Genomic DNA, 57453 nt, shown 5'->3' with positions numbered 1-57453 from the left:
GCGCGCTGCCCGAGGCGCTGCGCGCCGAACTCGTGGCCTTCCGCCGCGATCTGCACATGCATCCGGAACTCGGCAACCAGGAGTTCCGCACCACCGCCGCGATCAAGGGCCGCCTGGAGCAGGCCGGACTCGCCCCGCGCGTCCTCGACGGCGGCACCGGGCTCGTCTGTGACATCGGCGACGTGGACGGCGTACGTCCCATGCTCGCCCTGCGCGCCGACATCGACGCGCTCCCCATCCCCGACACCAAGGCCGACTGCGCCTACCGCTCGACGGTGCCCGACCGTGCCCACGCCTGCGGTCACGACGTGCACACCACGGTCGTCCTCGGCGCCGGTCTCGTCCTTGCCGAGCTGCACCGCGAGGGCAGGCTGCCGCGGCCCGTGCGGCTCCTGTTCCAGCCCGCGGAGGAGGTTCTGCCCGGCGGGGCCGCCGACGCCATCGTGTCGGGTGTCCTCGACGGCGTCGGGCGGATCATCGCCGTGCACTGCGACCCCAGGGTCGACGCCGGGCGGATCGGGCTGCGGCACGGCCCCATCACCTCCGCCTGCGACCGGCTCGAAGTGGGTCTCGACGGCCCGGGCGGCCACACCGCCCGCCCTCACCTCACCACCGACCTCGTCACTGCCGTCGCACGCGTCGCCACCGAGGTGCCGGTACTGGTCGCGCGCCGTGTCGACGCCCGCAGCGGACTCGGGGTCACCTGGGGCCGCATCGAGTCGGGGCACGCCCCCAACGTCATCCCGCAGCACGCCGAGCTCTCCGGGACCGTGCGCTGTCTGGACCTCGACGCCTGGCGGCAGGCGCCCGACCTCGTGCACGCCGCGATCGACGAGATCGCCAACCTGTACAAGGCCAAGTCGGAGATCAACTACATCCGCGGGGTGCCGCCCGTCGTCAACGATCCGGTGGTCACCGAGCTGCTGCGCGAGGCCATGACCGCGCGCCGCGGCAGCCATTCCGTCGAGGACACCGAACAGAGCCTCGGCGGCGAGGACTTCTCCTGGTATCTGGAGCACGTGCCCGGAGCGATGGCCCGCCTCGGGGTCCGCCGTCCTGGCGAGCGCCTCGTCCGCGACCTCCACCAGGGCGACTTCGACGTCGACGAGCACGCCATCACGGTCGGCGTGGAACTGTTCACGGCGGCGGCGCTGCTGGACGCGGAGCGGTAGGTCCGCGCACCCCGGCGAGTTGGCCGGAAGGTGCTCTCCGAGTGGTCGGAAGGGGTGCCCGATTGGCACCCCTTCATCCGTTCGCGTCACGCGTGCGTCACGGTCGGCGCGCAAACGTAACCCGGTGGCGGCACGAATCGATAACGGCCACGTGGAACCCCGTTCCTCTCCCCTTCTACGCGCGTTACTGTGCGCCGAAATCGCCGCGGTGGCGGCGCATTGGGGAATGCGGACCGGTGACGGTGCCGTGGGGAAAAAGGGGTGCTTGCTGTGCGTCTGATCTCACGGAGGACGAGGTTCTCCCACGCTGCGGTGGCCGTCGCGGTCATCGCCCTCGCGGCCGCCGGGTGCGGCAAGTCCAGCTCGGAGTCGAGCAGCAGCTCGGACAAGAACTCCTCCGGCTACTCGGGCAAGGGCATCGGCCTGGCGTACGACATCGGCGGCAAGGGCGACCAGTCCTTCAACGACGCCGCGTACGCCGGCTTCCAGAAGGCCGAGAGCGAATTCAAGCTCGGTGGCCGGGACATCGAGCCGCAGGACGGCGAGTCCGACGCGGACAAGGTGCAGCGCCTGGAGACGCTGGCCAAGTCCGGCTACAACCCGGTGATCGGTGTGGGCTTCGCCTACGCGCCCGCCGTCAAGGAGGTCTCGGTCAAGTACCCGAAGGTCACCTTCGGCATCATCGACGACAACACGATCCAGGCGAAGAACGTCGCCGACATGGTCTTCCACGAGGAGCAGTCCTCCTACCTCGCGGGCGTCGCGGCGGCGAAGACGACCAAGAAGAAGCACATCGGCTTCATCGGCGGCGTGGACATCCCGCTCATCCACAAGTTCGAGGCGGGCTTCGCCCAGGGTGCCAAGTCGGTCGACCCGAGCATCAAGATCGAGTCGCAGTACCTGACCCAGACGCCCCAGGAAGGCGGCTTCTCCAGCCCCGACAAGGGCAAGGACGCGGCGAACGGCCAGATCGAGGCGGGCGCGGACGTCATCTACCAGGCGGCGGGTCTGTCCGGTCAGGGCGTGATCCAGGCCGCGGCCGCGCACAAGGTGTGGGCGATCGGTGTCGACTCCGACCAGTACCAGCAGAGCGCGCTGGCCAAGTACAAGGACTACATCCTCGGCTCGGCCCTGAAGAACGTCGGCGGCGCGGTCTACGACCTGACGAAGTCGGTCGTGGACGGCAAGCCGCTGTCCGGTGAGGTGCGTGGCGACCTCAAGTCCGGCGGCGTCGGCTTCGCGGACACCAACCCGAAGTACCAGGCGATGAAGGACGTGGTGGCCGCGGTCGACAAGGCCAAGCAGGACATCATCGACGGCAAGATCACCGTCAACACGAAGTAGTCGCACGGGTCGTTCCACGACATGAGGGCGCCCCCGGCCGGAACATCGGCCGGGGGCGCCCTCATGTGCGGGTGTCCGAGCCGCTCCCTGCCATCGGGCGGTCCGGCCCGGCGACGTCCGCGCCCCGCGGCGTGGGCGGCCGCGACGCCTCCCTGTCACCGTTCTGCGCGGTGTACCGGCGGCGCGGAGGCGACCCGGCCTCCCCCATGTGCCGCCCGGGCACCGGCCGTGTTCCCACGGCCCGCACGGCACGCCGGTCCTCGCCTCCCGCAAGCGGCGCACCGCTCTCCGTGACGTGTCCTGTGTCTGTGGCCACATCTCGATAACGGACCGGACAGAAGGGGTTTTCCGTCTGGTCTACGCGCGTTACGCTGCCGCGGAACCAGCGCCTGGTATGGGCGCACGCACAAAGGAGTCACGTTCCATGCGCCGGGTGTCCCGCTTCGCCGTTGCCGGTGCTGCAGCCGCAGCACTTGCCGTCACCGTTTCCGCCTGCGGAAGCTCGTCCACAGGGTCCGCCGGGAGCGGCGCTAGCAAGGGCATAGGCCTGGCGTACGACGTCGGCGGCAAGGGCGACCAGTCCTTCAACGATGCAGCGTACGCCGGTTTCCAGAAGGCCGAGAAGGACTTCGGTGTCAGCGGCCGGGACATCGAGCCGCAGGACGGCGAGTCCGACGCGGACAAGGTGCAGCGCCTGGAGACGCTGGCCAAGTCCGGCTACAACCCGGTCATCGGTGTCGGCTTCGCCTACGCGCCCGCCGTCAAGGAGGCCGCGGCCAAGTACCCGAAGATCACCTTCGGCATCATCGACGACAACACCATCCAGGCGAAGAACGTCGCCGACCTGGTCTTCCACGAGGAGCAGTCCTCCTACCTGGCCGGTGTCGCCGCCGCCAAGGCCACCAAGAAGAACCACATCGGCTTCATCGGCGGTGTGGACGTTCCGCTCATCCACAAGTTCGAGGCGGGCTTCGACCAGGGCGCCAAATCGGTCAACCCGAGCATCAAGATCGAGTCGCAGTACCTGACGCAGACGGCCCAGGAGGGCGGCTTCTCCAGCCCCGACAAGGGCGAGAACGCCGCGAACGGTCAGATCGACGCCGGTGCGGACGTCGTCTACCACGCCGCCGGCCTGTCCGGCCAGGGTGTCATCAAGGCCGCCGCCGCACACAAGGTGTGGGCGATCGGCGTGGACTCCGACCAGTACAGCCAGGGTGCTCTGTCGGCGTACAAGGACTCCATCCTCACCTCGGCCCTGAAGAACGTCTCGGGTGCGGTCTACGACCTCGCCAAGTCGGTCATCAAGGACCACAAGCCGCTGTCCGGCGATGTCCGCGGCAGCCTCGACAACGGCGGCGTCGGCCTCGCCGACTCCAACCCGGCGTTCAAGAACAACGCCGACCTGCAGGCCGCGCTGAAGAAGGCCGAGCAGGGCATCAAGGACGGCTCGATCACCGTCAAGACGTCCTGACCGTCCGCCTGCGCTGACGTACAACCCCCGGGTCCCGGCACCGACGTCACGGTGCCGGGACGCCCAGGACAAGAGGCCATAACAGGCCATGGTCAAGGCGTCGTCGTGATGGCAGCGTTAAGGCCAGGGAACGGGGTGTGGGAAGGAAGTCCGACCCGCACCCCGTTCGCGCGGCACAATGCTCGGAACGATCGGAACCGGTCAGGTCCGAGCACTATTTAAGGCAGGGGCGCTACGCGCGTAGAGGGGCCCCTTTTCCAAGAGGAGTGCGCCATCGACGCGTCCAGCAGCCCTCCGCTCACCGCACCGTCGACGATCGCGGTCGAGCTGGCGGGAATCACCAAGCGCTTCCCGGGTGTCGTTGCCAACCATGACATCCACCTCACGGTCCGCAAGGGCACCGTGCACGCCCTGGTCGGCGAGAACGGCGCCGGCAAGTCGACGCTGATGAAGATCCTCTACGGCATGCAGAAGCCCGACGAGGGCACCATCACCGTCGCCGGTGAGCAGGTCGCCTTCCACAGCCCGGCCGACGCCATCGCGCGCGGCATCGGCATGGTCCACCAGCACTTCATGCTCGCCGACAACCTCACGGTCCTGGAGAACGTGGTCCTCGGCAGCGAGAAGCTGTACGGCATCGGCGCCACCGCGCGCAAGAAAATCAAGGAGATCTCCGACCGGTACGGGCTGAACGTGCGTCCCGACGTCCTCATCGAGGACCTCGGTGTCGCCGACCGTCAGCGCGTGGAGATCCTCAAGGTCCTCTTCCGCGGCGCCACGACGCTGATCCTGGACGAGCCGACCGCCGTGCTCGTCCCGCAGGAGGTCGACGCGCTCTTCGACAACCTGCGCGAGCTGAAGTCCGAGGGCCTGTCCGTCATCTTCATCTCCCACAAGCTGGGCGAGGTCCTCTCGGTCGCCGACGAGATCACCGTCATCAGGCGCGGTACGACGGTCGGCACCGCCGTCCCCGCCGAGACCACTCCCCGCCAGCTCGCCGAGCTGATGGTGGGCAGCGAACTGCCCACCCCGGAGACCGCCGAGTCCACGGTCACCGACAAGCCCGTCGTCGAGGTCAAGGGCCTCACGGTCTACGCGAGCGGGGGCGCCTCCCTGGGAGAGCTCGCCGAGCCCGCGGGCACCGGTCTGCTGACGGAGGAGGTGTCGGAGGCCGACGGTGTGCGCCGCGTCCTGGACGACATCACCTTCACCATCCACGCGGGCGAGGTCATGGGCGTCGCCGGCGTCGAGGGCAACGGCCAGAGCGAGCTCATCGAGGCGCTGATCGGCCTGAAGAACGCCGACTCCGGGACCATCGCCTTCCTCGGCGAGGAGATCACCTCCTGGGCCACCCGGAAGCGCCGGGAGAAGGGCATCGGGTACATCCCCGAGGACCGGCACCGTCAGGGGCTGCTGCTGGAGGCGCCGCTCTGGGAGAACCGGATCCTCGGCCACGTCACCGAGCGCCCCAACGCCAAGGGCTTCTGGATCGACCCCAAGGGCGCCCAGGAGGACACCCGGCGGATCGTGAAGGACTACGACGTCCGCACCCCCGGCATCGACGTCACCGCGGCCTCCCTCTCCGGCGGCAACCAGCAGAAGCTGATCGTCGGCCGGGAGATGAGCCACGCGCCGAAGTTCCTGATCGCCGCTCACCCCACCCGCGGTGTGGACGTCGGCGCGCAGGCCGCGATCTGGGACCACATCCGCGCGGCCCGCCGCGAGGGCCTGGCCGTACTGCTGATCTCCGCCGACCTGGACGAGCTCATCGGCCTGTCCGACACCCTGCGGGTGATCTACAACGGCAGGCTGGTCGCCGACGCCGACCCCGCCACCATCACTCCGGAGGAACTGGGCTCGGCCATGACCGGCGCCGCGTCCGGTCATCTGGAACACGTCGACGAAGCAGCCGCCCCGGAGGACGAGGCCCGATGAAGAAGTTCGACAAGGAGCGCGCGCTCCTCGCGGTGGCCGGTCCGGTCCTCGCGCTCGTCGCGGCGATCGTGCTGACCTCGATCGTGCTGATCGCCTCGGGCAAGAACCCGTTCGAGCCCTACCGGCTGATGCTGGAGCAGGTGGGGTTCTCCGACATCCAGGTTCTGATCATCAACCAGGCGTCGCTGTACTACATCGCCGCTCTCGCGGTGGCCCTCGGCTTCCGTATGAACCTGTTCAACATCGGTGTCGACGGGCAGTACCGTCTGGCCGCCATGATGACCGCCGTCGTCGGCGCGCACGTGGCCCTGCCGTCCTTCCTGCAGGTCCCGATGCTTCTGCTGGTGGGTCTGCTCACCGGTGCCTTCTGGGCCGGCATCGCGGGCGTCCTGAAGGTCACCCGGGGCGTCAGCGAGGTCGTCTCGACGATCATGCTCAACGCCATCGCCACCAGCGTGATCGGCTATCTCACCCTCACCGACAACTTCGGTGTGCTGGTCGGTGACAACATCACCACCGGCGTGATGAAGGAGTCCGGCTGGGTGCCCGGCATCAACCTCGGCGCCGACGTCGGCGAGATCTACGGCCTGGTCTTCCTCGCCGTCCTCCTGGGCATCGGCTACTGGCTCGTCCTGAACCGCACGCGCTTCGGCTTCGACCTGCGGGCCACCGGCGCCTCCGAGACCGCCGCCGCGGCCTCCGGCGTCGACGCCAAGAAGATGGTCTTCACGGCGATGCTGATCTCCGGTGGTGTCGCCGGTCTGTCCGGCCTGCCGCTGCTGCTCGGCGACTCCCACACCTACGCCCTGACCTTCCCGGCCGGTCTCGGCTTCACCGCCATCGGCATCGCCCTGCTGGGCCGCAACAACCCCGGCGGCATCGCGCTCGCCGCGCTGCTGTGGGCCTTCCTGGACAAGGCGTCCCCGGCTCTCGACTACGCGACCCCGGTCGCGTACGAGAAGGAGATCGCCACGATCATGCAGGGTCTGATCGTCTTCGCGGTCGTCATCTCCTACGAGGCCGTGCGCCAGTGGGGCCTGCGCCGCCAGCAGAAGCGGGTCGGCGCGGAGCTGGCCGCCGCGGCCGCCGGCAACAACAACCACAAGAAGGAGGTGGCTGCCTGATGACCACCGCGACCGTCGCGAAGCCGAAGGCGCAGCAGCCCGGCAAGGGCAGCCGCCGTGTCTCTCTCCCCGTGCTCCTGCTCGTCATCGCGGGTGTGCTGGTGCTCACCTCGATCGTCCGCCTGATCAGCGGCGCGGAGGGGATCACCTCGACCGGGCAGATGTCCACCGCCCTGCGCCTGGCCGTCCCGATCGGCCTCGCGGGCCTCGGCGGCCTGTGGTCCGAGCGTTCCGGCGTCGTCAACATCGGCCTCGAGGGCATGATGATCCTCGGCACCTGGTTCGGCGCCTGGGCCGGCTACCAGTGGGGCCCGTGGACGGGTGTCGTCTTCGGCATCATCGGAGGCGCCCTCGGCGCCGTCCTGCACGCCATCGCCACCGTCACCTTCAACGTGAACCACATCGTCTCCGGTGTGGCCATCAACATCCTGGCCCTCGGTGTCACGCGCTATCTGTCGAAGTTCACCTTCGAGGACCAGCCGCAGGGCTCCTCCAAGCAGTCCCCGCCGATCGACTCACTGGGCACCTTCGACATCCCCGGCCTGTCCAGCTGGCTGGACACGCTGAACCAGAAGCACTGGTTCCTGGTGTCGGACATCGCGGGCCTGATCGGCGGCCTGTTCACCGACCTGTCGCCGCTCACCGTGATCGCGGTGGCCCTCGTCCCGGTCACCTGGTGGGTGCTGTGGCGCACCGCCTTCGGTCTGCGCCTGCGCTCCTGCGGCGAGAACCCGGTGGCGGCCGAGTCGCTCGGCGTCAACGTCTACAAGTACAAGTACATCGCCGTGATCATCTCCGGTGGTTTCGCGGGTCTCGGCGGTGCGTTCCTGTCGATCGTGGCGTCCAACGTGTACCTGGACGGCCAGACGGCCGGCCGCGGTTACATCGGTCTGGCCGCGATGATCTTCGGCAACTGGATGCCGGGTGGACTCGCCCTCGGCGCGGGCCTGTTCGGCTACACCGACAGCCTCAACCTGCGCGGCGGCACCACCAACGTGCACGCGCTGATCCTGCTGCTCGCGATCCTGCTGGTGTTCGGCGCCGCGTACCTGGCCTGGCGCAAGCGCTACCTTCCCGCGCTGATCACGGCCGTCGTCTCGGCCCTGATGTTCGTCTGGTACGTCAGCACCAACGAGGTCCCCAAGCAGCTGGTGAGCGCCACCCCGTACATCGTCACCCTGCTGGTGCTCTCGCTGTCCGCGCAGAGCCTGAGGATGCCGAAGGCGGACGGTCTGCCGTACCGGAAGGGGCAGGGCAAGTGACCCCGCCCGCGACGGTCGACTGGGCGGCCCTGCGGGAGGAGGCGCGTACCGCGATGGCCCGCGCCTACGCCCCCTACTCGGGCTACCCGGTCGGCGCGGCCGCCCTCGTCGACGACGGGCGGGTCGTCACGGGCTGTAACGTCGAGAACGCCTCGTACGGCCTCGGCCTGTGTGCCGAGTGCGGGCTGATCTCGCAGTTGCAGAACACCGGGGGCGGGAGGCTGACGCACTTCACCTGTGTGGACGGCGAGGGAGAGATCCTCGTCCCCTGCGGGCGCTGCCGGCAGTTGCTCTACGAGTTCGGCGGCCCCGGCCTGCTGCTCGAGACCCCGGCCGGGATCCTGCCGCTCTCCGAGATGCTGCCGCAGGCCTTCGGACCGGACCATCTCACCAAGTAACTCCCGTCCGGCCCCTGCGTGCCACGCCCGTGGTGCGCAGGGGCCGCACACTTTCGAACCTCGGAAGGAAGCCATGGCCATGGACGCCATCTCCGTCATCCGCACCAAGCGGGACCGCGATGAGCTCAGCGACGAGCAGATCGACTGGGTCATCGACGCCTACACGCGGGGCGAGGTCGCCGACGAGCAGATGTCCTCCCTCGCGATGGCCGTCCTGCTCAACGGCATGAACCGGCGGGAGATCGCCCGCTGGACCGCCGCGATGATCGCCTCGGGCGAGCGCATGGACTTCTCGTCGCTGTCCCGCCCGACGGCCGACAAGCACTCGACGGGCGGCGTCGGCGACAAGATCACGCTCCCGCTGGCTCCGCTGGTCGCCGCCTGCGGCGCGGCGGTCCCCCAGCTGTCGGGCCGTGGGCTCGGCCACACCGGCGGCACGCTGGACAAGCTGGAGTCGATCCCCGGCTGGCGCGCGCTGCTGTCGAACGAGGAGATGCTGCACGTCCTCGACACCACGGGCGCGGTGATCTGCGCGGCGGGCGACGGCCTGGCGCCGGCGGACAAGAAGCTCTACGCGCTGCGGGACGTGACCGGCACGGTCGAGGCGATCCCCCTGATCGCCTCCTCCATCATGTCGAAGAAGATCGCCGAGGGCACCGGATCGCTGGTCCTGGACGTGAAGGTCGGCTCCGGCGCCTTCATGAAGACCATCGAGGACGCCCGCGAGCTCGCCTCCACGATGGTGGGCCTGGGCACGGACCACGGGGTCAAGACGGTCGCCCTGCTCACGGACATGTCGACCCCGCTGGGCCTGACGGCGGGCAACGCACTGGAGGTCCGCGAGTCGGTCGAGGTCCTTGCGGGCGGCGGTCCCGCGGACGTCGTGGACCTGACGATCGCCCTGGCGCGGGAGATGCTGGACGCGGCGGGCCTGAAGGACACGGACCCGGCGAAGGCCCTGGCCGACGGCTCCGCGATGGACGTCTGGCGCCGCATGATCGCGGCCCAGGGCGGCGACCCGGACGCCCCGCTGCCCACCTCCCGCGAGCAGCACGTGATCACGGCGCCGTCCTCGGGAGTCCTCAGCCGTCTGGACGCCTACGGCATCGGTGTCGCCGCCTGGCGCCTCGGCGCCGGCCGCGCCCGCAAGGAGGACCCGGTGCAGGCGGCGGCGGGCGTCGAGATGCACGCCAAGCCGGGCGACACGGTGACGCAGGGCCAGCCGCTGCTGACCCTGCACACGGACACCCCCGAGCGCTTCGCCTATGCGCTGGAGGCGATCGAGGGCGCGTACGGCGTCGCGGCGCCGGGCCCGGAGTTCGCGGCCGGGCCGGTCGTGCTGGAGCGTATCGCCTGACCAGGCGTTTTCCTTTTCGGGTGAACGGGATCGGCGGACCGACGCCGGTCCCGTTCGTCATGCCGCCCGGTCGGTCGCGCGGCCCCGGCGGGCTGGCGGCAGGCTCCACGGTCAACCCGGGGGCGAGGTCCAGCGCCCCTTGAGCACAAGTTCGATGAGGCCATCAGGCTTCCCGCGCCTTCCGACGTCGTCATCGACACCGGCGAGTTCCCCTCGACCGGAGATGCAGCCGCCCCGCGCGTATCCGGTGCCGATGAGTACCGGGCGCCCGGCCGGTCTACCGACCGTGGATGCCGAGACACCTGCCGTACTCGTGGTGGCCGGGCCCGTCACGCGGGACGACGTGGCACGGCTCGGCGAGGAGATGAGGGCGCTGATGAAGGACACCGGAGCCGCAGTCGTCGTGTGCGACGTCGCGGCGCTCAGGCCCGTCACCCTGGCCTCGGTGGACGTACTGGCCAGGCTTCAACTGGCCGTCCGCCGCGCCGGGGGCCGCATCCGCTTGCGCGACCCGGCCCCCGCGCTGCGTGCCCTACTCGCTCTGGTCGGCCTCCCCTTCGAGATGGAGGGGGACGTCGAACAGCGGGAACCAGCGCTTGGTGTCGAGGAAGAAGTGGAACCCGGTGAGCCGGCCGTCTGAGATCTCCAGCACCTGGACGGACCAGGCCGTGAAGCCGCCGGTGTCCGGGTCCGGCTTGTACTGGGCGAAGCCCGGCAGGCCGTTGACCGCGACCGGCACCAGCCGGGAGCCCTCGCAGGCGGAGCCGAGCGTCGTCATGAAGCCGGTGATGTCGGACGGGCCGCGCAGCCAGAGGTCGAACGGCGGCATCGTCATCACCGCGTCCTCGTGCAGCAGGGCCGTCAGCGCCTCCATGTCGTACCCCTCGAAAGCGCCCACATAGCGCTCGAGGAGCTTTTGCTGCTCGGGGTCCAGAGGATCGGAGACGGCGGCGTCGGCGCCCTCGCCGCCTCTCTCCGCCAGCGTGGCGCGGGCGCGCTGCAGCGCGCTGTTCACCGAGGGGACCGAGGTGTCGAGCAGCTCTGCGACCTCGCTCGCCTTCCAGGCCAGCACCTCGCGCAGGATGAGCACCGCACGCTGCTTGGGCGGCAGTTGCTGCAGGGCGGCCATGAACGCGAGCCGCACCGACTCCTTCGCCACCGCGGCCTCCTCCGGATCGGTCACCGCGGGCAGTACACGGGTGTCCGGCACCGGCTCGAGCCAGGTGTGGTCCGGACGTGGGGCGAGGGCGGCTCGGGCGAGCGGTGTGGACTCGGTCAGGTCCATGGGGCGTGCGCGCTTGTTGCCCGCGCTCAGCATGTCCAGGCAGACGTTCGTCGCGATCCGGTACAGCCATGAGCGCAGCGAGGAGCGGCCCTCGAACTTCGCGTGGCTCCGCCAGGCGCGGACCATCGTGTCCTGCACCGCGTCCTCCGCCTCGAAGGAGGAGCCGAGCATCCGGTAGCAGTAACCGGTCAGCTCGACCCGGTGCTTCTCCAGCAGGACGTCGAGGTCCTCCGCCGTCGCCGTGCCGTCAACCATGGTCCACCCACCCCAGCGGCCGTTCCTGTCGCGCATCGTCGCGCCCCAGCACTCCGGAAGCTACCGCAGCCCACTGACAACGACCCCCCGAGTGGGGAAAAGGGCAGGTGAGGACGGCTTCCGCGATCTTGCGCAGACCGCCGCCGCACCGCGCGCTACGCCACCCGGACCGCCAGACGGGCCGCCCTCGAACCGAACAACGTGATGGTCACGACGCCGAGCACCGCCAGCACGCCCATACCCGCGGTTCCGGCCCAGCCACCCGCGTGGAAGGCCACCGCGCCGAGCGTGCTGCCCGTGCTGGAGCCGATGTAGTAGGCCGACTGGTAGAGGGCGGACGCCTGGGCGCGGCCCCGCTTCGCGGTGTGGCTGACGGCCGAGGACGCCACCGCGTGGCCCGTGAAGAAGCCCGCGGTGATCAGGACCAGCCCCAGCAGCACCAGCGGCAGGGTGGATGCCAGGGACAGCAGCAGTCCCGCCGTCGTGGTGCCGGCCGCCAGGTACAGCGCCCCGCGGCGGCCCAGCCGGCCCACCAGCCGGCCGGCCGTCGACGCCGTCACCGTACCGACCAGGTACACCAGGAAGATCGACCCGATGACGCCCTGGGGCAGGCCGAACGGCCGGTCCGTCAGGCGGTAGCCGATCACCGTGTAGACCCCGCCGAACACCGTCATGAACAGTGCGCCGATCGCGTAGAGCCGGCGCAGCAGCGGATCGGCGAGGTGGTCGCGGACGGTGCGGGCGAGGACGCGCGGGTGCAGCGAGCCGGCCTTGAAGTGCTTCGGCTCCGGCAGCAGCAGCCGGAAGGCCAGCGCGCAGGCGACCGCGATCACACCGATCGTGCCGACGGCGACCCTCCAGCCCCACTCCTGCGCGACCCAGCCGGTGATCACGCGGCCGCTCATGCCCCCGACGCTGTTGCCGGCGACGAACAGGCCGATCGCCGTGATCAGGGCCTTGGGGGTGACCTCCTCGGCCAGGTACGCGGTCGCCGAGGCCGGCAGCCCGGCCAGCGCCGCGCCCTGCACCGCGCGCAGAGCGATCAGCGTGCCGAGAGACGGGGCGAAGGGAACCAGCAGACCGACCGTCACCGCGACCGCCAGCGAAGCCGTCATCAGCGTGCGCCGTCCGAACCGCTCGGAGAGCGCGCTCATGGGCAGGACGAACAGCGCCAGTCCGCCGGTCGCGCCCGACACGGTCCAGCTCGCCGCGCTCGCGGTCACCCCGAAGTCGCGGGAGACGAGCGGCAGCAGGGCCTGCGTGGAGTAGAGGAGGGCGAAGGTCGCCACGCCCGCGAGGAAGAGGGCGAGACTCACCCGGCGGTAGCCCGGCCCACCCGGGCGCATACGGGAGTCGGCGGTGACGGGGTCGGCGCCCACGACGGTGGACGCCCCGGTATCGGCAGCAGGCATACCTCGAACGTAGGGACCCGGGTCTTCATGCGTCCAATGCACAGAAACCCCATAATCGTTCCCATGGTGCATCAGCAGAGCTCAGCGAAGGGCCTGTCATCATCCGGTGACACAAGTGACGCAGCAGACATCGTCACCCTGCTCGCGCCGCGCCTCGCGTACTTCGCGGGGGTCGCGCGGACGGAGCACGTCACGCGGGCCGCGCAGGAGATGCAGGTCCCGCAGTCCACCCTGTCCCGGGCGCTGGTCCGGCTCGAACACGACCTGGGCGTCGAGCTGTTCGCCCGGCGCGGCCGCACGGTCTCGCTCTCCCCGGCCGGACGTACGTTCCTCGCATCCGTGGAGCGCGCCCTTGTCGAGATCGGACGGGGCGCCGAGGAGGTGCGCGCGGACGCCGACCCCGCGACCGGCAAGGTCGCCTTCGGCTTTCTGCACACGATGGGCGCCGAGACCGTGCCCGGACTGATCCACGCCTTCCGCGCCGGCCATCCGCGCGTGCGCTTCAGCCTCGTCCAGAACTACGGCGAGGCGATGCTCGAGAAGCTCCGCGCGGGGGAACTCGACCTCTGCCTCACCTCGCCGGTGCCGGAGGCCCCCGACCTCGTCGCGCGCCGCCTCGACGAGCAGAAGCTGCGGCTGGTCGTCCCCGCCGACCACCGGCTCGCGGGCCGCAGGCGCATCCGGCTCGCCGAGGCCGCCGAGGAGACCTTCGTGACCCTCGAACCCGGTTATGGGCTCCGCCGCATGACCGACGACCTGTGCCGCGAGGCCGGGTTCACGCCACGGGTCTCCTTCGAGGGCGAGGAGGCCGAGACTCTGCGCGGCCTGGTGGCGGCGGGGCTCGGCGTGGCGCTGCTGCCGCCGCCCGCCGTGCCCCGCCCCGGGGTCGTCGAACTGACCGTCACGGCGCCGCGCGCGGTGCGGGAGATCGGTGTCGCATGGCTCGAAGGGCATGTCGACACGCCGCCGGTGGCCGCGTTCAAGAGCTTTCTGCTGTCACGGAGAGGACAGCTCCTGCCCGACTGACCGCACGGGCCGCCAGGGCCCGCCCGTGAGCCGCACACGGCCGCCTACGGTGTGCCGCGGCGGCGCCCCTCACCGTCGCAGCGACCGCCCGAACCCGGCCGCCAACGGCATCCTCAGACCCAGGGGAGGCGGAGCCGCCAGCGCGTCCTGCACCGGTCGGGAGAAAGGCAGTCCGAACAGTGCGCCCATCACGAAGTCCTCGGCCAGCGCCTGCACTTCTGACCGGTACTGGTGCAACCCGTGCCCGTCCGCATGCACTTCGAAGCGGCAGACGTCGCGATTGGCCTTCTTGGCCCGCTCCGCCAGCCTGAACGACAGCTCGGGATCGGTGCGTTCGTCGTTGGTGCCGTGCACGATCAGCACCTGCCGTCCGGCGAGCTGCTTCACCGGTTCGGGCGACGCGGCCATGTCGTCCTCGGGCAGCCAAGGGGCGAGCGCGAGCACGGAGTTGACGGCAGTGTGCCCGGCGGCATGCAGCGCGGCCCGGCCGCCCATGCCCACGCCGGCGAGGCAGACGGGCACGTCTCCGTGGCGTCTCACGATCTCGTCCGCTGCCCAGTCGGCATCCTGCGACAGATGCGCCTCGCTGCCGTTCCAGCCGCGGTAGCGGTAGTGCACCACATGGATGACCAGCCCCTCGCCGCGGCCCGCGCGTGCCAGCCGGCGGCCGAGGGCGCGGACCGAGACGGCGGCCATCAGGGGAGAGGGCCTGCGGGCGGAGATCTCGTCGCCTCCCGGCAGGAGCAGCACCGCTCCGTTCACCGTCGCCGGTTCCGGGCCGAGCGCCCTCCCCAGCCGGGCCGTGCGAACCGGCGTCGCTTGATCTGCCATGACAGAACAGTGTCAGAAGCAGCGGTGTACGAAACCCGTCCCGGTGGTCACCTTTGGGTATCGACGCATCGCCGCTCTTCGTGTTCTACGCGCGTAGGCGCTATGGTGCGGCAATGACGAGCCAGCACCAGAACACCCCGAGCTTGGATCAGATCCGCCGGGCTCCCAAGGTCCTGCTGCACGACCATCTCGACGGGGGCCTGCGCCCCGGGACGATCGTCGAACTCGCCCGGGACACCGGCTATGCGCATCTCCCCGAGACGGATCCGGACAAGCTCGGCGTGTGGTTCCGCGAGGCAGCCGACTCGGGTTCGCTGGAGCGGTACCTGGAGACCTTCTCGCACACCGTCGGGGTGATGCAGACCCGCGAGGCGCTGGTGCGCGTGGCCGCCGAGTGCGCCGAGGACCTCGCCGAGGACGGCGTCGTCTATGCGGAGGTGCGCTATGCGCCCGAGCAGCATCTGGAGGGCGGGCTCAGCCTCGAGGAGGTCGTCGAGGCCGTCAACGAGGGCTTCCGCCAGGGCGAGCGGCAGGCCAGGGAGAACGGACACCGCATCCGGGTCGGCGCCCTGCTCACCGCCATGCGGCACGCGGCCCGTGCCCTGGAGATCGCCGAACTGGCGAACCGCTACCGGGATCTCGGCGTGGTCGGCTTCGACATCGCCGGAGCCGAGGCCGGTTACCCGCCCACCCGGCACCTGGACGCCTTCGAGTACCTCAAGCGCGAGAACAACCACTTCACCATCCACGCCGGAGAGGCCTTCGGGCTGCCGTCCATCTGGCAGGCGCTTCAGTGGTGCGGCGCCGACCGGCTCGGGCACGGGGTGCGGATCATCGACGACATCCAGGTCCTCGACGACGGTTCGGTCAAGCTCGGGCGCCTCGCCTCGTACGTGCGCGACAAGCGCATCCCGCTCGAGTTGTGCCCCAGCTCCAATCTGCAGACCGGGGCGGCCGACTCGTACACGGACCACCCCATCGGGCTGCTGCGGCGGCTGCACTTCCGTGCCACGGTGAACACGGACAATCGTCTGATGTCGGGGACGAGCATGAGCCGGGAATTCGACCATCTGGTCGAGGCATTCGGTTACACGCTCGAGGATCTTCAATGGTTCTCTGTCAATGCTATGAAGTCAGCATTCATTCCTTTCGATGAACGGCTGGCGATGATCAATGACGTCATCAAGCCGGGATACGCAGAATTGAAGTCCGAATGGCTGTTCAAGCAGACCGCCTCCACCAGCGGTTCTGTGGAGTCCGAGGACTGACTGGCTCGTTTTCGGGGCGGCCGGGAGCCATTTTTCCGGCCGCTTTGTGATGTTTGCGGATCGCCGATTCACGTGTTTACGGTTCTGGACCGCTCACATCTCCGTCAACGGACCAAGGACGCGTTCATCATGAAGCAGTCTGCTGCCAAGACCCTCGGTGTCGCCGCTCTCGGTGCCGCCTTCGCCGCCACGGGCGCCGGTGTTGCGAGCGCCGCCCCGGCCACGCCGGACGTCACCGGGCTCGACACCGTCTCCCAGGCGCTGCCGGTGGGCGGTGTCGCCGGGATGGTGCCCGGCGCGGGTGAGGCACTCGGCCAGGGGCAGAGCGCGCTCGGCCGGGCGGTGAGCGCCGCGCAGCCGGCCGCCCACCAGGCCCTCTCCGACGGTCCGGCGGCCCCGGTCACCGGGCTGCTCGGTGGTCTGCCGGTCAAGGGACTGCCCAGCCACGGCCTGCCGCTGAACGGCATCCCGCTGGGCTGACGCGACGGGTTCGACGCACGCGAAGGGGCGCCCCGGGTCGGGACGCCCCTTCGCGTGCGTGCGGTTGCCGGAGCACCGGCCGTCACCAGGCCGTGTGTGCGCCCGCCTTCTCCTCCGAGGGGAACAGGATCCACAGGGCTATGTAGAGCAGGAACTGGGGGCCGGGCAGCAGGCACGACAGCACGAAGATCACGCGCATCGTGGTGGCGGAGGTGCCGAAGCGCCGTGCCAGCGCTGCGCACACTCCGCCGATCATCCGTCCGTGAGTGGGGCGGGCCAGGGCGGTCATGGTGGCTCCTTCGCGAACCGTAGCCGGGAATCCGGTCCCGGCGGCTGCCGGGACGGCCGATCGCGTCCGGGTCCCCGATGCCGTCCGTGCTGTGCGGCGGTGAGGCTTCCTCGTCGCTTTCGATATCCTTCACGCTACGGGGACGAAGGGGGGCGAAGCGTCACTCTACGGAGCTATCCCGACCCTGGGAATCGTCGGGGTCCGCCCCTGGGACGGCTCCTCCCTGGGGTGGGCGGACCGGCGCCGGTGCTCGGCCAGGCGGCGGAGCCGGTACCGCGCCGCGGGGACGACCAGCAGGTGGGCCAGCGCCACACCGACCGTGCTGAGCAGGATCGTGTCGATGTCCACGACCTGACCGGGGACCCCGGTCTGCACCAGCTCGATGCCCAGGGAGATCAGACTGCCCGCGGCGACCGTACGGGCCAGCGAGGCGAACGGCGAGACGTGGAGCCGGCCGCCCGCCATGGGCAGCAGCACCCCGAGCGGAGCGAGCAGCGCGAGCCCCTTCCCGATGCGCCGGGCGGCCTCCGGCCAGCCCAGCACGAGGTCGGCTCGGATACCGGCGAGCGGATGGAGGTTGGCGGGCCTCACCCAGGGCACGTCCAGCGGGCGCAGTGTGATCCAGGCGACGAGCACGAGATGTGCGACGAGGAGGACACCCCCTGCCACACGGACGCGGATCACGGCGCTGCCGCCGATCGAGCCTTGACGCTGCACGCCCCCCAAGACGCCGCCTCCGGTGCCTCCGGTTCCGCGTCGCGCCGCCGGCATATGAACGGTTCCTCACACGATCCCCGGGCGAGGAACCGGAGAGAGGACGCCGGTGTGGTCGCTCAGGGGGAGGTGACCTCCGTGGACGGCGGCTGCTTCTCGCCCGGGTGGGAGCGCACATCGGTCGTGCACTCGTACCGGCGCAATTGCTGGGCGTCGGATCCGCCGAGCACGACCGTGCCGTCGTCGGCGGCGGTGGCCTCGGAGTCGGCGAACGTGCACACGATCTGCGCCAGGGCGAAGGGGGTGAGGTCCTGCACCCGGGTGCTCAGCCGGAAGGTGTCCTCCGGGTCCCTGCCGCGCGGCCCGCTCACCTTGACGCCCTCCGACACGTCCGTCGTGTAGCCCGCCTGCTTCTCCGCGGCGGACGGCTTCGCGGCGAGCTGGTCGAGCAGTCCCTGGGCCACCAGAACCCGCCGCTCGGCCTCGGCCGTGCCGTCCGGGATGCGCACCGAACGGTCCACCGTCACCAGTTGCGAGGCGCACAGCAGGAAGACCTGGACCGGGATGCCGCGACCCGCCTGGGTGGACAGATCCGCGCCGGACAGCGCGCACGGCATCCGGGACGGCGCGGGGCCGAAGTCCGTCGGCACCTGGGTGGAGCGGATGCCGCAGCCGGCCAGCAGCGCGGCCAGCAGCGGAACGGCCAGCCAGGGGCGCACGCCACGTCTTCTCATCGGGCGTTCCCCTTTGTGCCGTTCCCGTTCCGCTTCTCCTCCTCGACCAGCGGCGACGCGTCGCGCGGCAGCCGCAGCGTGAACACCGCCCCGCCCTCGGGGGAGTTGGCGGCCGTGATCTCGCCGCCGTGGATGTGCGCGTTCTCCATCGCGATGGACAGGCCGAGGCCGCTGCCCTCGGAGCGCGGCCGTGAGGCGCTGGCCTTGTAGAAGCGGTCGAAGACGTGCGGCAGGACGTCCTCGGGGATGCCGGGGCCGTGGTCGCGCACCTCGATGACGAGCTCCTCGCCCTCCTCGCGCACCGCGACCCGAACCGGCGAACCGCCGTGCTTGAGCGCGTTGCCGATCAGGTTCGCCAGGATCACGTCGAGGCGGCGCGGGTCGAGGCGGGCCATGATGCCCCGCTCGGCATTCAGTTCGACGGCGTCCAGCCACGCGCGGGCGTCGATGCACGCGGTGATCTGGTCGGCGATGTCCACGTAGTCGACTACCAGCCGGGCCGTGCCCGCGTCGAAGCGGGTGACCTCCATCAGGTTCTCGACGAGGTCGTTCAGCCGCCGGGTCTCGCTGACCACCAGTCGTACGGCCGGCTCGATCATCGGGTCGAGACCGCCCGTCCCGGCGTCCAGCTCCTCCTCCAGGACCTCGGTGACGGCCGTGATCGCGGTGAGGGGCGTCCGCAGTTCGTGGGACATGTCGGCGACGAAGCGGCGGGAGGCCTCCTCGCGGGAGCTCATGTCCGCGACCTTCTTCTCCAGCGACTCCGCGGCGCTGTTGAACGTCCGGGACAGCTCCGCCAGTTCGTCGGTGCCTGAGACGCGCAGCCGGGTGTCCAGCTGCCCCTCGCCGAGGCGGCGGGCCGCGATGCCGAGGCGGTGCACCGGCTTGAGCACGGTCGTGGCGGCCGCCTGCGCGAGCAGGGCCGAGCCGATGAGCGCGAGTCCGGTGGCGATACCGAGCGACCAGGCGAGGGAGTTCAGGTCCTTGGCCTCCGGCTCCAGGGACTTGAGCATATAGCCGGTCGGGCCGCCGCCGATCACCTTCGCGCCGCCCACCAGGGACGGTTTGCCGCCGTCGACGATCCGCTGCCAGTAGAGGTGGTAGGCGTGCCCGCCCGCCGACGACGCCGTCTGCTGCTTGTTCACCGCCTTCTGCAGGGACTTCGGCACGTCCTCCAGCGTGAAGGTGTCCAGGTCGGAGTTGCCGACGACGGTCCTGCCCTGCTCGTCGGTCGCGACCAGGAGCACGCTGAAGCGCTGGCTGCTGTTCGCCATCTGCCCGGCGGTGTGCTGCAGTTCGTCCTGTGTCGGATGCACCGGCAGCGAACTCGCCCGGTTCTGCATCTCCTGCTGGAAGTCGCGCAGCACCGCGTCCTGGGTGCGGGTGAGGACGGCCTCGCGGTTGAGCCAGTACGCGATGGCGGACGCCGACACGGCGGCGGTCAGCGCCACGAGCCCGAAGACGACGACCAGACGCAGCCTGAGGCTCGTGAAGCGGATGCGTGACTGTACGGTCCTGCGTGCCGCGGACAAGCCGCGGCGTCCCCCCTGCGGATCCGTCACTGAGGGGCGTCCAGCCGGTAGCCGACGCCGCGGACCGTACGGATCAGCGTGGGGGACGACGGGACGTCCTCGACCTTGGCGCGCAGCCGCTGCACGCAGGCGTCGACGAGCCGGGAGTCGCCCAGGTAGTCGTGCTCCCACACCAGCCGGAGCAGCTGCTGGCGGGACAGCGCCTGGCCGGGCCGACGGCTCAGCTCCAGCAGCAGCCGCAGCTCGGTCGGGGTCAGCTGGAGGTCCTCGCCGTTCTTGGTGACCGTCATGGCCGACCGGTCGATGACGACATTGCCGAACGTCGCCGAGTCGCTGGACTCGCGCTCGCCGCGCCGCAGCACGGCCCGGATCCGGGCATCGAGCACCCGGCCCTGCACGGGCTTGACGACGTAGTCGTCCGCGCCCGACTCGAGCCCCACCACGACGTCGATGTCGTCGCTGCGCGCGGTCAGCAGGATGATCGGCAGCTGGTCGGTGCGCCGGATGCGCCGGCACACCTCGAACCCGTCGATGCCGGGCAGCATCACGTCCAGCACGATCAGGTCCGGCCGCTGTTCGCGCAGCAGTTTGAGACCGTCCTCTCCGGTGGCAGCGGTGGCCACACGGTGTCCCTGGCGCGTCAAAGAGAGCTCCAGGGCCGTTCGGATGGCGTCGTCGTCCTCGATCAGCAACAGGGAAGGCACGGGGGCCATTCTGGCCCATGCCGTGGCCGTCTATCGACCGTTGGAGCGCTCCCGCTCGTCTTGGCCCGCGAGGCGACGACGGCGGTGCGGTTGCGTAGCCGCACGACTCTCCTCCGTGTTCGTGTCGAGGTGTCGCTGCGCACCGCCCCTGTGACAGGTCTGTGACAGTCGGCGGACACGGCGATGAAGTGGGCCGGGCAAGCTTTTCGACACAAGCAAGGCCGCACGGATGACCGGGGACTCCACGACGGGGGGCGCGAGATGAACACGCTGCACAGCACCAGCACGGGCGCAGTTGTCACGCGTCTGCACGATGTCACCCGGAACACCGAGAAGTCCGGTGCCGTGAGCGGGCGGGGGTGCGCTCGCGGCACCGGGCGTCAGCACACCGGTTACATCACGGTGGTTGACGCACGCACGGGGGAGGCTCACGGGGGAACCGCGTACGGGGAGACCTCGGGGGAGGGCCGTTCGGCGACCGAGGCGGAGTTCACCGCCTATGTCGAGGAGCGCCGCGCCTCCCTGTACGCAACCGCCTACCACCTGACCGGTGACCGCTTCGAGGCCGAGGACCTGCTGCAGAGCGCGCTGTTCTCGACGTACCGGGCCTGGGACCGGATCAGCGACAAGGCCGCCGTGGGGGGCTATCTGCGGCGGACGATGACCAACCTGCACATCAGCGCGTGGCGCCGCCGCAAGCTGAACGAGTACCCGACCGAGGAGCTGCCGGAGACCGCCGGTGACACGGACGCGATGCGCGGCACCGAACTGCGCGCCGTCCTGTGGCAGGCGCTGGCCCGGCTGCCCGAACTCCAGCGCACCATGCTGGTCCTGCGCTACTACGAGGGCCGCACGGACCCGGAGATCGCGGAGATCCTCGACATCAGTGTCGGCACGGTGAAGTCGAGCATCTGGCGGTCGCTCCGCCGGCTGCGCGAGGACGAGGTCCTCAGCTTCGGCCGTGACGAGGAGGAGTCCTTCGGGGAGCTTGTCGCCTGAGGGATCAGGGGCTCGGGGGGAGCCTCGCAGGGGGAATACGGGGGAGCGGCAACGGGGGGCCGCTGGGGGGGAACAACGGGGTCACGGGGGACCACGGGGGAAGTTCCACCACGGGGGGAGAGCGGGACTGGAGGGCCGGGGGGTCCGTCCAGTCCCGTTTTTCTTTGCGGCGGGTCAGGCGGTCAGGCGGCCGTGCGCAGCGATGCGCGCCGTCCCGCGGCCGCGGCGTCCAGCCGGCTCAGCGCCTCGTCCCGGCCGCAGGCGTGGGCGCCGAGGCCGGTCTGGCGGGCGACGATCGACCGTTCCGCCCGCATCAGCCGCCAGCCGCGACGCAGCAGGAACGGGACCGACTTGCGGCCCTCCTTGAGGTCGCGCACGAAGCGGCGGCGGAACGTGGTGACGGGACCGCGGGTCAGGCACAGCGCGTCGGCGAGGAGGCCGAGTTCCCTGCACCGCTCCACGACCTCGGCGGCGAAGACGCCCTCCGCGACGAAGACCGGCGTGCGGTCGAAGTGCAGTGTCTCCTCGCCCGTGCGCGCACTGCGCGCGATGTCGTACACCGGGATCGTCGTACGGCCCGTGGCGCACAGTTCGGCGATGGCCGCGACCGCGACGTCAGCGTCCCAGGACCGCGGGTGGTCCCAGTCGATGTCCGAACTCCCCTCCACCAGGGGCAGTGTCGGGTCGTCGCCCTCCTTGTAGAAGTCGTCGAGCCGCAGCACGGGGAGCCCGGAGAGGGCGGCGACGAGGGACTTGCCGGAACCGGAGGGGCCGCAGAGCAGCACAACGCGGGCGGGGGCCGGGGGATGAGGACTCACGAGACACCAGTCTGACGCATTGCGTCCACCTGGCCGACCCCGCGGGTCGACGTTTGGAGCACAGATCACACCTCAACTACCCTGTGTGCCGACATGATTACCTTGAGCACGGAGAAGGTGGCAGCAGCCATGGCACGACACGCTTCCCCCAGGAACCCCGCCGTCCGGCGGACTCTCGTCGCCCTGGCGACCACGGGCGCCGCACTGGCGGCGGGTGCGGCCACGGCGTCGGCGGACTCCGCTCCGGTCCTGGACGGGGCGGCGCGGCCCGCGTCGCTCGGCCACACCGACCCGCAGGCGGCGCTGTCGGCGCTGACCGGGACCGTGGGACACGCGACCGGTCCGGTCGCGGGCCTCAAGCCCAACCCGCTGGCGGGTACGGGAGTCGACCCGCTCGACAACGGAGTCGCCACCCAGGTCGCCGACTTCGCGCCGCTGTCCTCACAGGCCCTGACCCGGCCGGTGGCGCAGGCGCCGTCGCTGGGCGGTGTGCCGCTGCTCGGACAGGTGCTCGGCGCGGTGCACTGAGCGGTTGTGCGCGGCCCGGACGGCGGAGAGCCGCGTTTCCCCGAGACGGCGGGGCAACGCGGCTCTTCGGTTCTCGGGCGTCAGTACGACGAACCGGACGCGCCCAGCGACCCCGTGGGGTGCCAGACCGTCTTCGTCTCCAGGAAGGCCGTCAGTCGCTCGGTGCCCGGAGTCGCCGAGTAATCCACAGGCTGTGGACGAAGAACGCGCTTCAGATTGTCCGCCGCGGCGATCTCCAGCTCCTTCGCCAGCACCTCGTCGGCGCCGGCCAGGTCGATCGCGTTGACGTCCTGGTGGGCGGCGAGTGGCGCCGCGATCTCCGTCGTACGGCCGGAGAGGACGTTGACAACTCCGCCCGGCAGGTCGGAGGTGGCCAGGATCTCCCCGAGGGAGAGGGCCGGGAGCGGGGACTTCTCGCTCGCGATCACCACCGCCGTGTTGCCGGTCGCGATCACGGGGGCGATCACCGAGACCAGTCCCAGGAACGAGGAGTCCTGCGGGGCGAGGACCACGACCACCCCCGTGGGCTCGGGGGAGGAGAGGTTGAAGAACGGGCCCGCCACCGGGTTGCCGCCGCCGACCACCTGGGCGATCTTGTCGGTCCAGCCCGCGTACCAGACCCAGCGGTCGATCGCCGCGTCGACGACCGCAGCCGCCTTGGCCTTCGACAGGCCCTCGGCGTCGCCGACCTCCCGTACGAACTGGTCCTTGCGGCCCTCCAGCATCTCCGCGATGCGGTACAGGATCTGGCCGCGGTTGTACGCCGTCGCGCCCGACCAGCCGCCGAACGCCTTGCGTGCGGCGACCACCGCGTCACGGGCGTCCTTGCGGGAGGACTGCGGTGCGTTCGCCAGCCAGTTGCCCTTGGAGTCCGCCACCTCGTACACCCGGCCGCTCTCGGAACGCGGGAACTTCCCGCCGACGTACAGCTTGTAGGTCTTCAAGACCGAGAGCCGTTCGAACTTCTCGGACTTCTCGCTCTTCTCGGACTTCTCAGACATCGAGGTACGCCTCCAGGCCGTGGCGACCGCCCTCGCGGCCGAAGCCCGACTCCTTGTAGCCGCCGAACGGCGAGGTCGGGTCGAACTTGTTGAACGTGTTGGACCAGACGACACCGGCGCGCAGCTTGTTCGCGACGGCCAGGATCCGGGAGCCCTTCTCCGTCCAGATGCCGGCGGAGAGGCCGTACTGGGTGTTGTTGGCCTTGGCCACGGCCTCTTCCGGTGTGCGGAAGGTGAGGACGGACAGCACCGGGCCGAAGATCTCGTCGCGGGCGATGGTGTGGGCCTGGGTGACGTTCGTGAAGAGCGTCGGGGCGAACCAGTAGCCGGAGGAAGGGAGTTCGCACGCGGGGGACCAGCGTTCGGCGCCCTCCGCCTCGCCCTGCTCGGCGAGCGCGGTGATCCGGGCCAGCTGCTCGGCGGAGTTGATCGCGCCGATGTCGGTGTTCTTGTCCAGCGGGTCGCCGAGGCGCAGGGTCGACAGCCGGCGCTTGAGGGACTCCAGCAGCTCGTCCTGGATCGACTCCTGGACCAGAAGGCGGGAGCCCGCGCAGCAGACCTGGCCCTGGTTGAAGAAGATGCCTGTCACGATGCCCTCGACGGCCTGGTCCACGGGTGCGTCGTCGAAGACGACGTTGGCACCCTTGCCGCCCAGTTCGAGGGTGAGCTTCTTGCGGGTGCCCGCGACCGTGCGCGCGATCTCCTTGCCGACGGCCGTGGACCCGGTGAAGGCGACCTTGTTCACGTCCGGGTGCGCGACGAGCGCGGCGCCCGCGTCGCCGTAGCCCGGAAGGATGTTGACGACACCCTTGGGCAGGCCCGCCTGCCGGCAGATGTCCGCGAAGAACAGGGCCGACAGGGGCGTGGTCTCCGCGGGCTTCAGCACGACCGTGTTGCCCGTCGCCAGCGCCGGGGCGATCTTCCACGCCAGCATCAGCAGGGGGAAGTTCCAGGGGATGACCTGTCCCGCGACACCCAGCGGCCGCGGGTCGGAGCCGAAGCCTGCGTGGCCGAGCTTGTCGGCCCATCCGGCGTAGTAGAAGAAGTGCGCGGCGACCAGGGGCAGGTCGGCGTCGCGCGTCTCCTTGATCGGCTTGCCGTTGTCCAGCGTCTCCAGGACCGCGAGCTCACGGCTGCGCTCCTGGATGATGCGGGCGATACGGAAGAGGTACTTCGCGCGCTCGGAGCCGGGCAGCGCCGACCACTTCTCGAAGGCCTTGCGGGCGGCCCTGACCGCGCGGTCCACGTCCGCCTCGCCGGCCTGGGCGACCTCGGAGAGGACCTCCTCGGTGGACGGGCTGACGGTCTTGAAGACCTTGCCGTCGGCCGCCTCCGCGAACTCGCCGTCGATGAACAGGCCGTACGAGGGCGCGATGTCGACGACCGCGCGGGACTCGGGTGCGGGTGCGTATTCGAAAGCCATGGAGGATCAGTCCACCGTCACGTAGTCGGGACCGGAGTAGCGGCCGGTGGCCAGCTTCTGGCGCTGCATCAGCAGGTCGTTCAGGAGGGAGGAGGCGCCGAAGCGGAACCAGTGGTTGTCCAGCCAGTCCTCCCCCGCCGTCTCGTTGACCAGGACCAGGAACTTGACGGCGTCCTTCGAGGTGCGGATGCCGCCGGCCGGCTTCACACCGACCTGGACCCCCGTCTGCGCGCGGAAGTCGCGGACGGCCTCCAGCATGAGGAGGGTGTTCGCGGGCGTGGCGTTCACCGCCACCTTGCCGGTCGAGGTCTTGATGAAGTCGGCCCCGGCCAGCATGCCGAGCCAGCTCGCCCGACGGATGTTGTCGTACGTCGACAGCTCGCCGGTCTCGAAGATGACCTTCAGCCGGGCGGAGGTCCCGCAGGACTCCTTCACGGCGACGATCTCGTCGTACACCTTCATGTACCTGCCCGCGAGGAACGCCCCGCGGTCGATGACCATGTCGATCTCGTCCGCACCCGCCGCCACGGCCTCGCGCACGTCGGCCAGCTTCACGTCGAGCGCGGCGCGGCCCGCCGGGAAGGCGGTGGCGACGGACGCGACCTTCACACCGGAGCCCGCGACGGCCTCCTTCGCGACGGCCACCATGTCCGGATAGACACAGACGGCCGCGGTCGTGGGGGTCGTGCGGTCCGTCGGATCGGGGTGGACCGCCTTGGCGCCGAGCGCCCGGACCTTGCCCGGGGTGTCCGCGCCTTCCAGCGTCGTCAGGTCGACCATCGAGATGGCGAGGTCGATGGCGTACGCCTTCGCGGTGGTCTTGATGGAACGGGTGCCGAGCGAGGCGGCGCGCGCCTCCAGGCCGACCGCGTCGACGCCGGGCAGCCCGTGCAGGAACCGGCGCAGCGTGCTGTCGGACGCGGTGACGTCCGCCAGAGCGGTGGGGGTACCACCCTGCTCGCGCGGGGCCGAGAGCTTGGGGGAGGATGCAGAGGTGGGCATGGTCACCAGCCGAGCATATCTACGCGCGTAGCGGCTGTACAGCCCCCCGAGGTCCCGGATACGGACCGGACACGGGCCCGCATCATGTCGTGCCGCGCCCGGGACCGCCTGGGAGGTACGGGGTGACCGTCGGGCAGAATCGGTTTCATGACGACCCCGGAACACCAGCCGCCCGCGCCGGACCACTCGGCACCCGAGTCCCGGGACCGTGTCTACCGGTCGCCGGCCGGCATCGCGGCCGGTGTGCTGCTGCTCGCCATCGCGCTCTGGCTCGGCATCGACGCGCTGGTCTCCGCCCACGGCCGCACACCCTGGCTGGCGCTGGCCGCCTTGATCCTGGTGCTGCCGACGTTCGCCGCCTTCACCGTGCGCCCGGCCGTCTTCGCGAACGACGAGCGGCTGCGCATCCGCAATCCGCTCCGGGTGATCGTGCTGCCCTGGGGCTCGGTGGCGTCGCTCCAGTCCGGCTACTCGAACGAGGTCGTCGCCACGTCCGGTACCAAGTTCCAGCTGTGGGCGATTCCCGTCTCGCTGCGCGCCCGCAAGAAGGCGGCGCGGCAGCAGAGCATGGCCGCCGCGCGTGCGGCCGGCGCGGCGTCGGGCGGCCGTTCGCGCGGGCGGTCCTCCGCCCTCCCGGACAAGCCCACCCGCGCCCAGACCGACCAGGTCATGGACGAACTGAGGGAACTGTTCGAGACCCATGGCGCGTCCGAGCGCGCCCAGGGCGAACCGAGCGTGCGCTGGGCGTACGAGATCATCGGCCCGGCGGTGGCCGGCGCGGTCCTGCTGGCGGTTCTGCTGGCGATCGGCTGACGGCGACTGCTTCCGGGTCCGTGTCCGGACCCGGACGGCGAGGCCGCGGGCGCCCGAGGGCGCCTACGGGTGGTGGTCCGGAGAACCCACGGTCGGGTGGCCGTGGGTTTTTTGCGCCCTGGGTCGTGTTCATGAGGTGGCCGCGGCCGTCCGGGTGCTCCGGTACGAGGAACGGCCGAGGCCGGCACCTGCGCGGCGGGCCGCGGCTGGAAGGGCTCCCGCGCCGGACGGGGAGGCCGTGGGCAGGGCGCCGTCCGGGTGGTGGTCCGGAGAACCCACGGCTGGGCGGCCGTGGGTTATCCGCGTTCCGGGCCGTGCTCACGGGGGTGCCGGTACCCGGCCGGCCGCTCCGGAGCGAGGAACGGCATGGCGCCGTCGGGGCGGGACATGCCGAGGGCCGGCACCTGGGTGCCGACCCTCGGTCGGACGGGCTCCCGCGCCGGACGGCGCGGGAGCCGATTCACAGCGGTCGCACGGCTGTCAGTGGTGCGAGCCCGGCACGACCTGGATGGTGTTCGAGGTCGTGATCGGTGCGAGCGAGCTCTCGTCCGTGTAAGGGCGCATCGAGTCGTTCGTCACCGATATGGTCACCGAGCCGCGGCGCAGGCCCGTCAGTGTCCGGGTCCGCGGGTCGAAGATCGCGACCTTGCCCTTGTGTCGGGCAGCCTCGACGGCCTCCTTCCCGCTGCCGATCGCCAGGTTGGAGGAGCCGCTCCAGTCGACCGACATCGGGTACCGCAGCGGCACCGTGCGCGTGCCCGCCGACACTCCCTGCGGCTGCACGATGCTGCCCGAGAGCTGGGCCGTCCCGCCGATCTCGAGGGAGTCCGGGGTGTTGAGCGTGATGGACTGCGCGAAGGCATGCACGTCGGCCTCGACCCACTGCTGCTTCGCGGTCCGCCGGGAGTCGACCGACCAGTCGACCCATCCGGTGAAGCCGCCGCGGTCGGGCGTGCCGTACGGGTCCTTGCCCGACGACGGCAGCACCATGTACGGCACACCCTCGAGCCGGTGCACGTCGGTGATCTGGGCGTGGGAGCCGACCATCGCGGCGCCCTTGCCCGTGGAGTTCCGGAAGTCCGTGAGCATGTGCTCCACGAGCGCGGCCTCGTCGCGGTCGCCGAGCTGGCTGGACTTCGCGTCGCCGGGGTCGTCCACCGGGTGGTGGGCGAACACCATCACGTTACGGACCGACCGGTCCTTCTCGGCGTCGGCGAGCGCCTGCTGCAGCATCGGGAGCTGGTCCCAGGCCGTCCCGCGCAGCGACCCGAGGGAGCTGGCGAGCAGGATGAACCGGGTGCCCTTGTGGTCGAACGTCCGGTACGGCTTGCCGAACTCCTCGGTGAAGTTCGTCAGGTCCGACTGGACGTTGTCGAGGCCGTAGGACTCGTGGTTGCCCGGCACGTAGTAGCACGGGACGGAGCCGGCCTTCGGGTCCGGAGTGCTGTTCTCCGCCGGCTCCCGGCCGACACCGATGAGGTCGCACCCGGCGTCGGTGAGCACCTTGCGGGCCAGGGTGAGGTCCTGCGGCAGACCGCGGTCGGTGATGTCGCCGTTCAGGACGATCAGGTCCGGACGGGTCGTGCGGATCCGCTGGATGGCGGCCGTCGCGACCTGGGTGAGTGCCGGGTCGTCGGCCGTGAACTGTACGTCCGACAGCGTGGCGAACTGCCATGTGCCGCGGCCGTCGGGCAGCGAGCCGTCGTCGGAGACGAGCGGGTCGGGCCGCAGGCCGGGCTGGGCGGGCAGGTCGATCGCCGTCGGGACGTCGGCCTCGATGCGGTCGAGGACGAACGTGCCCGCCTTCTGCTGGGCGACATTGGTGTTGATGCCCTGGAAGCCCGAGATCGAGATCGGGAACGCCGTGCTCGCCGGCAGCGTGAACGTCGCGTATTGCCAGTCGCTGCTCGCCGTCAGGGCGGTGCCGTAGACGCCGCCGCTCTTGCCGGCAGCGTCGACATAGCCGAGGTAGGTCAGACCGCTGGGCACGCTGATGCTCGACTTGATCCGCACCCGTACGCGCAGCGGCTGGCCGGGCACCGGGACGCGCTGGGCCGACGAAGCCGCCGCGATGCCCACGTTGCGCATCGCGTTGAAGTCGATCCGCAGGCCGTCGGGGTCCGCCGAGAACTGCGTGGCCGCGGTGCTGTTGTTGCGCCAGCGGGCGAGCACGTCGTCGTCGAAGTCGTAGACCGTCCTGGTCTGCACGCCGACCGTGATGGGCAGCTTCACCGATTTGCCACCGGCCGAGACCGTGAGGATCGTGCCCGCGGCGGTGAGGGGGGTGATCTTCAGCTTGCCGTTCACGGACTTGATGTCGACGACACTGTGGTCGTAGTCGAGCGAGAGGTCCTGCGGGTCGAGCGGAGCCGTATAGCCCTCGGCGTCGCGGCCGGTCACCGAGACGGTGACAGCGTTGTCAGACGTCGCGTCGGCGATCGACAGACGCTGCGACGACAGCTCCACGCCGTCGACCGGGCCGAGGACGGTGACCTTCTCGTGCGCCTTCTCAGGGCCCACGTGCGCGTCGACCGTGATCGTGCCGTCGGCCTCGGCCGGTGCCCTGAGGGTGCCTGCCGGGACCGGCGCGCCGTGTGCCGACCACCGTACGGACCTCGGGTCGAGCTTCACCGGCGTCTCGTGGTCGTCGACGCCCTCCGCGACGAGCGCGCGGTGCATCCCGGGGAAGACCTTCACGTTCCCGTCGGCCGCCGCCGCACCCGGTGCGGGCTTGACGAGGAGGCGGTGCAGTCTGCCGTCACCCTTCGCGACGAACACGCCCACGCCGTTGGGGTCGTTGCGCTCGTGGCCGTCGGAGGGCACGTTGCGGACGGTCGCGGTGTCCTCGCCGAGCGCGCGGGCGACCATCGTGGTCGAGCCGCCGCCGTCGAGGTTGACCGCGGTCTCCACGCCCATCGCGGCGAGGTCGCGCGCCTCCTTGTCGATACCGACGCCGCCCTTGCCGGTGCCGCCAGGGCCGTCCCAGGTGGCGAGCACGAGCGTCTTGCCGCCGTTCTTGAAGCCGAGCGCGGTGCGGGGGGCGATCGAGGTGTCGAGCCCCTTGACGACCTGTCCGCCGGACACGATGGTGCCGCCGTGGCCGAGCGCGAACTTCATCGTCCTGGCCGCGTGGTCGGCGAGCTGGTAGTCGAGCTTCACCGGGTCGCCGGGCTGCAGCGCGCGGATCGCGGTCGCCGCGGCGCCGCGGCCGACGAGCACGAAGCCGTCGTCCGGGATCGTCCCCGAGTCCGCGGGACCGTTCGGCGTGACCGACACGACCGAGCCGTTCCTGACCAGGACCTCGGCGATCTGGTCGTTGGACACGCCCGTCAGGCCGCGGTTGCGGCTGTAGTCGCCCCACGCGGACGTGAACGCGATCAGGCCGTCCGCGGGCACCCCGCCGCCGTTCGCGGCGTTGATGGACAGCACCTTGTGGTCCGCGCCCGTGAAGTTGGCGGTCGCGTCGACCGTGAGGTCCACGAGCTGGGCGATGCCGTCCTTGCTGACGCCGACGTGCTGACGGCCGCCGATGTCGGCGGTCTTGACCAGCTTGCCGTCCTGGACCTCACCACCGAGTGCCGCGTTGGAGTTGCCGATGTCGAAGAACTCGCCGTTGACGCCCGCGACGGCGCCGGCCTTGTCGGCGGCCTCGCTGAGCGGCCCGCCGGACGAGACCGGTCCGGAGGTCAGCAGATCCGTGCCGACAGCGCGGTCCGACAGGTCCACGGTCAGATACTGCGCGTCGTACCAGCCCTTCTGGTCGAGCGCCTTCACGTGCTGGATGTCGATCCCCGGACCGATCCTCTCGTCCGTGTTGACCAAGGGGATTCCGCCGGTGACGGGCGCGGGTCGACCGCCGTCCGCGTATGCGACGGCGGGTGCGGCCGCCAGTGCGGTCGCCGTGGCGAGCACCACCAGCAGGGGTCTCGCGCGCAGATGGTTCACGACCATCAACTTCATTGCAACCTCGGATCAGGAGGGGGAAACCGGAGGCAACGCCTCCGCTGCGCCCGCTTCTCGCGGGCGCCCGACCGATTACAGGGATCGACCAAAGAATGTGGGTGACACCATCACAAGCGCGTCGTGAACCCTGGCTGTGGAGCTGCGGCGGGTGGCGGTCGGCGGGACGAGTTCGCCGCGTCCGCCGCCGAGATGATGCCTCGTCAGGCACGGAGGAGTCGGTTCCGGCTCCGGGCGTGCAGTCTTCGGTCGCGTCAACGCGTCGTGTCGTGCGGGTTCTTGACGTCTACGCGGCGCGGGTACGGCCGCCGTCCGTCGGCGGACCCCCCGACTGTGCCCGAGGACGGTCGAGTTGGCACCCGCCCGCCGCACGGTCACGAAGCGGGGCCGCTCGGGAGTGCGAGGCGGCGAGTCGGCGTGTCGCTGCTCCGGCTCCGGCTGCGGACGGCACGCGGAGCCCGTCCGCCGCCGGCGTGCTCGGTGCCCCGGTCCGCGCACAAGTGAGGGGAGCCGCCGGGCTCATGACACCTCGTGTGCACGGGGATCCGATACGCGATCGTCCCTTGTCCCCGGCTCGATGCGGTCGTCAATGTCCCTCGTGCGCCATGAGGCCGGGTCCGCCCCTCTTTTGGCAACGTTGTCCGGCCGAGTGCAGCGAGCGCTTTCTCCTTGCCTTTCCTAGGGGTTTCCTAGGGACCACTTTGGTGTGAAGCGCGTTGCTTGCGGACGGATTCCCCTGTCAGGCCTCACCTACGGCTCAGTAGATTGCTGGTGCCGCCCCGCAAGGCCGTACCTGCGTTTTTACTCTTCGATGGGCGGCGGGGGTGGGGACATGGGGCAGTCCGGGGGAGCGGCGCGATCCGCCGCGCCCGTACTGGGAATGAGATGCCTGACGGACCTCGACGAGGAGGGCCGGTACGGCTGGCGGCTGGTGGCGTCCAACGGTCGCCCGGTCGCCGTCTCGGCGGCATCGTACGACACGCATGCACGCTGCCGCGCCGCCTTCGTCCGGCTGTGTGAACGGCACGCCGACATCGCCGGCGGGATCCAGCACAGCGCCGAGGGCGGGGGCTGGGTGTGGGTGCTCTGGGAGACCTCGGGCCGTCATCTGGCCCGGTCGGCACGCATGTACGAACGTCATGCCACGTGCCGCTCCTCGTATGAGCGGTTCCGGACGATGGTTCCCGAACTGGCCGCGGTCGGGCCGGAGTTATGGGGAGGGACCTGAGCGCGGTCCGGGCGCATTGGTTGGCATGCTCACGTAAATCATAGATGAACGTGCCGCTGCCCGCCGACCCCGGTCCTCCGGACCGCTCGGTGGAGGCGGCGCTGAGCTCCGGCGGCCTCGGGCGGACTACGGCGCCCTCCCCGTCGTGCACGGCCGGGGAACACCCCGGATCCTCGCCCGCACGGAATGTGGGCGGCATTTTTCCTCGGCGGGTCGGGTCGGCATGCGACCGGGCCCGCCGGCTTTTTGCGCGGCGGGGTCCCGGAAAGGCCGTGGCGTCACCGTGAGAACCGTGCCCGGAAAACGCGAACGGCACGCCGCAGCAGAATTCGGTGCGGCGTGCCCATGATAATCGCCGCTCGCTTTTGTGCGCCGGGATGTGTTCCTCCGCAGAGCGGATTCATCGCGAATTCGCTCGCCGGGAACCTCTTACTCGCCCCTTCGGGTGACCCCGTGCGGGTGCGGCGCCGGACAGCCCGCGCGGGTGCCCCGCGCCGCTTGTTCGGGACTCAGCGCACGTCGACGAAGTCGGCCGCGGAGACCGCGGCCGCGGTGTCGGCCGTGCCGGCGTAGACCCAGCGGTAGGAGCCGTCGGACGAAGCGCGGACGGTGGTGGAGACGGTGCCGTTCGCGGTGGTGCGGACGGTCTTGACGGTGGTGTAGTCGTGGCAGCCCTCGGCGCGGAACTGCAGCTGGACGGGCCGGCCCGCCTCGGCGGCGGTGTACGCGCCGGTCGCCCAGCCGGCGTGCTGCACGCCGCCCTTGACGGTGAGGATCTTGCCTCGCTTCACCGGCTCGGGGGTGGCGTCGACGGTCACCTGGGTGTCGCGCTGCACGGGGAAGGTGGCCGCGTTGTCGAGGCCCACCCCGTCGTTGTCGAGAGAGATCGCGTAGGCGCTGAGGCTCCAGGTGCCGGCCAGCGAGTCGTCGGACGGGTCGATCCCGGGCTTGAGAGTGAACGTCAGGGTGCAGGTGGTGGTGGTGTCGGTGGTCGGCCCGCAGGCCGCCGACGAGGGCACCGTGGCGTCCTGGTCGGCGTACGAGCCGTGGTACAGGGTGGCGTCGACCTGCTGGAGGCCGGCCGGGTCCGTCGCGGTGACCTCGACGGTGACGACTCTTTCGGTCGTGCCGACGACGACGGGCCGCCCGTCGTTGACGACCACGCTGGTGATGTCGGTGTCGCCGAACCTCTCGTCCGCGTGAGCGGCCGGAACGGCGAGGGCGGACAGGGCCAGGACGCCGGACGCAGCGGCGACAACTGAGCTAATACGCATGCGAATTCCCCAAGGTGAGTGCCACGGCCCGCCGATTTCCCCACGACGGGCCCGAATGACGTGTGCAGCGTAGTCATTCTGTGGAGATTTCGGAACGCTTTCTTCAAGAGAATGGAGTGAGCTGCGGATTCACTCTCGAAGGAAACAATGCCGAATATCCGGTGTTTCGATTTTTCGGGAAACCGAAGGAGAAATTCGATCCGAATTTCAGTCGACTCGGCGGCCACGGACCCGTACCGCGCCCGGGGGCGCCGCGCCCCGCGTCCGTGCGGCCGAGGCCGCGTGTCCGGTGTGTGTCCGGAGAGTCCCTCCGTCGGCCCGGCCCGGGCGTCCGGGACCGTAGTGAGCCCGGCCCGTCCGGCCGACAAGAGGTGTGGGTTCACCGAGCCGCGCATGCGCGCACTGAGTGAACGCGGGGCAACTTCCGCGCGAACCATGCCCTGCACACCCAACCGGAGTGACCACGCATCACTCCCGCCTCTTTACCCTGCGTGTGCTGCGTAAGCGCGCAACTGCGAACAACACATGCAACGTTTCCCGATATGAGGCAACAGGGGTGGGGATGGCAGCACCGAAGGGGGGCGCGGCCGTACGTGGCACGCGCTGCCACATGGACACCGACACCGGCGGGTCCTGCTCCTGGCGGCTCACCGCGTCGAACGGGCGGGTGATCGCCATGTCCGCCAGGCCGTACGCGGACTACGGCGAGTGTCGTGCCGGATTAGAGCAACTGTGCGCTGACATAGAGGAGTTACAGGGGGAGCTGCACCACTCCTCCGACGGCGCCGGCTGGGCCTGGCGGCTCCGCGACCGCAGTGGCGGGGTCGTGGCCGTGTCCCCGCGGCCCTATGAGCGGCACTCGACGTGCCAGACGGCGTACGACCGGTTCCGGTTGCTCCTCGCCGAAGTGGGATCGGGACGGACGACCCTGTGGGACGACGCAGAGTGACGCGGGATCACTACGCGTACGTCACCGGAAGTTGCCCCTAGGGGGCATCTCGTTCACATTCGTGTGCGGTGGTGTCCAACCCGCCCCAGAAGCCTCGTGGCACGTGACGATGCGAATATCTGAGCGGCCGGAGGCGCCGGCGGCCGAGCCTCCGAGACGTCTGTACCCGGACCCGGGCCTGACCGACCGCGCGTTCCGGGGCGTGCTGCGCGGCGGCGGTGCCTTCGTGCTAGCGATCATGCTGCTCGTCGGCGGCTTTCTGACGTACCGGGCCTGGCAGGCGCTGTCGGTCGCGCAGTGGGGCTTCATCACCACCGAGACCTGGGAGCCCGACGGCGGCAACTTCGGTATCGCGGCCGTACTCGTCGGCACGATCCTCATCGCGCTCGTCGCCATCGTCTTCGCGGTGCCGATGGCGCTCGGCACCGCGCTCTACATATCCGAGTACGCCCCGCCGACGATCCGCCAGACCCTCATCAGCGTCGTGGACCTGATGGCCGCCGTGCCGTCGGTGGTCTACGGCCTGTGGGGCCTGTTCTTCTTCCAGGGGCACGTGGTCACGCTGTCGCGCTGGATCTCCACGTACTTCGGCTGGATACCGATCTTCGAGGTCGACGGCGTCGATCCACGGGACCCGCTCGCCACCGCCACCGTCTTCACCTCCTCCACCTTCATCGCCGGCATGGTCGTGTCCCTGATGGTCGCGCCGATCATCTGCTCGGTGGTACGGGAGGTGTTCTCACAGGCTCCGGTCGGCGAGCGGGAGGGCGCCTACGCGCTCGGCGCGAACCGCTGGGGCATGATCCGCAGCGTCGTTCTGCCCTTCGGCAAGGGCGGCATGATCGGCGGCACCATGCTGGGCCTGGGCCGGGCGCTGGGCGAGACCATCGCCGTGTACCTGATCATCTCGCCGGTCTTCGTGATCCAGCCGCACATCCTGCAGAACGGCACCAGCTCGGTCTCCTCGCTGATCGCCCTGCGTTACGGCGAGGCGAGCGAGATGGGCATGTCGGCGCTGATGGCCGCGGGCCTCGCGCTGTTCCTGATGACCCTCGTCGTCAACTTCGTCGCGTCGTCGATCGTCGCCCGCAGCCGTTCCGGCGCGGCGAGCGACTCCTGAGGAGACCGAGCCGGATGACCGTCACCACCGCACAGAGCCCGCCCGGCGACCAGGGACCGCAGACGAGTCCCGCGGCGCCGGCGAAACCGCCCATACCGGCCACGACCCTGCCCGGCCGCAGCCGGCCGCGCACCGAATCACGCCGCAATCTGGCCACTCTGCGTGCCACCGACGTGTACGCGATGATCGGTGCCGCGGCCGCGTCCCTCTGCATCACCTGGCTGCTGTTCGACCGGATGCTGCCCTTCAACGGCGCCCTCGGCTTCGTCGTCGTCGCCTACGTGCTCTTCCTCGGTCTGTACGCGCTGCTGGTCTCCTTCGACGAGGACGGGCCGGCGGTACGAGACCGGGTGGCCGCCGCCGTCGTCCAGAGCCTCGGCCTGGTGATGCTGGCCGTGCTGGCGTTCGTGGTCGTCTACACGCTCTACGAGGGCCGCGACGCGCTGCCGCACCTGAACTTCTACACCGAATCGATGGCCGACGCCGGTCCGATCGAGCCGCTCAGCGTCGGTGGCATCCTGCACGCGATCGTCGGCACGCTGTGGCAGATCTCCATCGCCCTGGTGATCTGCATCCCGGCCGGGCTGGTCTGCGCGGTCTTCCTGAACGAAGTCCCGGGCGCCTTCAGCCGGTTCGTCCGCACCATCGTGGAGGCGATGACGGCGTTGCCGTCCATCGTGGCCGGCCTGTTCATCTACGCGACCTTCATCCTGGCGCTGGGCTTCGAGCGCTCCGGGCTCGCCGCCGCGCTCGCGATCTCCGTGATGATGCTGCCGATCATCATCCGCGCGTCGGACGTGGTGATCCGGCTGGTCCCCGGCACCCTGCGCGAGGCGTCGTACGCGCTCGGCACCTCACGATGGCGCACGGTGTGGCACGTGGTGCTGCCCACCTCCCGCTCCGGTCTCACGACGGCGATCATCCTGGGCACGGCCCGCGGTGTCGGCGAGACCTCGCCGGTCCTGCTGACCGCCGGTTACACGGCGGAGCTCAACGCCGATCCGCTGCACGACCCGATGGTGTCGCTGCCGCTGGCGGCCTTCGAACTCGTCAAGTCCCCCGAACCCACCTACATCGCACGCGGCTTCGGCACCGCGGCGGTGCTTCTCGTGCTGGTGCTCGTCCTGTTCGTGATGGCCCGCGTCCTCGGCGGCCGCGGACCGGGCCGGCTGACCAGGCGCCAGGAACACCGCCGGGTCCGGGCCTCCCGCCATGACGCCAAGCGCTTCGAGGCGTACGCCTCCACCGACCAGTCGTCAGAAAGACCCGCACCGACGAGGAGCACCCCGTGATACCCGCACCTGTCCGACGTCCGCGCGCCACGCGCGTGCACCAGGCGCTGGCGCTGTTCGTCGCCGCGGTCTGCGCGCTGCTGGCCGTCCACCCACCGAGCGCCTTCGCGGAGAGCTACACGAAGATCAGCGGCTCCGGCTCGACCTGGAGCGCCAACGCCATCGAGCAGTGGCGGCGCAACGTCCGCCAGCAGGGCATGACCGTGAACTACGCGTCGGTCGGCTCCTCGGTAGGCCGTCAGCAGTTCAAGAACGGCACCTCCGACTTCGGTGTGTCCGAGATCCCCTACGGCCTCAACGACCTCGGCCAGCAGGATCCTCCGCCCACCCGGAAGTACGCCTACATGCCGATCGTGGCCGGCGGCACGTCGTTCATGTACAACCTGAAGATCGGCGGCAGGCAGGTCACCAACCTCCGGTTGTCCGGTGACGTCCTCACCAGGATCTTCACCGGCAGGCTGACGATGTGGAACGCGCCGGAGATCAAGGCGGACAACCCCAAGCTGGCCCTGCCGGCCCGCCGGATCGTCCCGGTCGTCCGCTCCGACGGCTCCGGTACGACCGCACAGTTCACGCTGTGGATGTCCAAGCGGTACGGCTCCCTGTGGAACGACTACTGCCGTCGGGCCGGCAAGCAGACGCCGTGCGGTCTCACGTCGTACTTCCCCGTGATCCCCGGCTCGGGCTTCGTCGCCCAGTCCAGCTCCCTCGGCGTCGCGGGCTACACGAAGCAGTCCCAGGCCGAGGGCGCCATCACCTACGTCGAGTACTCGTACGCCAGGAACGCGGGCTTCCCGGTGGCCAAGGTCCTCAACCAGGCCGGCTACTACGTCGAGCCCACCGCCTCCAGTGTGGCGGTCGCCCTCACCAAGGCCCAGATCAACAACAACCCGCTCTCCGCGAACTACCTGACCCAGAACCTTGACAACGTCTACACCTTCGGGGACCGGCGCACCTATCCCCTCTCCAGCTACAGCTACATGATCATCCCCACCAAGGAGGAGAACGGCTTCACCACGGCCAAGGGGAAGACGCTGAGCGCGTTCAACAACTACTTCCTCTGCGACGGCCAGCAGCAGGCCGACCGGCTCGGCTACTCGCCGCTGCCGAAGAACCTGGTGGAAGCCGCGATGGCGCAGACGCGGAAGATCCCCGGCGCCGACGCGACCAGGATCGATGTCAACAAGTGCAACAACCCGACGTTCTCCGGCGGACGGAACCTGCTGATCCAGAACGCCCCCTACCCGCAGGCGTGCGACAAGAAGGGCCCGGACCAGTGCGCGACCGGCACGGGCGGCAACAAGAACACCACGCCGGTCGGCAACGGCAGCTCCGGCGGTTCCGGCTCGAACGGCGGCTCCGGTTCGGGCGGCGGCTCGGGTACGGGGGCGTCCGGCGGCTCCGGCTCGGGCGGTTCCGGTGCGGGGGCGTCCGGCGGCTCGGGCGCCGCGACGAGCGGCTCCGGCAGCGGTACGGCGGGCACCGGCGGGGCGGGCGGGACCGGCGGCGGAAGCGTCGTCGACCCCGACACCGGCGAGGTGATCAGCGGCGACCAGGCCGCCGGTGACACCTCCGTCGCAGCCAGCCCGGTCTCCCTGGGCGCGGACGACTCCCTCGGCCTGCGTACGGCGTTGATGGCGCTGTCGGCCGCGCTGCTGGTCGGCGTCGTTGTCGGACCACCGGTCGTCGCGCGTGTGATGGCGGGCCGGACGCGTCGCAAGGGCGGTGCGGCATGACACAGGCACTGAGGCGTCCCCGACCGCGGATTCTCATCGCCATGAGTTGTCTGCTGGCCGCGTTCGTGGTGGCGCTGCTGCCGGTGCCGCCGGCCACGACGCCCGCCGTGGCGGCGGACAGCGGGGCCGAGGACTCGGCGGTGACGAAGTCGGGGACGAAGGGGCCGTACGACGACTTCTCCCGTCTGAAGGTGACCGTCCACCAGACGAAGAACCTGCACTCGCAGGGTGTGCGGGTGAGCTGGGAGGGCGGGGCGCCGACCCTGCCGAGCACCGCGTTCAACGTCAACTACCTCCAGATCATGCAGTGCTGGGGGGACGATCCGTCCGGTCCCGACCGGGAGCAGTGTGCCTTTGGAGCGGGGACCACCGATGGGGCCGGCAGCGGCCGGACCGTCGTGTACGGGCCGGCCGACTCCGGCAACCCGGCGGCTGTGGACCCGGCGGAGGACCCCGGGGCGACATTCATCCCGTTCCGGCCCGCCAACGGTGAGCCGCTCACCACGTCCTCGGTCGACTACACCTACTTCGGTCCCCTGGACACCAACGAGCAGAAAGCCGTGCGGACCTTCGCAGGCGGCACGGGCGAAACCGAGTTCGAGGTGCAGGACGGGATCCAGGCGGACCATCTCGGCTGCGGTCTGAACACGGCGCCGGCCGGCCGGACCCCCGTTGCGCGTTCGTGCTGGCTGGTCGTCGTGCCGCGCGGCGACCACTACGCGAACGGTACGAAGGACACCAATCCCGACAGCGATCCGCTCCGGACCTCGCCGCTGTCCGCGACGAACTGGGCCCAGCGGATCGTCTTTCGGCTGGACTTCCAGCTGGTCGACAGTTTCTGCCCGCAGGGCCAGCCCGAGCGGGCCGTACCCGGCTCCGAACTCGCGGACGACGCCGTCTCGTTGTGGGCGCCGAAGCTGTGCACGTCCACCGGGAACAACTTCAGCTTCGTGCGCGGTCCGGAGGACTCCGCCAGGAACGAGGTGCTGAGCGCGACGGAGGACACGCCCGCGATGGGCGTCACCGTCGATCCGGTGGCTCAGTCGGGAGACGGGCCACGCGTGGTCCATGCGCCGGTGGCCGTGTCGGGGCTCGCGATCGGATTCTTCGTCGAAGGAGCGAGCGGTGAGCTGCACGACATGAAACTGACGCCGAGGCTCGTGGCCAAGATGCTCACCCATTCCTATGTGCGAGACGTTCCCTGGGCGGACAAGTGCAACCCTCCTCCGTGCTCGCCCGGTGAGCCGGCCCCACCCGAGCATCTCAGGGGAAATCCGCTGTACTACACCCAGGATCCGGAGTTCTTGAAGCTCAATCCGGAATTCGCCGACATCGGCCGTGACGAACAACGTAGGCCGATGAGCCTCATGGTCCCGCAGGGGAATTCCGACACCTCGCGGGTGCTCTGGAACTGGCTTCGGTCCGACAAGGAGGCCAGGGACTTTCTGTCCGGGAAACCGGACCCCTATGGAATGCGGGTCAATCGTTATTTCCAGGACGTGGATCCGGTGGGGAACACCGACCTGAACGAATTCTCCAAGCCGGACCCGACGACAGCGCCCGGCTGGCAAGTTGATTTCAAGGATCCACTCGACTACACGATCCTTGACCTGGACCCGTACACGGCCGATCTGCATGACGGGGCCGTGAAGACCCGCAGGGGCAACGACGGGCAGACCCCCTGGTACCAGCTCGCGGACGGCACAGCTCCGGCCAGGCTCGTCAACAGAGCTCCCTCGCCGGGCGTCCGTACCGCGATCGCGATCACCGACACCGCGTCGGCGGAGCGTTACGGCCTCCAGGTCGCGGCCCTGCGCAACGCGGATGGAACGTTCGTGAAGCCCTCGGTCGACACACTTCGGGCGGGTGTCGACGACATGCGGCCGTGGGCGGACGACTCCGCCGTGCTCAAGCCCGATCCGGGACGGGCCAAGGGCCAGGCGTACCCGCTGACCGTGGTGAGCTACGCCGCGGCTTCGGTGGACCAGGCCCCGAAGGATCGCAAGGCATACGCGGACTTCATGAGGTACGCCGCTGGACCGGGCCAGACGCAGGGCCGGGCGGCGGGCCAACTTCCCCCCGGTTATGCACCGTTGCCGGAGAAACTGCGCAAGCAGGCCGAAGTCGCGGCCGACGACCTCGAGAAGGGCGGCTCCCGGAGCGATCCGTCGTCCGACGACCCGAACGCGCAGGGCTCGGGGGGAGCCGCCGCAGGAGCAGGCATCGGTGGGACCTCGTCGGGCGCGAGCAGCGGCGGAGGGGCGGCGGGTGGAGCGGCCGCAGGCGGGAGTGGCGGCCGCGAAACCAGCGCGCCGGCGTCGGAAGCAGCAGCTCCGAACGGCTCGGCCTCTCCTTCGTCGGGGCCGCAGCAGAATATCGCCCAAGCCAGGCAAGGAATCACACAGGGAGAGGTTCTCGGCATCATTCGATGGGTCCTCCTCGGCGTGCTTTTTGTGGCTGGAGCGGCAGGACTTGCAGGTCCGGCAATGCTTCACTATGCGCAACGCCGGACTCCCTAGGAGACACCTAAGAAGCCTCCCCGTAACCTTTCCATCGCAGGGAATTGGTTGGCCATCGTACGCAATTCTGGAAATGTAATCGGTGGCCGGCCGACGGGTCGGCAGTGCGAAAATCCGGATTCAGCTTGAACGTCCAGTCTTCGAAAATCCAGAAACCAAGGGGTTCAGAAGTGAACGTCAAGTCTTACGCCAAGGTCGGTGCCGCTGTCGGCGCCGCGGTTCTCGGTCTCGGCATCCTGACCACCCCGGCTTCGGCCGACCCGTCCTCGCTGACCGACTACCGCACCCTGGCCGCGGTCGGCTCGGACACCACGCAGTACGTCATGAACGGCCTGGCCAACGGCACCGACGTCGTCGTCGGCACCGGCGGCAACAAGATCGTCGCGTCGTGGAACGCCGTCGGTGGCCTCGGTGACCCGTACAAGACCAAGCCCACACCCGCGACTTCGACGGAGTGCCAGTACACCCGCGCCAACACCAACGGCTCCAGCAACGGCATCGCCCGGCTGTCCGAGGACATCACCAACGGCGGCACCACCTGCATCGACTTCGCCCGCTCCTCGCGCGGTCCGAAGGCCTCCGTGCCCGGCACCGACCTCACCTACGTCCCGTTCGCCCGGGACGCGGTGACCTACGCCACCGACCTGAACAGCACCGTGCCGGCGGACCTGACGAAGGCGCAGCTGGCCAGCATCTACACGAACTGCACCTACACGGACGCCACGGGTACGCACACGGTGGCGCCGCTGCTGCCGCAGGCCGGCTCGGGCACCCGGCAGTACTGGCTGGACTCCATCGGTGTCACCGCGCCGGGCGCCTGCGTCAACGACACGATCCAGGAGCACGACGGCACGGCGATCACCGCCGCCAACCAGCTCATGCCGTACTCGGTCGCGCAGTGGATCGCCCAGGGCAAGGGCATCGCGGAGGTCCCGAACCGTCGCGGTGAGTCCTTCCTGCGCAAGATCGAAGGCCAGTCCCCCACCACTGGCTCGGGCTCCTCGCTCGCGCTCAACCCGACCTTCATCTTCTCCCGGGACGTCTACAACGTCGTCCAGACGTCCCGGCTGAACGAGGCCGCGATCTCCGAGGCGCTCTCGGACATCTGCGCGGCGAGCAACACCATCAAGACCTACGGGTTCGGCACCATCTCCAACTGCAACGCGCGCACGCTCACGGGCGGCCTGAACTCGTGATCGTCGTCTGATCCCGCGTGACGGCCGGGCACCTTCCAGGTGCCCGGCCCCACGTGCTGTCTCCGTATCCATCCATCGAAGTCCCCCGGGGGCCATCGCAATGAGAGTGCTACACCCGTTCCGAAGAGCGGCCGCCGTAGTGGCGGCCTGCGCCGTGCTCGCCCTGGGCGTCGTCGCCCTGGTGGCGTCGCAGTCCCAGCCCGCCCGGGCGGCTTCAGTCGGTGAGTTCACCCTGACGCCCGGCAGCGGCAAGCTGACCGACCCGCAGCCTTTCTCCGGCTCCCTGGAGATCCCGGGCAAGTGCCCTGACGGCGGCGAACCTGATTTCAACTGGAACAGCGTTCTCACCATGATCGTGGTGAAGGCCGACGGCACCGAGGCGAGGGTGCAGGAAGGCATCACCAACCAGGCGCCCTACACCGAAGCGACCTCGACGGTGTCGCTGGCCGCGGCGGACAACCCGGATGTCGTGTTCCAGAGTCTGTCGAGCGTCATCACGGGCAACGGAACGTACGAGTTGCGCGTACGGTGCGTGGACAATTTCTCCTGGAGTCCTGCTCCGGACGCGGTCGCGCCGGGCGATCCGTACTGGTCCCAGAAGATCACCGTCACCGGCGACGACTGGGTGGTCGGGGAGGGCGCGAAGGCCACGAACGCCGCACTGATCGCCTCTCCCCCCAATGCCGAGCCCGACCAGGAGGTGACGCTCACCGCGACGATCACGCCGGCGGAGGCGGCCGGCACCGTGACGTTCCTGGAAGGCGAGACAACGCTGGGCGAGGCCCCCGTCGCCGATGGGAAGGCCGAGTTCAAGACGACGACACTGCCCCTGGGGGTCCACGACGTCGTCGCTCGGTTCACCCCGACGGACGCCACCAAGTTCGTGCCCTCTGAATCCGAACCTTTCACGGTGCGGGTGCGGCTGGCGCAGTTCGAGATGCTGGACGACTCGGGCAAGCGACTGCCCGGCACCCCCGAACTGCAGCGCGGCCAGACGGTGAAGCTCATCATCCGCAGGTGCGAGCCGAACACGGCGTTCACCCTCGCCATGGATCGGAACGACGGCACCTTCCCCGGCGCCACGTCCGACGCGGACGGAACAGCGACCTGGCCTGAACTCACCGTTCCGGACGACGCGGTCGAAGGCATCAGCGCGTGGAAGATCAGCCCGGTGTGCCCAGGCGATGCCGAGAGCAACCTGGACGCGGTGCCGTTCACGGTGCCCGCCCCGCCCTCCGAGTCCCCGAGCGGCGACCCGTCGGACGATCCCTCCGGCGATCCGTCGGACGACCCCAGCGGCGACCCGAGCGACGATCCCTCGGGCGACACGTCCGGCACCACGTCCGGGTCGACGGGCGGCGATTCCACCACCGGCGGTGACTCCGCCTCCGGCGGCACGTCGACCTCCGGCGGCGCCTCGCCCTCCGGCGGCCTCGCCTCCACCGGTAGCCGGATCGCGCTGTTCTCCGGCATCGGCGCCGTCGTCCTGACCGGGGCGGGCATCGCCTTCGTGCGGTACGGCCGGCGCAACGGGCTGCTGACCTTCGGCGAGCCCCGCTCGTAACGGCAGGCGGAGCACGGGCGGCGGGCCCCCACCCCGCCGCCCGCGCCTTTCGCTTCTCCACTCGACATCTCTCCACAGGAGCGCTTCCCGTGACCGTGCTGACCCCGCCCCCGCCGGCCGTGGCGCCGCCGGCGCCGGAGCCCTCGCCCGAGCCCCAGCCCGAGTCCAGCTCGAGGGCGCCGCGGGCGGAACGCGCCGGTTTCGCGTTCACCGGGGCCGCGCTGTGCCTGCTGACTGCCCTGATGCTCGGCTTCGCCGCCAACCTCACGATCGTCGGCCACCTCCAGCACTCCCGCGACCAGCAGACCGCGTACGACGAGTTCCGTCGCCAACTCGCCCTCGGGGTCGCGCCGGTGGGCCAGCAGACGTACGACGGCAGGATGCTGGAGCCGGGCGCGCCCGTCGCCCTGCTGCGCATCCCGGCCCTGGGCCTGAAGGAGGTCGTCGGGGAGGGCACGACCTCGGGTGTGCTGATGTCCGGTCCGGGCCACCGCCGGGACACCCCGCTGCCCGGACAGGCCGGCACCAGCGTGATCATGGGCCGCCAGTGGGGGTACGGCAGCCCGTTCAACGCCCTGCACAAGATGCCCGCCGGTACGGAGATCCGGCTGACGACCGGTCAGGGCACGGCCACGTACAAGGTCACCGCCATTCGCCACAAGGGCGACCCGCTGCCTCCCGTCCTGAAGGAGAACGAGGGCCGGCTCACGCTCATCACCGCCGAGGGCAGCCCCTACACCCCCTCCGGCACCCTGCGCGTCGACGCGACCCTGACGAGTGACGTACAGCCCGCCCCGCCGCGCCCGCTCGCCCTCGGCTGGATCGACGACTCCGAGCAGGCCCTGGGCACCGAGGACGCGGCCTGGCTATCGGTGTTCCTCTGGTCCCAGGGACTGCTCCTGGCCGCCCTGCTCGCCATGGCCGCGTACCGCGCGTGGGGCCGCTGGCAGACCTGGATCGTCGGCGCGCCCGTCCTGGCCGCCTTCGGCCTCGCCGTCTCCGGCGCCGCCGCCCGACTGCTGCCCAACCTGCTCTGACCGACGAGGAGTCCAGCCATCATGTCCGACACCACCGACACGACCGACACACTCGTCGACGAAATCCTCGACCCGACGCAGAAGTGGAAGGCGATACAGGCCGAACGACCCGGCGGAGCCGTCGCAGGCAGCGACCCGGCCACCCTGGAGGCCGACTCCATCTCGGCCTGGTTCGGTGACCACAAGGTCCTCGAGGCCGTCTCGCTCACCATGCCCGCCCGCAGGGTGACCGCGCTCATCGGTCCGTCCGGCTGCGGCAAGTCCACCTTCCTGCGGATCCTCAACCGCATGCACGAACTGGTCGGCTCCGCATCCCTCGCGGGCCGGGTGCTGCTCGACGGCGACGACATCTACGACCGTGGCCGCCGCATCACCCACGCCCGCCGCCAGATCGGCATGGTCTTCCAGAAGCCCAACCCCTTCCCGGCGATGTCGATCTACGACAACGTCACCGCCGGACTGAAGATGAGCGGTGTCAACGCCGGACGTGACCACAAGGACCGGTTGGTCGAGGAGTGCCTGACCAAGGCGGGCCTGTGGAAGGAGGTCCGCGACCGTCTCCGGCAGCCCGGCGGCGCGCTCTCCGGCGGCCAGCAGCAGCGCCTGTGCATCGCGCGTTCGCTGGCCGTACGGCCCAGGGTCCTGCTCATGGACGAGCCCTGCTCGGCCCTCGACCCGACCTCGACGCGGCGCATCGAGGAGACGATCCACGAGCTGTCCGAAGAGGTCACCATCGTGATCGTCACCCACAACATGCAGCAGGCGGCCCGGGTCTCCGACCAGTGCGCGTTCTTCCTCGCGGAGCAGGGCACCCCGGGCGTGATCGTCGAACACGGCCCCACGGACGCGATGTTCAACAGTCCGCAGGACCAGCGCACGACGGACTACGTGAACGGCCGGTTCGGCTGACGGCGTTCGCCCCGCGGATCCAGAACGCCCGCATCGGGGCCGGGCATCGGCGGGTGCCCGGCCCCGATGCGTGGCCCGTGTCCGTCCCGCACCCGTCCTTCGGGCCGATCGATCGGAACAACCCCTCCCACCGGTCCATGAAGGGATGTGTCCGATGAGTGGCACACTCCGTACGACGTACCCGGGCCGGTCCGTTTGTGCGCCGCGGATCCCGACCACGGTCCCGGCCGAGACGGCCCGTCCCGAACCCACACCCACGACACGCGCCGGCGGCCCCGCCCCTGCGGCCGCACCGACCTCGGGCAGGCCCACCGCGTCACCGAAGGCGAAGCTCCCGGACCCGGTCGCCGTCCCCCTCACCGTCCGTGAGCGCAAGCCCCTCGGCGACCGCGGAACCGACCTCCGAGCCCACGCCCGCGGAAAGCCCCACCGCGACCCCTGTCGAGACCCCGACCGCGACTCCCACCGAGGGCGGAAGCGCCCCGAGTGACCCGGTGACCACTCCGGATCCCGAGCCGTCGGCCGACGACCCGGCGTGCCCCGGCGCGACGGCGTCGCCCACGCCCACCGAGACCCCTGAGTCCACCCAGTCCGGCACCGAGTGCCCGGCGCCGGACGGGACGCCGACGGACGGGACCACCGCCACACCGGCCGGCTGAGCGGCGCAGGGCACGCTGAGGGCGGGACACGGAGCGCCCCGTCGGGCGAACCGTGTCCGGCCCGGGTGCCCACGCAGGGGGGTAGCGGGGCACACGGCGTCGACCGGCTCCCACTGGGGGTTCGGGGAAGTGTCGGACGCCGTTCTCATGGTGGGGCAGGACGCGTTGTGCAGGGCGACCGAGGTGCCTTCGCCGCGCCAACTCCCGGTGAACTGGGGTGGTTCGTCCGCCCGGGGGTGCGCCGGAGCTGATCGGGAGCACGGAGCCGCCGCAGTGCAGCGGACTGCGGTGCGCGCGCCCTCTGCACCGAGTGCCGTGCGGGAGGCGCCCGCCGGGGGATCGGAGGCCGTCGGTCGAGCGACGGGGCTCCGGTCCCGGTGGCGGTCGCCTCGCGTCCGCGGTTTCAGATCCCCGCGGCCGCCGCGAGATCCCGCTTGACGGCACCGAGGAGCTCCACGGCCCTGGCCCGCGCGGCGCCGAGTTCCGCACGGGAGCCGACCGGCACGACCACCTCCAGATAGCACTTGAGCTTCGGCTCGGTGCCGCTCGGCCGGACGACGACCCGGGCGCCGTCGAGGGTGTACCGCAGCCCGTCGGTCGGCGGGAGCGACGCCGTGCCCCGCGTCAGGTCCTCGGCCGTCGTCACCGGCAGACCGCCGAGCCGCACCGGCGGCTGCTCGCGCAGGCGCCGCATCGCGTCCGCGATGACCGACAGGTCCTCGACCCGGACCGAGAGCTGGTCCGTGGCGTGCAGACCGTGCTCCACGGCCAGGTCGTCGAGGAGGTCGAGGAGCGTGCGGCCCTCCTCCTTCAGCACCGAGGCCAGCTCGGTGACCAGGAGCGCGGCGGTGATGCCGTCCTTGTCGCGCACGCCCGCGGGATCGACGCAGTAGCCGAGCGCCTCCTCGTAGCCGTAGCGCAGGCCCTCGGCGCGGGCGATCCACTTGAAGCCGGTGAGGGTCTCCACGAACGGCTGGCCCGCCTTCTCGGCGATACGGCGCAGGAGCGAGGAGGACACGATCGACTCCGCGAGGGTGCCGGTGGCTCCGCCGCGCACGAGGTGCGCACCGAGGAGGGCGCCCACCTCGTCGCCCCGGAGCATGCGCCAGTCCTCGCCGTCCTTGACCGCCACGGCGCAGCGGTCGGCGTCGGGGTCGTTGGCGATGACGAGGTCGGGGTCCGTCTCGCGGGCCTTCGCGAAGGCGAGGTCCATGGCGCCGGGCTCTTCCGGGTTCGGGAAGGCGACGGTCGGGAAGTCCGGGTCCGGTTCGGCCTGCTCGGCGACGAGGGCCGGGACGGGGAAGCCGGCCCGGGCGAAGGCGGCGAGCAGCACGTCCTTGCCGACGCCGTGCATCGCCGTGTAGACGGTGCGCGCGGTCCGCGGGGAGCCCTCGGCGAGGACGGCGTCCGTGCGGGCGAGGTAGGCCTCCAGGACGCTGTCGTCGAGGACCTCCCAGCCGCTGTCCGGGCGGGGGACCGCGGTGAGGCTGCCGATCGCGTCGATCTCGGCCGCGATCCCGGCGTCGGCGGGCGGCACGATCTGGGAACCGTCGCCGAGGTAGACCTTGTAGCCGTTGTCGCGGGGCGGGTTGTGGCTGGCCGTGACCTCCACCCCGGCGACCGCGCCGAGGTGCCTGATGGCGAACGCGAGGACGGGCGTGGGCAGGGGGCGCGGAAGGAGGGCCGCGCGCAGGCCCGCGCCCGTGACGACGGCCGCGGTGTCCCGGGCGAAGTCGGCGGACTTGTGGCGGGCGTCGTAGCCGATGACGACGAGCCCGCCCGACTGCCCCTCGGCCGTGAGGTACGCGGCGAGACCGGCGGCCGCGCGGATGACCACGGCACGGTTCATGCGCATGGGGCCCGCGCCGAGTTCGCCGCGGAGACCGGCGGTGCCGAACTGGAGGGTGCCGCTGAAGCGCGCGGCGAGCTCGGCGTGATCCTCGGCGTCGATGAGCTTGGCGAGCTCTTCACGGGTCTCCGCGTCGGGGTCCTCGGCCAGCCACGTCTTGGCCCGTGCGATGAGTTCGTCGTGCACGTCGGGTCAACCTCTCGTTGTGTGTTCGTGCGGTGGTCGCGCGCCGCCCGACCCCGTGCGGGCTCCTCGAAGGTGTCCTCGCCCCGTCCGGGGAAGTCGTCCGGTGGGCAGGGCGCCGGGGCCGCTGCGGGCGTCATGCGTCCGCGTCCGGTCCAGCACCGCTCGGCGCGGTCGGCACCGGTCCGGCGCACCCCGGTCCGGGCCTGGCGCGACCGTCCCGGGGCGCCCGCTCGTTCGGGGCGCGCCCTACAGCCGGTTCAGCACCTGGGCGAGCAGCGCTCCCATGCGCGTGGCGCTGTCCCGGCCCGCCTGGAGCACCTCTTCGTGGTTCAGCGGTTCGCCCGTCATACCGGCGGCGAGATTGGTGACCAGGGAGATTCCGAGGACCTCGGCGCCCGCCTCGCGCGCGGCGATCGCCTCGAGGACCGTGGACATGCCGACCAGGTCCGCGCCGATGGCACGGGCCATGCGGATCTCCGCCGGGGTCTCGTAGTGCGGGCCGGTGAACTGCGCGTAGACGCCCTCCTCGAGGGAGGGGTCGATCTCCTTGCACAGCGTGCGCAGGCGCGGGGAGTACAGATCCGTCAGGTCGACGAAGTTGGCGCCGACGATCGGGGAGGTCGCGGTCAGGTTGATGTGGTCGCTGATCAGGACCGGCTGCCCGGGACGCATGGTCTCCCGCAGGCCGCCGCAGCCGTTGGTGAGCACGATGGTCTTGGCGCCGGCGGCGACGGCGGTGCGGACACCGTGCGCGACGGCGGCGACACCGCGGCCCTCGTAGTAGTGCGTACGGCCGAGGAAGACCAGGGCGCGCTTTTCACCGATCCGGTACGAACGGATCTTGCCGCCGTGGCCCTCGACGGCCGGGGGCGGGAAGCCGGGCAGCTCGGTGACGTGGAACTCCGCGTCGGCCTCGCCGAGGGCGTCGACGGCCGGGGCCCACCCGGAGCCCATCACGAGGGCGACGTCGTGGGTCTCGGCACCCGTCAGCTCACGCAGCCGTGCGGCGGCGGCGTCGGCGGCGGCGTAGGGGTCGCCCTGGATGTCGTCCGGAAGAAGAGATGCGTTCACGCGCAAGAGGGTAGCCGGTCCGGGCCTACGCGCGTAGATGATGGAGGTCACGGGAATGCGATCGTTGTCTTGTCGTTTCCGACGAGGCGTTGCGCGCTCGGCCCGGTGGGATCGCCCCAGGGCCCTGGGGTCCTTCAGTCCGTGACGAGGACGTCCTTGTCGTTGAAGACCTCGACGATGAAGATCAGCAGCCGGCCCCGGCTGACCGTGTACTCCACCAGGATGTTCTGCGTGAGGCGGATGGTGCGGTCGTCCCCGGTGGAACCTATGGGGCGGGACACGGGAAGGAAGGGGTCGCGGGCCAGGAGGGCGATGCCCTTGTCGAACGCCGGGCGCTGCTGGTCGTCGAGCCGGTCGCGGGCCGCGGCGGCCTGCTCGGTGTAGTAGACGTCGTACGTGGCGATGGGGGCCATGGCACGCTCTTCCGTTCGTGCGTCGATCGGTCCGATTCTACGGGCCGGATCCACGCTCAGCAGGGCCTCTTGCGAAGCTCCATCACGTAGTCGTGCGGCGCCCCGGCCGACTCCGCGGCGTCCGCGATCTCGCCCAGGTACCGGGCGGACGGCAGACCCCCTTCGTAGCCGTTGAGGACGTAGGTCCAGGCCATCTCCTCGCCGTCCAGCGTGTGGACGCGCACGCGCAGCCGGCGGTAGACGTCCAGGCCCACGCTCTCCCAGCGGTCCATGGACTCCTCGTCCATGGGCGCGACGTCGTACAGCGCGACGAAGACCTGTGTGAGCGGGTCCTCGACGATCGTCGCGAGAGCACCCTCCCAGCCCATGTGCTCGCCCCCGAAGGTCAGCCGCCAGCCGTTGAGCCAACCTGTGGCGCGTAGCGGCGAGTGGGGTGCGCGGCGGGTCATCAGCCGCGCATCGAGGTTGCCGGCGTACGCGGCGTAGAGCGACATGCTGTCGAGGGTACGGCAGCACCCCGCCCGCCTCTTGCGTAACGGCCGGAGCACCGCGCGGCCCCCGGGGGGAGCGGCACCCGAAGGGTGCGGGACAATGGAGTACGTGACTCGGATCGTGATCATCGGTGGCGGACCCGGCGGATATGAAGCGGCGCTGGTGGCCGCGCAGCTCGGCGCGGAGGTGACCGTTGTCGACTGCGACGGTCTGGGCGGGGCGTCGGTGCTCACCGACTGTGTGCCGTCGAAGACGCTCATCGCGACGGCCGAGGTGATGACCACCTTCGACTCGTCGTACGAGGAGCTCGGCATCATCGTCGCCGACGACACCCCGCCCCTGGAGCGGGCCGCTCGGGTCGTCGGGGTCGACCTCGGGAAGGTCAACCGACGGGTGAAGCGGCTCGCGCTCGCCCAGTCCCACGACATCACCGCATCCGTCACGCGTGCCGGTGCCCGGGTCCTGCGGGGGCGCGGCCGGCTGGAGGGCATGCAGGCCCTGGACGGCTCGCGCAAGGTCGTCGTACGGGCCGCGGACGGCAGCGAGGAGACCCTCACCGCCGACGCGGTGCTCGTCGCCACCGGCGGTCACCCGCGTGAGCTGCCCGACGCACAGCCCGACGGCGAGCGGATCCTCAACTGGACCCAGGTCTACGACCTCGACGAGCTGCCCGAGGAACTCATCGTCGTCGGATCCGGTGTCACCGGTGCCGAGTTCGCCGGCGCCTACCAGGCACTCGGGTCGAAGGTCACCCTCGTCTCGTCGCGCGACCGGGTGCTGCCCGGCGAGGACCCGGACGCCGCCGCCGTCCTCGAGGACGTCTTCCGCCGCCGCGGGATGAACGTCATGGCCCGCTCGCGCGCGCAGTCCGCCAAGCGCGTCGGCGACCGGGTGGAGGTCACCCTCTCCGACGGGCGCGTGATCACCGGCTCGCACTGCCTCATGGCCGTGGGCGCCGTCCCCAACAGCAGCGGGATGGGCCTGGAGGAGGCCGGGGTCAAGCTGCGCGAGTCCGGGCACATCTGGACCGACAAGGTCTCCCGCACGACCGCCCCCGGTGTCTACGCCGCCGGTGACGTGACCGGCGTCTTCGCCCTCGCGTCCGTCGCCGCCATGCAGGGACGCATCGCCATGTACCACTTCCTGGGCGACGCGGTGACCCCCCTCAATCTGAAGACCGTCTCCTCGAACGTCTTCACCGACCCCGAGATCGCCACCGTCGGTTACACCCAGGCCGACGTGGACGCCGGGAAGATCGACGCCAAGGTCGTCAAGTTGCCGCTGCTGCGCAACCCCCGCGCCAAGATGCAGGGCATCCGCGACGGGTTCGTCAAGATCTTCTGCCGCCCGGGCACCGAGATCGTCGTCGGCGGAGTGGTCGTCGCGCCGCGCGCCTCCGAGCTGATCCATCCCATCTCGATCGCCGTCGACAACAACCTGACGGTCGAGCAGATCGCCAACGCCTTCACCGTGTACCCGTCGCTTTCGGGCTCGATCGCCGAGGTGGCACGGCAGTTGCACACCCGCAAGGCGGGCGCCGAGGCCTGACGGCCGCACCCGGGCGCCGGCCGTCCGGAGCAGGTCCCACCGCCGGTCACGGGGCGTGTCCGACGATGCGTGCGGCATAGGCGGAAGGAGTAGGCACGTATACCACCTTCCGCCCCGCCGTGCGAACAACTTCTGTTATTCGGCGCAAACTGCTGAAAGCAGACGGTCGTTGGGGTTACTGTCAGTTTCGTGTTCGCTGCAGAACGTCGTCAATTGATCCTCGAAATGGTGCGAGCGAACGGGGCCGTGTCGCTCCGTGAGCTCGCCCGCGTCGTCCAGACCTCCGAAGTGACCGTACGGCGGGACGTGCGCGCACTGGAGGCAGAAGGACTCCTCGACCGCCGGCACGGCGGTGCGGTCTTGCCGGGCGGGTTCACGCGGGAGTCCGGCTTTCCGCAGAAGTCACATCTCGCGACCGCCGAGAAGACGGCCATCGCCGATCTCGCCGCAGGCCTCGTCGAAGAGGGCGAAGCCATTGTGGTCGGGGCGGGAACCACCACCCAGGAGCTGGCCCGCCGGCTCGCACGGGTGCCCGGGCTGACCGTCGTCACCAACTCCCTGCTGGTGGCCCAGGCCCTGGCGCACGCCAACCGCGTCGAGGTCGTGATGACCGGCGGCACGTTGCGCGGCTCCAACTACGCCCTCGTGGGCAGTGGCGCCGAGCAGTCGCTCCAGGGGCTCCGGGTCTCCAGAGCCTTCCTGTCGGGGAGCGGACTCACCGCCGAGCGCGGGCTGTCCACGTCCAACATGCTGTCCGCGTCCGTCGACCGCGCGCTGGTACAGGCGGCAGGGGAGGTGGTGGTCCTCGCCGACCACACCAAGCTCGGCACGGACACGATGTTCCAGACGGTGCCGACGGACGTGATCACCCGGCTGGTGACGGACGAGCCGCCCGCGCACGACGACCGCGCGGCCACCGAACTGCAGGCCCTGGCCGATCAGGGGGTGCAGGTCGCGATCGCAGGGGCGTCGGGCGGAGGTTCGGCCGGGGGTGATGCGGTCCCGGGGCGCCCGCCTCGCCGGGACGTGCCCCTGCCGGGCCCCCGTCGCAGCCAGATCCCGGGCGGCCCGCAGTTGCGTACCGCGACGGTTCTCGGTGAGCCGTCCACGGGAGAGCGCGCACGCGTGGCGGACCTGCGCCGCCGATAGCGGCCAGGCGGGCATCGGGCCCGCCGTGCGGGTCGGGGACGGTCCTCGTCCCGGCGCGTCGAACATCCTCACAGGCGGTGCGATACCGGTGCCCGGCCCCGCGGGCACCCGGTGACACAGCCGGTTCCGGCATCACCGGGACGGTCCCCGCGGTCCGCCTCCGCTCCACCGCGCACCGGTCCGAACGGCGCACATGCCGCAGACACGGTTCACGGCACCTCGAACGAACGGCCGCGGCCCTCCGCCACACCCTTTTCGACCGTCGGTGGCAGCGACCCGGAACAGCACCGAGGCGCCCCGCCGGCCGGCTGCTGCGGTCCGCGGGGCGCCTCGTCGACGTCGGTGTGCGTCAGTCCTTGATCTCGCAGATGGCGGCGCCGGAGGTGATGGAGGCGCCGACCTCGGCGCTGAGGCCCTTGATGGTGCCGGCCTTGTGCGCGTTGAGGGGCTGCTCCATCTTCATGGCCTCCAGGACGACGACCAGGTCGCCCTCCTTGACCTCCTGGCCCTCCTCGACCGCGACCTTGACGATGGTGCCCTGCATGGGGGAGGCGAGGGTGTCGCCCGAGGCGACCGGGCCGGACTTCTTGGCCGCGCGCCGCTTCGGCTTGGCCCCGGCGGCGAGCCCGGTGCGGGCCAGCGACATCCCGAGGGAAGCGGGCAGCGAGACCTCGAGACGCTTGCCGCCGACCTCGACGACGACGGTCTCGCGGTCCGCCTCCTCCTCGGCCTCGGTGTCGGCGGGGGTGACGAACGGCTTGATCTCGTTGACGAACTCGGTCTCGATCCACCGGGTGTGCACGGTGAAGGGATCGCCGGAGCCGGTCAGCTCGGGGGCGAAGGCCGGGTCGGTGACGACCGCGCGGTGGAAGGGGATCGCGGTGGCCATGCCCTCGACCTGGAACTCGTTGAGGGCGCGGGAGGCCCGCTCCAGGGCCTCCTTGCGGGTCCGGCCGGTGATGATCAGCTTGGCCAGCAGGGAGTCCCAGGCCGGGCCGATCACGGAGCCGGACTCCACGCCGGCGTCCAGGCGCACACCGGGTCCGGAGGGCGGGGCGAAGGTGGTGACCGTGCCGGGGGCGGGCAGGAAGTTGCGGCCGGGGTCCTCGCCGTTGATGCGGAACTCGAAGGAGTGGCCGCGCAGTTCGGGGTCGCCGTAGCCGAGCTCCTCGCCGTCGGCGATGCGGAACATCTCACGGACCAGGTCGATGCCGGCGACCTCCTCGGTGACCGGGTGCTCGACCTGGAGGCGGGTGTTGACCTCGAGGAAGGAGATCGTTCCGTCGTTGCCGACCAGGAACTCCACGGTGCCCGCGCCGACGTATCCGGCCTCCTTGAGGATGGCCTTCGACGCGGAGTAGAGCTGGGCGACCTGCTGCTCGTTCAGGAACGGCGCCGGGGCCTCCTCGACCAGCTTCTGGTGGCGGCGCTGCAGCGAGCAGTCACGGGTCGAGACCACGACCACGTTGCCGTGGCTGTCGGCCAGGCACTGCGTCTCGACGTGGCGGGGCTTGTCCAGGTAGCGCTCGACGAAGCATTCGCCGCGACCGAAGGCGGCGACCGCCTCGCGGACCGCGGACTCGTACAGCTCGGGAACCTCTTCGAGGTTGCGGGCGACCTTCAGGCCGCGTCCGCCACCGCCGAAGGCGGCCTTGATGGCGATCGGCAGGCCGTGCTCCTTGGCGAAGGCCACGACCTCGTCGGCGCCGGACACCGGGTCGGGGGTGCCGGCCACCAGGGGGGCGCCGGCGCGCTGGGCGATGTGCCGGGCCGCGACCTTGTCACCCAGGTCCTGGATGGCCTGCGGCGGCGGGCCGATCCAGATCAGGCCGGCGTCCAGCACGGCCTGGGCGAAGTGCGCGTTCTCGGAGAGGAACCCGTAGCCGGGGTGGACGGCGTCCGCGCCGGAGTCCTTGGCGGCCTGGAGGACCTTGTCGATGTCCAGGTAGCTGGTGGCGGGGGTGTCGCCGCCCAGGGCGAACGCCTCGTCCGCAGCTCGGACGTGCAGGGCGTCCCGGTCCGGGTCGGCGTACACGGCCACGCTCGCGATCCCGGCGTCACGGCAGGCCCGGGCGACACGGACAGCGATTTCGCCACGGTTGGCGATCAACACCTTGCGCACGATGGCTCCCTCTCCTTGAAACAAGCCGAGTTTAGGGACTGCCGACACGACGTTTCGACCCGTCCCCAGTGGTGAGCTTGCCCACACGGAGCGTGAAACCAGGCTCACTCAACCTGCGAAAACCCTTGTCGCACCGCCGCACATGGGAATCCACCGGAAAACCCTAGCCCTCAGATGTGGTCAAGGTCTCTATGAAGTAGTCCTGCCACGGGTCGTGTTTCTTTGTGGAGTCCCTACTAATGGCCCAACGAATCTTTGCCCCTGCCGGACCTCTTGTCCCGAGGTTTACCCGTTAGTAGCGTTCACGATGTCTCGAACGTACTCCGAGTAACACGCAAGCACGCGCGAAGGTGGGTGGGGACCGGTGGTCCGCAGACCGGTGGCATGGCTCGTTGCGATCGTTCTCTTCGTGGAGGCGATAGGCATCGCACTGCTGAACTGGTTCCTCGGGGTCGTCGTGGATCGGCAGGACATGTCCCTCGCCGGTCTCGACCCCGACACGATGTCAGTCTCGTCGAAGGCGGGGGGTGTCGTCTTCGGGCTGTACTTCGCGCTGTGCGGGGTCGCCGCACTGCTCGTCGCCCTGCGTGACCGCTCGCCCTCCGGCTTCTGGCGCATCATTCTGATCTCCGCGGCCGTGGTGCACGGTCTGCTCGGCGCCTTCACGGTCGGTCTGGTGGGCTGGGGCGCGTTCGTGTTCATGATGGTGGTGTTCGGGCTCATCCTGCTCACCCTCATGACGTACGACCGTCCGGAGAGGCCGGCCGGCGCTCCGCCCGAGGACGGTGCCCCGGGCGGTGACGAGGGGACCGCGCACAGGGCCGCGGAGCAGGGCGGGACCCCGGAGAACGGCGGCCCCGCACCCGTCACCCCCTGACGGCCCCGCCCCGGCCGGCCCTCACTCTGTCGGGGCCGCCCACAAGTCCGTGATGCGGACGCCCAGTTCGGCCAGCAGCCGGCGGACCAGCGGCAGCGAGATGCCGATGACGTTGCCGTGGTCGCCGTCGATGCCGTCGATGAAGGGCGCCGAGCGGCCGTCGAGGGTGAATGCCCCGGCGACGTAGAGGGGTTCGCCTGAGGCGACGTACGCGGCGACCTCCTCGTCCGTGGGCTCCCCGAAGCGGACCACGGTGGACGCGGTGGCGGAGGCGTACCGGCCGCTGATCGTGTCGTAGACGCAGTGGCCGGTCTGGAGCGTGCCGGCCCGACCGCGCATCGCCTTCCAGCGGGCCGTGGCCTCCTCGGCGTCCGCGGGTTTGCCGAGGGCCTGGCCGTCCAGATCGAGCACCGAGTCGCAGCCGATCACCAGAGCGCCCTTGCTCTCGGGCCTGGCCGCGACGACGGAGGCCTTCGCCTCGGCCAGGGCGAGCGCGAGTTCCGCGGGGGTGGGGGCGCTGACGGCCTCCTCGTCGACCCCGCTGACGACGACCTCGGGATCGAGCCCGGCCTGCCGGAGCAGTCCGAGCCGGGCGGGGGACTGGGATGCGAGCACTAGGCGGCGACGCGACTGATCGGTCATGGGCTCAGCGTATCGGCGCACCTCACCCGATGCCGATGACGATCATCGCGACCACCATCGCCAGCGCCATGAGGACCCCCAGCCGCCGCAACATCTCCTGTGTGTCGCGGAGTTCTTCCGGCGGTTCGTTCTCGGGGTCGGACCACAGCATGCCCTCGATCGTGCGCCGGTGACCCGCTGTGGCGCCTGAGTACGCGTACTCAACTTGGCCGAGGGCCGCTCGCCCCCCGGGCGGGCCGGCCCGGCGCTGCGCGACCGGCCCGCGAAAGGGACGAGGCGTGGCCTAGCCGGGCCAGTACGTGCGGCTCCAGGCCGTCGGCCCCGGCTGGGGCAGCCGGTGGGCGGCGATACGGGACGGGTCCGCCCAGGAGTCGCGCTGCCGTGCCGCGCCGGGCGGTGGTGTGGTTGCCGCCGCGGCGCGGGCTCGGACGACCGCGAGTGCGGCGGCGAGCTCCTCGGGGGTGGGGTTGCCCCGTACGACTTT

At 70.5% G+C, this 57453-nt stretch carries 51 protein-coding genes (1 of these 51 only partly in view); 28 read left to right on the top strand and 23 right to left on the bottom strand.

Features of this window, described 5'->3' with window-relative positions; translation table 11 throughout:
- The 9 genes from ADL25_RS16425 to ADL25_RS46190 all read left to right on the top strand — a co-directional run.
- Positions 1-1172 carry the 3' portion of an amidohydrolase gene (locus tag ADL25_RS16425; RefSeq protein ID WP_059128482.1) on the top strand. Its footprint begins 49 nt before the window's first position, so the window shows 1172 of its 1221 coding nt (coding positions 50-1221); its start codon lies beyond the left edge, outside the window; it ends in the stop codon at positions 1170-1172.
- A 279-nt stretch (positions 1173-1451) separates the two neighbouring features.
- Positions 1452-2516, top strand: a complete 1065-nt coding sequence (locus ADL25_RS16420; RefSeq protein ID WP_159044941.1) for a BMP family lipoprotein — start codon at positions 1452-1454, stop codon at positions 2514-2516.
- Between the two features lie 424 nt (positions 2517-2940).
- The gene (locus ADL25_RS16415) at positions 2941-3987 is read left to right on the top strand and encodes a BMP family lipoprotein (protein ID WP_059128480.1); all 1047 of its coding nucleotides are present in this window, start codon (positions 2941-2943) and stop codon (positions 3985-3987) included.
- 273 nt (positions 3988-4260) lie between these two features.
- Positions 4261-5922, top strand: coding sequence for an ABC transporter ATP-binding protein (locus ADL25_RS16410; protein WP_181923360.1), 1662 nt, complete (start codon positions 4261-4263; stop codon positions 5920-5922).
- Positions 5919-7046: an ABC transporter permease gene (locus ADL25_RS16405; RefSeq protein ID WP_059128478.1), complete on the top strand. Its 1128-nt coding sequence runs from the start codon at positions 5919-5921 to the stop codon at positions 7044-7046. The genes ADL25_RS16410 and ADL25_RS16405 overlap by 4 nt, the downstream gene beginning before the upstream one ends.
- Complete coding sequence (locus ADL25_RS16400) at positions 7046-8308, top strand: ABC transporter permease (protein WP_059128477.1); 1263 nt, start codon at positions 7046-7048, stop codon at positions 8306-8308. Before ADL25_RS16405 ends, ADL25_RS16400 begins: the two co-directional genes overlap by 1 nt.
- On the top strand, positions 8305-8706 hold the full coding sequence (locus tag ADL25_RS16395) for a cytidine deaminase (RefSeq protein WP_079050397.1): 402 nt from the start codon (positions 8305-8307) through the stop codon (positions 8704-8706). Before ADL25_RS16400 ends, ADL25_RS16395 begins: the two co-directional genes overlap by 4 nt.
- 73 nt (positions 8707-8779) lie before the next feature.
- Positions 8780-10063, top strand: coding sequence for a thymidine phosphorylase (locus ADL25_RS16390; RefSeq protein ID WP_059128476.1), 1284 nt, complete (start codon positions 8780-8782; stop codon positions 10061-10063).
- Between the two features lie 253 nt (positions 10064-10316).
- Positions 10317-10703, top strand: coding sequence for an STAS domain-containing protein (locus ADL25_RS46190; RefSeq protein ID WP_079050409.1), 387 nt, complete (start codon positions 10317-10319; stop codon positions 10701-10703).
- Here ADL25_RS46190 and ADL25_RS16380 read toward each other — a convergent pair.
- Positions 10596-11603 (bottom strand): sigma-70 family RNA polymerase sigma factor, encoded by a 1008-nt coding sequence (locus ADL25_RS16380; RefSeq protein WP_059128474.1) that lies wholly within the window; start codon positions 11601-11603, stop codon positions 10596-10598. The two genes, ADL25_RS46190 and ADL25_RS16380, sit on opposite strands and share 108 nt — an antisense overlap.
- 155 nt (positions 11604-11758) lie before the next feature.
- Positions 11759-13015 (bottom strand): MFS transporter, encoded by a 1257-nt coding sequence (locus ADL25_RS16375; RefSeq protein WP_059128473.1) that lies wholly within the window; start codon positions 13013-13015, stop codon positions 11759-11761.
- 63 nt (positions 13016-13078) lie between these two features.
- On the opposite strand from ADL25_RS16375, the gene ADL25_RS16370 reads away from it, so the two are divergent.
- Positions 13079-14041 (top strand): LysR family transcriptional regulator, encoded by a 963-nt coding sequence (locus ADL25_RS16370; RefSeq protein ID WP_059128472.1) that lies wholly within the window; start codon positions 13079-13081, stop codon positions 14039-14041.
- Between the two features lie 69 nt (positions 14042-14110).
- Here ADL25_RS16370 and ADL25_RS16365 read toward each other — a convergent pair whose 3' ends face one another.
- Entirely contained in the window at positions 14111-14872 is a 762-nt protein-coding gene (locus tag ADL25_RS16365; RefSeq protein WP_059128471.1) for an alpha/beta hydrolase family protein, read from the bottom strand.
- 113 nt (positions 14873-14985) lie between these two features.
- On the opposite strand from ADL25_RS16365, the gene ADL25_RS16360 reads away from it, so the two are divergent.
- Positions 14986-16140, top strand: a complete 1155-nt coding sequence (locus ADL25_RS16360) for an adenosine deaminase (protein WP_059128470.1) — start codon at positions 14986-14988, stop codon at positions 16138-16140.
- 129 nt (positions 16141-16269) lie between these two features.
- The gene (locus ADL25_RS16355) at positions 16270-16620 is read left to right on the top strand and encodes a hypothetical protein (RefSeq protein ID WP_059128469.1); all 351 of its coding nucleotides are present in this window, start codon (positions 16270-16272) and stop codon (positions 16618-16620) included.
- 82 nt (positions 16621-16702) lie between these two features.
- Here ADL25_RS16355 and ADL25_RS16350 read toward each other — a convergent pair whose 3' ends face one another.
- From ADL25_RS16350 to afsQ1, 5 genes are all read right to left on the bottom strand, one after another.
- The gene (locus ADL25_RS16350; RefSeq protein ID WP_059128468.1) at positions 16703-16909 is read right to left on the bottom strand and encodes a PspC domain-containing protein; all 207 of its coding nucleotides are present in this window, start codon (positions 16907-16909) and stop codon (positions 16703-16705) included.
- A 165-nt stretch (positions 16910-17074) separates the two neighbouring features.
- Positions 17075-17626, bottom strand: a complete 552-nt coding sequence (locus ADL25_RS16345; RefSeq protein WP_059128541.1) for a VanZ family protein — start codon at positions 17624-17626, stop codon at positions 17075-17077.
- Between the two features lie 116 nt (positions 17627-17742).
- Positions 17743-18357, bottom strand: a complete 615-nt coding sequence (locus ADL25_RS16340; protein WP_059128467.1) for a hypothetical protein — start codon at positions 18355-18357, stop codon at positions 17743-17745.
- Positions 18354-19919, bottom strand: coding sequence for a sensor histidine kinase (locus tag ADL25_RS16335; protein ID WP_059128466.1), 1566 nt, complete (start codon positions 19917-19919; stop codon positions 18354-18356). The genes ADL25_RS16340 and ADL25_RS16335 overlap by 4 nt, the downstream gene beginning before the upstream one ends.
- Positions 19916-20593, bottom strand: a complete 678-nt coding sequence (gene afsQ1 / locus ADL25_RS16330) for a two-component system response regulator AfsQ1 (RefSeq protein WP_181923142.1) — start codon at positions 20591-20593, stop codon at positions 19916-19918. The genes ADL25_RS16335 and afsQ1 overlap by 4 nt, the downstream gene beginning before the upstream one ends.
- Before the next feature lie 261 nt (positions 20594-20854).
- Between afsQ1 and ADL25_RS16325 the strand changes: the two genes are divergently transcribed.
- Positions 20855-21592 carry a SigE family RNA polymerase sigma factor gene (locus tag ADL25_RS16325; RefSeq protein WP_059128464.1) on the top strand — a complete coding sequence of 246 codons (738 nt, stop codon included), beginning with the start codon at positions 20855-20857 and terminating at the stop codon, positions 21590-21592.
- A gap of 182 nt (positions 21593-21774) precedes the next feature.
- Here ADL25_RS16325 and ADL25_RS16320 read toward each other — a convergent pair whose 3' ends face one another.
- Positions 21775-22410 (bottom strand): uridine kinase family protein, encoded by a 636-nt coding sequence (locus tag ADL25_RS16320; protein WP_234380939.1) that lies wholly within the window; start codon positions 22408-22410, stop codon positions 21775-21777.
- 129 nt (positions 22411-22539) lie between these two features.
- Here ADL25_RS16320 and ADL25_RS16315 point away from each other — a divergent pair, with 129 nt between their 5' ends.
- Complete coding sequence (locus ADL25_RS16315) at positions 22540-22938, top strand: hypothetical protein (protein WP_059128462.1); 399 nt, start codon at positions 22540-22542, stop codon at positions 22936-22938.
- 80 nt (positions 22939-23018) lie between these two features.
- Here the strand turns inward: ADL25_RS16315 and ADL25_RS16310 are convergent, their stop codons facing one another.
- The 3 genes from ADL25_RS16310 to deoC are packed head-to-tail and all read right to left on the bottom strand — an operon-like array spanning position 23019 to position 26364.
- On the bottom strand, positions 23019-23939 hold the full coding sequence (locus ADL25_RS16310; RefSeq protein WP_059128461.1) for an aldehyde dehydrogenase family protein: 921 nt from the start codon (positions 23937-23939) through the stop codon (positions 23019-23021).
- Positions 23932-25362 (bottom strand): aldehyde dehydrogenase family protein, encoded by a 1431-nt coding sequence (locus ADL25_RS16305; RefSeq protein WP_059128460.1) that lies wholly within the window; start codon positions 25360-25362, stop codon positions 23932-23934. Before ADL25_RS16305 ends, ADL25_RS16310 begins: the two co-directional genes overlap by 8 nt.
- Before the next feature lie 6 nt (positions 25363-25368).
- Positions 25369-26364 (bottom strand): deoxyribose-phosphate aldolase, encoded by a 996-nt coding sequence (deoC, locus tag ADL25_RS16300; protein WP_059128540.1) that lies wholly within the window; start codon positions 26362-26364, stop codon positions 25369-25371.
- 147 nt (positions 26365-26511) lie between these two features.
- Between deoC and ADL25_RS16295 the strand changes: the two genes are divergently transcribed.
- Complete coding sequence (locus tag ADL25_RS16295; RefSeq protein WP_059128459.1) at positions 26512-27177, top strand: PH domain-containing protein; 666 nt, start codon at positions 26512-26514, stop codon at positions 27175-27177.
- A 480-nt stretch (positions 27178-27657) separates the two neighbouring features.
- On the opposite strand, the gene ADL25_RS16290 is transcribed toward ADL25_RS16295, so the two are convergent.
- Positions 27658-31128 (bottom strand): phosphodiester glycosidase family protein, encoded by a 3471-nt coding sequence (locus tag ADL25_RS16290; RefSeq protein ID WP_059128458.1) that lies wholly within the window; start codon positions 31126-31128, stop codon positions 27658-27660.
- Between the two features lie 841 nt (positions 31129-31969).
- On the opposite strand from ADL25_RS16290, the gene ADL25_RS16285 reads away from it, so the two are divergent.
- Entirely contained in the window at positions 31970-32365 is a 396-nt protein-coding gene (locus ADL25_RS16285) for a hypothetical protein (protein WP_159044940.1), read from the top strand.
- A 509-nt stretch (positions 32366-32874) separates the two neighbouring features.
- Here ADL25_RS16285 and ADL25_RS16280 read toward each other — a convergent pair.
- Complete coding sequence (locus ADL25_RS16280) at positions 32875-33639, bottom strand: hypothetical protein (RefSeq protein WP_059128456.1); 765 nt, start codon at positions 33637-33639, stop codon at positions 32875-32877.
- 562 nt (positions 33640-34201) lie between these two features.
- Between ADL25_RS16280 and ADL25_RS16275 the strand changes: the two genes are divergently transcribed.
- The 9 genes from ADL25_RS16275 to pstB all read left to right on the top strand — a co-directional run bounded on the left by ADL25_RS16275 (position 34202) and on the right by pstB (position 45961).
- Complete coding sequence (locus tag ADL25_RS16275) at positions 34202-34588, top strand: DUF1508 domain-containing protein (RefSeq protein WP_147318017.1); 387 nt, start codon at positions 34202-34204, stop codon at positions 34586-34588.
- A gap of 109 nt (positions 34589-34697) precedes the next feature.
- Positions 34698-35708, top strand: a complete 1011-nt coding sequence (pstC, locus tag ADL25_RS16270) for a phosphate ABC transporter permease subunit PstC (RefSeq protein ID WP_079050395.1) — start codon at positions 34698-34700, stop codon at positions 35706-35708.
- A 14-nt stretch (positions 35709-35722) separates the two neighbouring features.
- Entirely contained in the window at positions 35723-37000 is a 1278-nt protein-coding gene (gene pstA, locus ADL25_RS16265) for a phosphate ABC transporter permease PstA (protein WP_079050394.1), read from the top strand.
- The gene (gene pstS / locus ADL25_RS16260) at positions 36997-38736 is read left to right on the top strand and encodes a phosphate ABC transporter substrate-binding protein PstS (RefSeq protein ID WP_199839168.1); all 1740 of its coding nucleotides are present in this window, start codon (positions 36997-36999) and stop codon (positions 38734-38736) included. The genes pstA and pstS overlap by 4 nt, the downstream gene beginning before the upstream one ends.
- A 41-nt stretch (positions 38737-38777) precedes the next feature.
- Positions 38778-41255 (top strand): hypothetical protein, encoded by a 2478-nt coding sequence (locus tag ADL25_RS16255; protein WP_059128454.1) that lies wholly within the window; start codon positions 38778-38780, stop codon positions 41253-41255.
- A gap of 170 nt (positions 41256-41425) precedes the next feature.
- Positions 41426-42451 carry a hypothetical protein gene (locus tag ADL25_RS16250; protein ID WP_059128453.1) on the top strand — a complete coding sequence of 342 codons (1026 nt, stop codon included), beginning with the start codon at positions 41426-41428 and terminating at the stop codon, positions 42449-42451.
- A 100-nt stretch (positions 42452-42551) separates the two neighbouring features.
- Complete coding sequence (locus ADL25_RS16245; RefSeq protein ID WP_079050393.1) at positions 42552-44015, top strand: Ig-like domain-containing protein; 1464 nt, start codon at positions 42552-42554, stop codon at positions 44013-44015.
- A gap of 89 nt (positions 44016-44104) precedes the next feature.
- The gene (locus ADL25_RS16240) at positions 44105-45052 is read left to right on the top strand and encodes a sortase (protein ID WP_059128451.1); all 948 of its coding nucleotides are present in this window, start codon (positions 44105-44107) and stop codon (positions 45050-45052) included.
- A 21-nt stretch (positions 45053-45073) separates the two neighbouring features.
- Complete coding sequence (pstB, locus tag ADL25_RS16235) at positions 45074-45961, top strand: phosphate ABC transporter ATP-binding protein PstB (RefSeq protein WP_079050392.1); 888 nt, start codon at positions 45074-45076, stop codon at positions 45959-45961.
- 316 nt (positions 45962-46277) lie between these two features.
- Here pstB and ADL25_RS16230 read toward each other — a convergent pair whose 3' ends face one another.
- The 5 genes from ADL25_RS16230 to ADL25_RS16210 form a co-directional block, all read right to left on the bottom strand.
- On the bottom strand, positions 46278-46607 hold the full coding sequence (locus ADL25_RS16230) for a hypothetical protein (protein WP_147318019.1): 330 nt from the start codon (positions 46605-46607) through the stop codon (positions 46278-46280).
- Between the two features lie 416 nt (positions 46608-47023).
- Complete coding sequence (locus ADL25_RS16225) at positions 47024-48655, bottom strand: phospho-sugar mutase (RefSeq protein ID WP_059128449.1); 1632 nt, start codon at positions 48653-48655, stop codon at positions 47024-47026.
- A gap of 246 nt (positions 48656-48901) precedes the next feature.
- Positions 48902-49726 carry a purine-nucleoside phosphorylase gene (locus ADL25_RS16220; RefSeq protein WP_059128535.1) on the bottom strand — a complete coding sequence of 275 codons (825 nt, stop codon included), beginning with the start codon at positions 49724-49726 and terminating at the stop codon, positions 48902-48904.
- Between the two features lie 134 nt (positions 49727-49860).
- A complete protein-coding gene (locus tag ADL25_RS16215; protein ID WP_059128448.1) occupies positions 49861-50139 on the bottom strand; it encodes a type II toxin-antitoxin system RelE family toxin in 279 nt (92 codons plus the stop codon).
- A 56-nt stretch (positions 50140-50195) separates the two neighbouring features.
- Positions 50196-50633, bottom strand: coding sequence for a gamma-glutamylcyclotransferase (locus tag ADL25_RS16210; RefSeq protein WP_059128447.1), 438 nt, complete (start codon positions 50631-50633; stop codon positions 50196-50198).
- 97 nt (positions 50634-50730) lie between these two features.
- Here ADL25_RS16210 and ADL25_RS16205 point away from each other — a divergent pair, with 97 nt between their 5' ends.
- Positions 50731-52179 carry an NAD(P)H-quinone dehydrogenase gene (locus ADL25_RS16205; protein WP_059128446.1) on the top strand — a complete coding sequence of 483 codons (1449 nt, stop codon included), beginning with the start codon at positions 50731-50733 and terminating at the stop codon, positions 52177-52179.
- A 189-nt stretch (positions 52180-52368) separates the two neighbouring features.
- Positions 52369-53328, top strand: a complete 960-nt coding sequence (locus tag ADL25_RS16200; protein ID WP_079050391.1) for a DeoR/GlpR family DNA-binding transcription regulator — start codon at positions 52369-52371, stop codon at positions 53326-53328.
- 349 nt (positions 53329-53677) lie between these two features.
- Here ADL25_RS16200 and ADL25_RS16195 read toward each other — a convergent pair whose 3' ends face one another.
- A complete protein-coding gene (locus ADL25_RS16195) occupies positions 53678-55450 on the bottom strand; it encodes an acetyl/propionyl/methylcrotonyl-CoA carboxylase subunit alpha (protein ID WP_059128444.1) in 1773 nt (590 codons plus the stop codon).
- 364 nt (positions 55451-55814) lie between these two features.
- Between ADL25_RS16195 and ADL25_RS16190 the strand changes: the two genes are divergently transcribed.
- Entirely contained in the window at positions 55815-56327 is a 513-nt protein-coding gene (locus ADL25_RS16190; protein ID WP_059128443.1) for a hypothetical protein, read from the top strand.
- Positions 56328-56348: 21 nt separating this feature from the next.
- On the opposite strand, the gene ADL25_RS16185 is transcribed toward ADL25_RS16190, so the two are convergent.
- The 3 genes from ADL25_RS16185 to ADL25_RS16180 form a co-directional block, all read right to left on the bottom strand.
- A complete protein-coding gene (locus ADL25_RS16185; protein ID WP_059128442.1) occupies positions 56349-56969 on the bottom strand; it encodes a Maf family protein in 621 nt (206 codons plus the stop codon).
- A 22-nt stretch (positions 56970-56991) separates the two neighbouring features.
- Entirely contained in the window at positions 56992-57120 is a 129-nt protein-coding gene (gene mmpB, locus ADL25_RS51540) for a morphogenic membrane protein MmpB (protein ID WP_107116625.1), read from the bottom strand.
- 132 nt (positions 57121-57252) lie between these two features.
- On the bottom strand, positions 57253-57453 hold a 201-nt coding region (locus tag ADL25_RS16180; RefSeq protein WP_059128441.1), incomplete at its 5' end, for an acyl-CoA carboxylase epsilon subunit.

The organism is Streptomyces sp. NRRL F-5122 (genome assembly GCF_001507435.1).
Classification (GTDB): Bacteria; Actinomycetota; Actinomycetes; order Streptomycetales; family Streptomycetaceae; genus Streptomyces; species Streptomyces lannensis.
The sequence above is the reverse complement of the archived record's forward strand: the minus strand, read 5'-3'. Positions and strand labels throughout refer to the sequence as shown.

What these genes read in the sequence shown, in the direction of transcription:
- ADL25_RS16340 (WP_059128467.1), bottom strand. Translation starts at nt 18,357, where the DNA reads ATGAGAAGACGTGGCGTGCGCCCCTGGCTGGCCGTTCCGCTGCTGGCC.
- ADL25_RS16405 (WP_059128478.1), top strand. Translation starts at nt 5,919, where the DNA reads ATGAAGAAGTTCGACAAGGAGCGCGCGCTCCTCGCGGTGGCCGGTCCG.
- ADL25_RS16375 (WP_059128473.1), bottom strand. Translation starts at nt 13,015, where the DNA reads ATGCCTGCTGCCGATACCGGGGCGTCCACCGTCGTGGGCGCCGACCCC.
- ADL25_RS16315 (WP_059128462.1), top strand. Translation starts at nt 22,540, where the DNA reads ATGGCACGACACGCTTCCCCCAGGAACCCCGCCGTCCGGCGGACTCTC.
- ADL25_RS16255 (WP_059128454.1), top strand. Translation starts at nt 38,778, where the DNA reads ATGAGTTGTCTGCTGGCCGCGTTCGTGGTGGCGCTGCTGCCGGTGCCG.
- pstA (WP_079050394.1), top strand. Translation starts at nt 35,723, where the DNA reads ATGACCGTCACCACCGCACAGAGCCCGCCCGGCGACCAGGGACCGCAG.
- ADL25_RS16360 (WP_059128470.1), top strand. Translation starts at nt 14,986, where the DNA reads ATGACGAGCCAGCACCAGAACACCCCGAGCTTGGATCAGATCCGCCGG.
- ADL25_RS16355 (WP_059128469.1), top strand. Translation starts at nt 16,270, where the DNA reads ATGAAGCAGTCTGCTGCCAAGACCCTCGGTGTCGCCGCTCTCGGTGCC.
- ADL25_RS16390 (WP_059128476.1), top strand. Translation starts at nt 8,780, where the DNA reads ATGGCCATGGACGCCATCTCCGTCATCCGCACCAAGCGGGACCGCGAT.
- deoC (WP_059128540.1), bottom strand. Translation starts at nt 26,364, where the DNA reads ATGCCCACCTCTGCATCCTCCCCCAAGCTCTCGGCCCCGCGCGAGCAG.
- ADL25_RS16285 (WP_159044940.1), top strand. Translation starts at nt 31,970, where the DNA reads ATGGGGCAGTCCGGGGGAGCGGCGCGATCCGCCGCGCCCGTACTGGGA.
- pstB (WP_079050392.1), top strand. Translation starts at nt 45,074, where the DNA reads ATGTCCGACACCACCGACACGACCGACACACTCGTCGACGAAATCCTC.
- ADL25_RS16275 (WP_147318017.1), top strand. Translation starts at nt 34,202, where the DNA reads ATGGCAGCACCGAAGGGGGGCGCGGCCGTACGTGGCACGCGCTGCCAC.
- ADL25_RS16350 (WP_059128468.1), bottom strand. Translation starts at nt 16,909, where the DNA reads ATGACCGCCCTGGCCCGCCCCACTCACGGACGGATGATCGGCGGAGTG.
- ADL25_RS16415 (WP_059128480.1), top strand. Translation starts at nt 2,941, where the DNA reads ATGCGCCGGGTGTCCCGCTTCGCCGTTGCCGGTGCTGCAGCCGCAGCA.
- ADL25_RS16325 (WP_059128464.1), top strand. Translation starts at nt 20,855, where the DNA reads ATGAACACGCTGCACAGCACCAGCACGGGCGCAGTTGTCACGCGTCTG.
- mmpB (WP_107116625.1), bottom strand. Translation starts at nt 57,120, where the DNA reads ATGCTGTGGTCCGACCCCGAGAACGAACCGCCGGAAGAACTCCGCGAC.
- ADL25_RS16400 (WP_059128477.1), top strand. Translation starts at nt 7,046, where the DNA reads ATGACCACCGCGACCGTCGCGAAGCCGAAGGCGCAGCAGCCCGGCAAG.
- ADL25_RS16245 (WP_079050393.1), top strand. Translation starts at nt 42,552, where the DNA reads ATGAGAGTGCTACACCCGTTCCGAAGAGCGGCCGCCGTAGTGGCGGCC.
- ADL25_RS16295 (WP_059128459.1), top strand. Translation starts at nt 26,512, where the DNA reads ATGACGACCCCGGAACACCAGCCGCCCGCGCCGGACCACTCGGCACCC.
- ADL25_RS16305 (WP_059128460.1), bottom strand. Translation starts at nt 25,362, where the DNA reads ATGGCTTTCGAATACGCACCCGCACCCGAGTCCCGCGCGGTCGTCGAC.
- ADL25_RS16310 (WP_059128461.1), bottom strand. Translation starts at nt 23,939, where the DNA reads ATGTCTGAGAAGTCCGAGAAGAGCGAGAAGTCCGAGAAGTTCGAACGG.
- ADL25_RS16185 (WP_059128442.1), bottom strand. Translation starts at nt 56,969, where the DNA reads ATGACCGATCAGTCGCGTCGCCGCCTAGTGCTCGCATCCCAGTCCCCC.
- ADL25_RS16210 (WP_059128447.1), bottom strand. Translation starts at nt 50,633, where the DNA reads ATGTCGCTCTACGCCGCGTACGCCGGCAACCTCGATGCGCGGCTGATG.
- pstC (WP_079050395.1), top strand. Translation starts at nt 34,698, where the DNA reads ATGCGAATATCTGAGCGGCCGGAGGCGCCGGCGGCCGAGCCTCCGAGA.
- ADL25_RS46190 (WP_079050409.1), top strand. Translation starts at nt 10,317, where the DNA reads ATGAGTACCGGGCGCCCGGCCGGTCTACCGACCGTGGATGCCGAGACA.
- ADL25_RS16380 (WP_059128474.1), bottom strand. Translation starts at nt 11,603, where the DNA reads ATGGTTGACGGCACGGCGACGGCGGAGGACCTCGACGTCCTGCTGGAG.
- ADL25_RS16280 (WP_059128456.1), bottom strand. Translation starts at nt 33,639, where the DNA reads ATGCGTATTAGCTCAGTTGTCGCCGCTGCGTCCGGCGTCCTGGCCCTG.
- ADL25_RS16215 (WP_059128448.1), bottom strand. Translation starts at nt 50,139, where the DNA reads ATGGCCCCCATCGCCACGTACGACGTCTACTACACCGAGCAGGCCGCC.
- ADL25_RS16205 (WP_059128446.1), top strand. Translation starts at nt 50,731, where the DNA reads ATGGAGTACGTGACTCGGATCGTGATCATCGGTGGCGGACCCGGCGGA.
- ADL25_RS16370 (WP_059128472.1), top strand. Translation starts at nt 13,079, where the DNA reads ATGGTGCATCAGCAGAGCTCAGCGAAGGGCCTGTCATCATCCGGTGAC.
- ADL25_RS16290 (WP_059128458.1), bottom strand. Translation starts at nt 31,128, where the DNA reads ATGGTCGTGAACCATCTGCGCGCGAGACCCCTGCTGGTGGTGCTCGCC.
- ADL25_RS16365 (WP_059128471.1), bottom strand. Translation starts at nt 14,872, where the DNA reads ATGGCAGATCAAGCGACGCCGGTTCGCACGGCCCGGCTGGGGAGGGCG.